The sequence below is a fragment of the Corynebacterium marambiense genome, from assembly GCF_016342275.1.
GTDB classification, from domain to species: Bacteria; Actinomycetota; Actinomycetes; order Mycobacteriales; family Mycobacteriaceae; genus Corynebacterium; species Corynebacterium marambiense.
In genome coordinates, this window is the sequence record NZ_JAEIOT010000005.1 from 57458 (window position 1) to 115128 (window position 57671).

At 63.9% G+C, this 57671-nt stretch carries 42 protein-coding genes, 1 tRNA gene and 7 pseudogenes (2 of these 50 running past the window's edge); 32 read left to right on the top strand and 18 right to left on the bottom strand.

Features of this window, described 5'->3' with window-relative positions; all coding sequences use genetic code 11:
* Together JDV76_RS02965 and JDV76_RS02970 are read left to right on the top strand one after the other, a co-directional pair.
* On the top strand, positions 1–91 hold the final stretch of the coding sequence (locus JDV76_RS02965; RefSeq protein WP_198735404.1) for a TetR/AcrR family transcriptional regulator. It extends 602 nt beyond the left edge of the window; 91 of the gene's 693 nt are visible here — the last part of the coding sequence; the start codon falls outside the window, past its left edge; the stop codon is at positions 89–91.
* 442 nt (positions 92–533) lie between these two features.
* On the top strand, positions 534–9770 hold the full coding sequence (locus JDV76_RS02970) for a type I polyketide synthase (protein ID WP_248140850.1): 9237 nt from the start codon (positions 534–536) through the stop codon (positions 9768–9770).
* A 325-nt stretch (positions 9771–10095) separates the two neighbouring features.
* On the opposite strand, the gene JDV76_RS02975 is transcribed toward JDV76_RS02970, so the two are convergent.
* The 3 genes from JDV76_RS02975 to pgi all read right to left on the bottom strand — a co-directional run bounded on the left by JDV76_RS02975 (position 10096) and on the right by pgi (position 16836).
* Positions 10096–13065 (bottom strand): restriction endonuclease, encoded by a 2970-nt coding sequence (locus JDV76_RS02975; protein WP_198735406.1) that lies wholly within the window; start codon positions 13063–13065, stop codon positions 10096–10098.
* Between the two features lie 12 nt (positions 13066–13077).
* Complete coding sequence (locus tag JDV76_RS02980; RefSeq protein WP_198735407.1) at positions 13078–14913, bottom strand: DNA methyltransferase; 1836 nt, start codon at positions 14911–14913, stop codon at positions 13078–13080.
* Between the two features lie 282 nt (positions 14914–15195).
* Positions 15196–16836 carry a glucose-6-phosphate isomerase gene (gene pgi / locus JDV76_RS02985; RefSeq protein ID WP_198735408.1) on the bottom strand — a complete coding sequence of 547 codons (1641 nt, stop codon included), beginning with the start codon at positions 16834–16836 and terminating at the stop codon, positions 15196–15198.
* A gap of 285 nt (positions 16837–17121) precedes the next feature.
* Between pgi and JDV76_RS02990 the strand changes: the two genes are divergently transcribed.
* Both JDV76_RS02990 and JDV76_RS02995 read left to right on the top strand, forming a co-directional pair.
* Positions 17122–18603, top strand: a complete 1482-nt coding sequence (locus tag JDV76_RS02990) for an NAD-dependent succinate-semialdehyde dehydrogenase (protein WP_198735409.1) — start codon at positions 17122–17124, stop codon at positions 18601–18603.
* A 214-nt stretch (positions 18604–18817) separates the two neighbouring features.
* Positions 18818–19090 (top strand): hypothetical protein, encoded by a 273-nt coding sequence (locus JDV76_RS02995; protein WP_198735410.1) that lies wholly within the window; start codon positions 18818–18820, stop codon positions 19088–19090.
* Positions 19091–19112: 22 nt separating this feature from the next.
* Here the strand turns inward: JDV76_RS02995 and JDV76_RS03000 are convergent, their stop codons facing one another.
* On the bottom strand, positions 19113–19418 hold the full coding sequence (locus JDV76_RS03000) for a chorismate mutase (protein WP_198735411.1): 306 nt from the start codon (positions 19416–19418) through the stop codon (positions 19113–19115).
* Positions 19419–19563: 145 nt separating this feature from the next.
* On the opposite strand from JDV76_RS03000, the gene JDV76_RS03005 reads away from it, so the two are divergent.
* A complete protein-coding gene (locus JDV76_RS03005) occupies positions 19564–22068 on the top strand; it encodes a UvrD-helicase domain-containing protein (RefSeq protein ID WP_232958843.1) in 2505 nt (834 codons plus the stop codon).
* 156 nt (positions 22069–22224) lie between these two features.
* Here JDV76_RS03005 and JDV76_RS03010 read toward each other — a convergent pair whose 3' ends face one another.
* Positions 22225–22968, bottom strand: a complete 744-nt coding sequence (locus tag JDV76_RS03010; RefSeq protein WP_198735413.1) for a M23 family metallopeptidase — start codon at positions 22966–22968, stop codon at positions 22225–22227.
* 511 nt (positions 22969–23479) lie between these two features.
* On the opposite strand from JDV76_RS03010, the gene JDV76_RS03015 reads away from it, so the two are divergent.
* From JDV76_RS03015 to JDV76_RS03030, 4 genes are all read left to right on the top strand, one after another.
* Positions 23480–25012, top strand: coding sequence for a cell division protein PerM (locus JDV76_RS03015; RefSeq protein WP_198735414.1), 1533 nt, complete (start codon positions 23480–23482; stop codon positions 25010–25012).
* 70 nt (positions 25013–25082) lie between these two features.
* Positions 25083–25700: a phosphoribosylglycinamide formyltransferase gene (gene purN / locus JDV76_RS03020; protein WP_376993073.1), complete on the top strand. Its 618-nt coding sequence runs from the start codon at positions 25083–25085 to the stop codon at positions 25698–25700.
* Between the two features lie 86 nt (positions 25701–25786).
* On the top strand, positions 25787–27343 hold the full coding sequence (gene purH / locus JDV76_RS03025; protein ID WP_198735416.1) for a bifunctional phosphoribosylaminoimidazolecarboxamide formyltransferase/IMP cyclohydrolase: 1557 nt from the start codon (positions 25787–25789) through the stop codon (positions 27341–27343).
* Between the two features lie 133 nt (positions 27344–27476).
* A complete protein-coding gene (locus tag JDV76_RS03030) occupies positions 27477–28334 on the top strand; it encodes an HpcH/HpaI aldolase/citrate lyase family protein (RefSeq protein WP_198735417.1) in 858 nt (285 codons plus the stop codon).
* Between the two features lie 14 nt (positions 28335–28348).
* On the opposite strand, the gene JDV76_RS03035 is transcribed toward JDV76_RS03030, so the two are convergent.
* From JDV76_RS03035 to rpmB, 6 genes are all read right to left on the bottom strand, one after another.
* Positions 28349–29011: a TetR/AcrR family transcriptional regulator gene (locus JDV76_RS03035; RefSeq protein WP_198735418.1), complete on the bottom strand. Its 663-nt coding sequence runs from the start codon at positions 29009–29011 to the stop codon at positions 28349–28351.
* Positions 29012–29103: 92 nt separating this feature from the next.
* On the bottom strand, positions 29104–30078 hold the full coding sequence (locus tag JDV76_RS03040; RefSeq protein WP_198735419.1) for a putative nucleotidyltransferase substrate binding domain-containing protein: 975 nt from the start codon (positions 30076–30078) through the stop codon (positions 29104–29106).
* Positions 30079–30352: 274 nt separating this feature from the next.
* Positions 30353–30601, bottom strand: a complete 249-nt coding sequence (gene rpsR / locus JDV76_RS03045; RefSeq protein ID WP_198735420.1) for a 30S ribosomal protein S18 — start codon at positions 30599–30601, stop codon at positions 30353–30355.
* A 12-nt stretch (positions 30602–30613) separates the two neighbouring features.
* On the bottom strand, positions 30614–30919 hold the full coding sequence (gene rpsN, locus JDV76_RS03050) for a 30S ribosomal protein S14 (protein WP_198735421.1): 306 nt from the start codon (positions 30917–30919) through the stop codon (positions 30614–30616).
* A gap of 3 nt (positions 30920–30922) precedes the next feature.
* Positions 30923–31087: a 50S ribosomal protein L33 gene (gene rpmG, locus JDV76_RS03055; RefSeq protein ID WP_010187624.1), complete on the bottom strand. Its 165-nt coding sequence runs from the start codon at positions 31085–31087 to the stop codon at positions 30923–30925.
* A gap of 2 nt (positions 31088–31089) precedes the next feature.
* On the bottom strand, positions 31090–31326 hold the full coding sequence (gene rpmB / locus JDV76_RS03060) for a 50S ribosomal protein L28 (RefSeq protein WP_198735422.1): 237 nt from the start codon (positions 31324–31326) through the stop codon (positions 31090–31092).
* Between the two features lie 999 nt (positions 31327–32325).
* Here rpmB and JDV76_RS03065 point away from each other — a divergent pair.
* The 7 genes from JDV76_RS03065 to JDV76_RS03095 all read left to right on the top strand — a co-directional run bounded on the left by JDV76_RS03065 (position 32326) and on the right by JDV76_RS03095 (position 37452).
* Complete coding sequence (locus JDV76_RS03065) at positions 32326–32592, top strand: type B 50S ribosomal protein L31 (RefSeq protein ID WP_198735423.1); 267 nt, start codon at positions 32326–32328, stop codon at positions 32590–32592.
* 14 nt (positions 32593–32606) lie between these two features.
* Positions 32607–32780, top strand: a complete 174-nt coding sequence (gene rpmF / locus JDV76_RS03070) for a 50S ribosomal protein L32 (RefSeq protein ID WP_198735424.1) — start codon at positions 32607–32609, stop codon at positions 32778–32780.
* Positions 32781–33037: 257 nt separating this feature from the next.
* Positions 33038–33730 carry a response regulator transcription factor gene (locus tag JDV76_RS03075; RefSeq protein ID WP_198735425.1) on the top strand — a complete coding sequence of 231 codons (693 nt, stop codon included), beginning with the start codon at positions 33038–33040 and terminating at the stop codon, positions 33728–33730.
* On the top strand, positions 33727–35184 hold the full coding sequence (locus JDV76_RS12860) for a HAMP domain-containing sensor histidine kinase (RefSeq protein ID WP_248140855.1): 1458 nt from the start codon (positions 33727–33729) through the stop codon (positions 35182–35184). Before JDV76_RS03075 ends, JDV76_RS12860 begins: the two co-directional genes overlap by 4 nt.
* Before the next feature lie 81 nt (positions 35185–35265).
* Positions 35266–36597: a S1C family serine protease gene (locus JDV76_RS03085; protein WP_232958812.1), complete on the top strand. Its 1332-nt coding sequence runs from the start codon at positions 35266–35268 to the stop codon at positions 36595–36597.
* Positions 36598–36676: 79 nt separating this feature from the next.
* Positions 36677–37252, top strand: coding sequence for a MogA/MoaB family molybdenum cofactor biosynthesis protein (locus JDV76_RS03090; protein WP_198735426.1), 576 nt, complete (start codon positions 36677–36679; stop codon positions 37250–37252).
* A gap of 11 nt (positions 37253–37263) precedes the next feature.
* Positions 37264–37452 (top strand): hypothetical protein, encoded by a 189-nt coding sequence (locus JDV76_RS03095; protein ID WP_198735427.1) that lies wholly within the window; start codon positions 37264–37266, stop codon positions 37450–37452.
* On the opposite strand, the gene mscL is transcribed toward JDV76_RS03095, so the two are convergent.
* The 3 genes from mscL to JDV76_RS03110 all read right to left on the bottom strand — a co-directional run bounded on the left by mscL (position 37449) and on the right by JDV76_RS03110 (position 39406).
* Entirely contained in the window at positions 37449–37874 is a 426-nt protein-coding gene (gene mscL / locus JDV76_RS03100; protein ID WP_198735428.1) for a large conductance mechanosensitive channel protein MscL, read from the bottom strand. The two genes, JDV76_RS03095 and mscL, sit on opposite strands and share 4 nt — an antisense overlap.
* A 103-nt stretch (positions 37875–37977) precedes the next feature.
* Complete coding sequence (locus JDV76_RS03105; protein WP_198735429.1) at positions 37978–38739, bottom strand: SAF domain-containing protein; 762 nt, start codon at positions 38737–38739, stop codon at positions 37978–37980.
* 37 nt (positions 38740–38776) lie between these two features.
* Positions 38777–39406 (bottom strand): 5-formyltetrahydrofolate cyclo-ligase, encoded by a 630-nt coding sequence (locus JDV76_RS03110; RefSeq protein WP_198735430.1) that lies wholly within the window; start codon positions 39404–39406, stop codon positions 38777–38779.
* Between the two features lie 85 nt (positions 39407–39491).
* Between JDV76_RS03110 and JDV76_RS03115 the strand changes: the two genes are divergently transcribed.
* The 6 genes and pseudogenes from JDV76_RS03115 to JDV76_RS12475 form a co-directional block, all read left to right on the top strand.
* The gene (locus JDV76_RS03115; protein WP_198735431.1) at positions 39492–40403 is read left to right on the top strand and encodes a UTP--glucose-1-phosphate uridylyltransferase; all 912 of its coding nucleotides are present in this window, start codon (positions 39492–39494) and stop codon (positions 40401–40403) included.
* A 145-nt stretch (positions 40404–40548) separates the two neighbouring features.
* Complete coding sequence (gene glp / locus JDV76_RS03120; RefSeq protein WP_198735432.1) at positions 40549–41838, top strand: molybdotransferase-like divisome protein Glp; 1290 nt, start codon at positions 40549–40551, stop codon at positions 41836–41838.
* Positions 41839–41866: 28 nt separating this feature from the next.
* On the top strand, positions 41867–42571 hold the full coding sequence (locus JDV76_RS03125) for a GNAT family N-acetyltransferase (protein ID WP_198735794.1): 705 nt from the start codon (positions 41867–41869) through the stop codon (positions 42569–42571).
* Between the two features lie 136 nt (positions 42572–42707).
* Positions 42708–44027 carry a divisome protein SepX/GlpR gene (gene sepX, locus JDV76_RS03130; protein ID WP_198735433.1) on the top strand — a complete coding sequence of 440 codons (1320 nt, stop codon included), beginning with the start codon at positions 42708–42710 and terminating at the stop codon, positions 44025–44027.
* A 166-nt stretch (positions 44028–44193) separates the two neighbouring features.
* Positions 44194–44269 (top strand) — tRNA-Ala (locus tag JDV76_RS03135).
* A 263-nt stretch (positions 44270–44532) separates the two neighbouring features.
* Positions 44533–45403 (top strand): annotated as a pseudogene (locus JDV76_RS12475) (DDE-type integrase/transposase/recombinase); the annotation flags it as partial.
* Here the strand turns inward: JDV76_RS12475 and JDV76_RS03145 are convergent.
* Positions 45404–45724 (bottom strand): annotated as a pseudogene (locus JDV76_RS03145) (transposase); the annotation flags it as partial.
* Between the two features lie 198 nt (positions 45725–45922).
* Here JDV76_RS03145 and JDV76_RS03150 point away from each other — a divergent pair.
* Both JDV76_RS03150 and JDV76_RS13005 read left to right on the top strand, forming a co-directional pair.
* Positions 45923–46950: pseudogene (locus tag JDV76_RS03150) on the top strand (beta-ketoacyl synthase N-terminal-like domain-containing protein).
* Positions 46951–46955: 5 nt separating this feature from the next.
* Positions 46956–47684 (top strand): annotated as a pseudogene (locus JDV76_RS13005) (ketoacyl-synthetase C-terminal extension domain-containing protein); the annotation flags it as partial.
* A gap of 51 nt (positions 47685–47735) precedes the next feature.
* On the opposite strand, the gene JDV76_RS12480 reads toward JDV76_RS13005, so the two are convergent.
* Positions 47736–48227 (bottom strand): hypothetical protein, encoded by a 492-nt coding sequence (locus tag JDV76_RS12480; RefSeq protein WP_232958813.1) that lies wholly within the window; start codon positions 48225–48227, stop codon positions 47736–47738.
* A gap of 75 nt (positions 48228–48302) precedes the next feature.
* Between JDV76_RS12480 and JDV76_RS13010 the strand changes: the two genes are divergently transcribed.
* On the top strand, positions 48303–48851 hold the full coding sequence (locus JDV76_RS13010; protein WP_418884418.1) for a polyketide synthase dehydratase domain-containing protein: 549 nt from the start codon (positions 48303–48305) through the stop codon (positions 48849–48851).
* 108 nt (positions 48852–48959) lie between these two features.
* Here the strand turns inward: JDV76_RS13010 and JDV76_RS03165 are convergent.
* A pseudogene (locus JDV76_RS03165) lies at positions 48960–49465 on the bottom strand (DNA-processing protein DprA).
* 344 nt (positions 49466–49809) lie between these two features.
* Complete coding sequence (locus JDV76_RS03170) at positions 49810–50103, bottom strand: hypothetical protein (protein ID WP_198735439.1); 294 nt, start codon at positions 50101–50103, stop codon at positions 49810–49812.
* Positions 50104–50577: 474 nt separating this feature from the next.
* Here JDV76_RS03170 and JDV76_RS03175 point away from each other — a divergent pair, with 474 nt between their 5' ends.
* The 7 genes and pseudogenes from JDV76_RS03175 to JDV76_RS13015 form a co-directional block, all read left to right on the top strand.
* Positions 50578–50823: a TRM11 family methyltransferase gene (locus JDV76_RS03175; protein WP_198735440.1), complete on the top strand. Its 246-nt coding sequence runs from the start codon at positions 50578–50580 to the stop codon at positions 50821–50823.
* A gap of 259 nt (positions 50824–51082) precedes the next feature.
* Positions 51083–51553: a site-specific DNA-methyltransferase gene (locus JDV76_RS03180; RefSeq protein ID WP_198735441.1), complete on the top strand. Its 471-nt coding sequence runs from the start codon at positions 51083–51085 to the stop codon at positions 51551–51553.
* Positions 51554–51878: 325 nt separating this feature from the next.
* Entirely contained in the window at positions 51879–52106 is a 228-nt protein-coding gene (locus JDV76_RS03185; protein ID WP_198735442.1) for a hypothetical protein, read from the top strand.
* A gap of 12 nt (positions 52107–52118) precedes the next feature.
* A pseudogene (locus JDV76_RS03190) lies at positions 52119–54641 on the top strand (ATP-binding protein); the annotation flags it as partial.
* 344 nt (positions 54642–54985) lie between these two features.
* Positions 54986–56151: pseudogene (locus tag JDV76_RS03195) on the top strand (IS3 family transposase).
* A 123-nt stretch (positions 56152–56274) separates the two neighbouring features.
* Complete coding sequence (locus JDV76_RS03200; protein ID WP_198735444.1) at positions 56275–57582, top strand: acyl-CoA thioester hydrolase/BAAT C-terminal domain-containing protein; 1308 nt, start codon at positions 56275–56277, stop codon at positions 57580–57582.
* Between the two features lie 62 nt (positions 57583–57644).
* On the top strand, positions 57645–57671 hold the 5' end (the start) of the coding sequence (locus JDV76_RS13015; RefSeq protein ID WP_198735445.1) for an ATP-binding cassette domain-containing protein. The gene runs 87 nt beyond the window's last position; only the first 27 of its 114 coding nucleotides appear in the window; the start codon lies at positions 57645–57647; its stop codon lies off the right edge, out of view.

Genomic DNA, 57671 nt, shown 5'->3' on the forward strand with positions numbered 1-57671 from the left:
GACGATGCTCGAGCTCGACGACATCCTGGATCTCGTCCTCACTCTGCTGATGGCCTCGTCGAGGCCCGCGAATGAGGATGTGTCGGAGTAACTCCGGTACGGCAAGGGGCCGTGAGTGTCATGTCCCGCATGTGCTCAACCGGTGCGGGGGCAACCAGTTGGACGACCGTGTGAAACAGTATCTCGTCATCCCGTGGCGGTTGCGGGAAAGAACACATCGGCGGTTGCCGCGGCTGTGAGCGGCTGCGATACAGGATCGTATCGCTTTGATACAGAAATGTATTCGACAGGCTAACCTAACTGTCTTACGCTCCGGAGAGACGGGTCCGTCATCTGTTCGCATGCCCTGGTGCCCTCGCTGGCCGCTGGACGTGGGGAACAGGATGGAGCCGTCGATCAGCAGTCAGCACCGTCAATCCGAGTACGACGGCGGACGGACGCGACGGAAAACCAGCTCCCACAGCCCTGGGGTTCCGGGCCGGGTGGCCGACGCGTGCGTGCCACCGTCAACGTCTTCCCGAGGAGTCCCATCAGTGACCACCACCCACGCCGACACCAACGACATCACGAGCTTCACCGCCGGTGAGACCCCACTGCATCAGATCCCACACCCGGGGATCCTGTTCGCCGGACAGGCGTCACAGTGGGTCGAGGCGCTGGCCGACAGCGTGACGGACACATCGACCGGTCGACTCCTTGATGAGCTGCTCGATGCGGCCTGGCACCGCTGCGCCCCGGTTGCCCGTGACATCTCGATCATCGTTCCCGGTGCCCGCGAACGTCTGCACTCCCTGATCGGCGGGGCGGCTCCGCACCGGCTGCCCATCGACCGGGAGCCCGCGGTCTCCATCGCGGGTATCACGCTCGCGCAGATCGGCGCTCTTCATCAGCTCGCTGACGCAGGAGTCACCCTGAGTTCCTGGCGGTTCGCCGGCCATTCCCAAGGAAGTCTCGGTGTCGCCGCAGCTGGCGCCATCGCCGACGGGGACCGCTCCCGGCTGGTTGACGTCGTCGCCTTCGCGCTCATTCTTGGTGCGGTGACCTCCGCCCGCGCACGTGACCTCGGCATCAGCTCGGATGAGTCCTGCATGCTGAGTGTCCGCGGATTCTGCCGTGAGGGAATCGACGCCGCGATTGCGGAACTCCCCGGATCTGGCGTCGAGGTCGCGCTGTGCAACAGCCCGAGGCATTTCGTTCTCGCCGGGACATTCGAGGGATTGGTGCGTGTCCGGGGTGCCCTCGTTGCTGCCGCGGAGACCCACAATGCGGGGATCATCGACAAGAAGCGTGGCGGTTCACTGATCGAACCCGTATTCAACGTCCTCGAGGTCGCCGCACCTTTCCACCACTCCGCGATGACCCCGGCTGTGGACCGCGCCGCGGCTCTGTCCGCACGGTGCGACCTGGGGGATGTCCCCGCAGCCGATCTCGCCCGTTCGATCCTGGTTGACCACCACGACTGGGACACGGAACTCGGCGACTGCCTCGACAACTGCTCGCACCTGCTGGTCATCGACCCGGGTGGGGCTCTGGACCGGATGACCCGTCCCCTCCTGCAAGGCCGGGGAATCGCAATCGTCGATGCCTCAACCGTGGCGGCTCGGGACCAGCTGGCGACCCCCGGCACTGAACTACCGCAGGCCAGTGACTTTTCGCGGTTCGCCCCGAAGCTCCTGCACCTCTCCGACGGTTCCTTCAGCGTGGAGACGAAGTTCACCGCCCTCACCGGCAACTCTCCGGTGATCCTCGCAGGTATGACCCCGACCACCGTCGATCCGGGCATCGTCGCCGCCGCGGCGAATGCCGGATTCTGGGCGGAGATGGCCGGTGGCGGACAGTACTCGGAGGAGGTCTTCGCCAAGAACCGGGACGGACTCGTTGCGCAGCTCGAACAGGGCCGCTGCGCCCAGTTCAACTCGATGTTCTTCGACCGCTACATGTGGAACCTCCAGTTCGGGGCACAGCGCATTGTCTCCCGGGCACGCGCCACGGGCGTCTCGCTGAATGGCGTGACCATCTCCGCGGGTATCCCCGAGGTTGAGGAAGCCACCGAGCTCATCACCGGACTCAACGCCGACGGGTTCCCCTACGTCTGCTTCAAGCCCGGAACCGTGGAGCAGATCCGAGCGTGCCTCGCCATCGCGGAGGTCAACCCGGACACCCCGGTCATCATGCAGATCGAGGACGGGCACGCCGGTGGACACCACTCCTGGGTCAACCTCGATGATCTGTTGCTGACTACGTACGCGGAGATCCGGGCCCACGACAACGTCGTGGTCCTCGTCGGCGGCGGCATCGGCACCCCAGACAAGGCCGCACAGTGGATCACCGGATCCTGGGCGACCCGCCACGGCATGCCCGCCATGCCCGTCGACGGGGTCCTCGTCGGCACCGCAGCGATGACCACGAAGGAGGCCACCACCTCACCGCAGGTCAAGCAGCTCCTCGTCGACACGCCCGGCGTCGACCCGGATGACGCCGGCGGTTGGGTCGGACGCGGGAACTCCCGCGGCGGGGTCACCTCGGGGCTCTCCCACCTGCACGCCGACATGTACGAGGTGGACAACTCCTCAGCCCGTTGTTCCCGCCTGCTCAGCTCCCTGGACACCTCCTCCAACGAGGCCGTCGCCGCCCGCCGCGATGAAATCATCGCCGCTCTCGACGCCACCGCGAAGCCCTACTTCGGTGAGGTCTCCGAGATGACCTACGCGCAGTGGCTGCAGCGTTTCGTCGAACTCGCCTGGCCCTGGACCGATCCAACCTGGTCCGACCGCTTCCTCGACCTCGTGCACCGCATCGAGGCGCGCCTCGCGCCCGCCGACCATGGCGAGATCGCGACCCTGTTCCCCGACATCGACTCCATCTCCGACGGTCCCGCCGCCGTCGAGAAACTGCTTGCCCGCTATCCGGAGGCAACCGACACCATCGTCGGTGCCCGGGACGCCGCCTGGTTCATCGGACTGAACCGCAAGCACCACAAGCCCATGCCCTGGGTACCCGCCATCGACGCCGACATCGCCCGCTGGTGGGGGCTGGACACCCTGTGGCAGGCCCACGACGAGCGTTACGACGCCGACAAAGTCCGCTGCATCCCCGGTCCGGTCTCCGTCGCGGGCATCGACCGCGTCGATGAACCCGTCGCCGAACTCCTCGGACGCTTCGAGGCCGCCTGCGTCGAAGACCTCCGGGAACACGACGCCCCCGTCCACGAGGTGTTCTCCCGACTGGCCTCCGCTGTCACCGAACGGGATTTCCTGCTGGCGGCCCCGCACATCGTGTGGCACGGTCACCTCATCGACAACCCCGCTCACGTTCTCGACCCGGAGGCGTTCGAACTCCTCGAACCCGACACCGACGGTGACCCCTGGACGATCCGCATCCTCTGCGACTCCTACTGGGACGGGCTCGAGGGCGAGCACCCCTTCGTCATCGAGCACGTCGACATCCCCGTGCTGCTCGGTGACTCATGCGCCACCGGTGCGGTCCCCGTGGTCTCCCGGGAGCACCTCCCCGACAGCGTCTACGCTCTGCTCGCCGGTGTCGCCGGTGTCGGTTCAACCTCCGCGGCCGGTGACGACATCACCGACCTTCCCCGAGTTCATGAGGAGGAGGGGTCGGCATTCGGTGTCGTCCGGGACTCCTTCACACTGCCCGCGCACCTGTTCACCGCGCATACCGCAGTCACCGGTGCAGCACTCACCGGTGTCCGCACGGCGCCCGGCACCGCTGACGCCCTCGTCGGTCCCTGCTGGCCCGCGATCTACACCGCCCTCGGCTCCGGCAAGCTCTCCGACGGCTACCCCGTCATCGAGGGTCTGCTCAACGCCGTGCACCTCGACCACTGCGTGGATCTCCGGGTCCCGCTCGACGAACTGCGCGACGGCACCGACCGGCACATCGACGTCGAGGCCCGCACCCGCCCCTTCGACGAGTCCGCCTCGGGCCGCATCGTCACCGTCGATCTCGTGCTCCGCCACGGCGAGACTGTCATTGCGACGATGGTGGAACGCTTCGCCATCCGCGGCCGCGTCACCACCACCGACCCCGCACCGGCGGCCCCGGACTTCGGTGGGGTCGAGGCGACGATCGATGACACCCCGCGCAGCTTCATCCGCCGCGCGACGGTGACCGCGCCGGGCGACATGACGCCCTTCGCCGTGGTGTCGGGTGACTACAACCCGATCCACACCTCCACCAACGCGGCCCGCCTCGTCGGCCTTGACGCACCGCTCGTGCACGGGATGTGGCTCTCGGCCACCGCCCAGCATCTCGCGACCGCCACCGAGCCCGGGTCCCGCCCCGCCCGACTGCTCGGCTGGACCTACTCCATGTACGGCATGGTGCAGCTCGATGACGTTGTCGAGATCACCGTCGAACGCGTGGGCCGGAGCGGCCCGAACCCGGCCATCGAGGTGACCTGCCGTATCGACGGCGTGGTGGTTTCCCGGGGGCAGGCACTCCTCGACGCCCCCACCACCGCCTACGTCTACCCCGGTCAGGGCATCCAGGCCCAGGGGATGGCCAGCGCTGACCGTGCTGCATCCGCAGCCTCCCGCGCCGTGTGGCAGCGGGCCGACGAACACACCCGCACCGCACTCGGGTTCTCCATCATCCAGGTCGTCGACGACAATCCCGTCGAGCTGAAGGTGGGGGAGACCGTCTACCGACACCCCAAGGGTGTGCTCTATCTCACACAGTTCACCCAGGTTGCTCTCGCCGTCGTGGCGTACGGACAGACCGAGCGGCTGCGTCACGAGGGCCTGCTCGTGCCCGGTTCCATGTACGCCGGGCACTCCCTTGGCGAGTACACCTCGTTGGCATCTACCGCCGGGATCTTCGAGCTCGAGGGTGTCATCGACATCGTCTTCTCCCGCGGTTCCGCCATGCACTCCCTCGTCCCCCGGGACGAACGCGGTCGCTCCAACTACGGTCTCGGAGCGCTGCGCCCGAACCAGTTTGGCGTGGATGATGACGCGGTCGTCGACTACGTGCGTTCCATCGCGGACGCCTCAGGTGAGTTCCTGGAGATCGTGAACTTCAACGTCGCCGGCCAGCAGTACGCCGTGGCCGGAACCCTCGCGGGACTGAAGGCACTGGAGGCGGACTCCTCCGCCCGCGCCGAGGCCGCGGGTGGACGCCGGGCGTTCATCCCGATCCCCGGTATCGACGTACCCTTCCATTCCTCGGTACTCCGCCCCGGTGTCGCCGCATTCGCGGAGAAACTCGACGCCCTGCTCCCCACGGACCTCGACATTGACGCGCTCGTGGGCCGCTACATCCCGAACCTCGTGGCGCGTCCCTTCGAACTGACCCGCGACTTCGCGGAGTCCATCCTGGAGGTCGTTCCCGCAGAACCGCTCCGGGAACTGCTCGGACAGGACGGCGCATTCGAGGGCCTCGCCGATACCGATCCGAAGGCGCTCGCCCGACTGCTGCTCATCGAGCTGCTGTCCTGGCAGTTCGCCTCCCCGGTCCGATGGATCGAGACCCAGGCCCTGCTCCTCGGAAAGAACGGCGTTGAGCGTGTCGTCGAAGTGGGACTGGCGTCCTCCCCGACACTGGCGAATCTCCTGGCCCGCACCCTTGAACTGCCGCAGTTCGCCACCGCGAACACCTCGGTGTACAACCTGGAGCGTGACGAGCCGACGGTCTACCTGACTGATCAGCAGGACGCACCCGCCACGGACACCGCCGATGATGACGAGGTTGACGCCGGTACGGATGAACCCGCGGGCGTGGCCCCGGGTACCGAAGCCGCTACCCCGGACACTGTACCGGCCACCGCTGAAGTCGCGGCCGTTGCGGCGAGCCCCGCACCGGCGGGAGGCCAACCGGCGGCGGGTCCCGCACCGGAGCTGACCTTCACCGCCGCCGACGCCATCATCACGCTGTTCGCCGCGCAGAACAAGCTCCGCCCCGAGCAGATCACCGGAACCGACACCACCGAAACCCTTACCAACGGGGTGTCCTCCCGCCGGAACCAGCTCCTGATGGACATGGCCGCCGAACTCGGCGTCCCCACCATCGACGGTGCCGCTGAAGCCGATGTTACGACGCTGAAATCCCGCGTCACCACCGCGGCCCCCGGTTACACGCCCTTCGGCCCGGTGCTCTCCGAACTGACCGGTGCCCGACTGCGCACCCTCGCGGCGCAGGCCGGTTCCAAGGCATCCCGCATCGGCGACCGGGTTACCGGAACCTGGAGCCTCCCCGCCACCTGGGTTGCCCCCGTCGAGGTCGAACTCGTTCTGGGAACCCGTACCGAGGAATCGGTGCGGGGCGGTGAACTGGGAACCCTGCCCGGCTCCCAGCCGACCTCTGCAGCCGACTTCGACACGCTCATCGACGCTGCCGTCCGCGCAGTCGCCGCAGCCAACGGCGTGGAGGTCTCCCTCGGAGGCGGCTCCGCATCCGGCGGCGGCGGAGTGATCGACTCCGCAGCCCTCGACGCTTATGCCGACACCGTCACCGGACCCGAAGGTGTTCTCGCGGAGACCGCCCGTGCGATCCTCGACAAGCTCGGACTCACCCCGCAGCCGGAGGCGCCTGACGCCGAGACGGCGGACGGCTCCCTGCTCGAAGCCGTGGAAGCGGAACTCGGCCCGCAGTGGCTGAAACTCGTCACCCCCGCCTTCGACGCGACCCGCGCGGTGCTCTTCGACGACCGCTGGGCCGTCGCCCGCGAGGAACTCGCCCGCATCGCGGTGGGTGCCGCAGCCGTCGACACCGCCGACAGCGCGGGAATCCTCGCCCGCTTCACAGGAACCGGGAAGACCGTCGCCGGTCAGGCCCGCTGGTGGGCGGAGCACACCGATGATGCGTCACGACGTGACCTGCTCACCCGCATCGCCGAGGCAGCCACCGGGGATTCCACGCCGGAATTCGACGGGGAGGTTGCACTGGTCACCGGTGCCGCTCCCGGCTCCATCGCCGGTTCCATCGTCGCCGGTCTCCTGGAGCGCGGCGCAACGGTCATCATGACCGCATCCCGCGCCTCCCAGGATCGTAAGGAATACGCGCGTAGCCTCTACGCCGAGCACGCCACCGCCGGTGCCCGGCTCTGGCTGGTTCCCGCCAACATGTCCTCCTTCCGTGACGTCGATTCCCTGATCGACTGGATCGGCACCGAGGAGAAGGTCACCGTCGGCGAGAAGGTCACCGTGACCAAACCCGCGCTCATCCCGACGCTCGCATTCCCGTTCGCCGCCCCCAGGGTCTCCGGATCGCTCGCCGATGCCGGAGGCGCCGCCGAGAATCAGGCCCGACTGCTGCTCTGGTCCGTCGAACGCACCATCGCCGGGCTCGCCCGACTCGCGGCGACCGGCTCCGTCGGCACCCGCGCCCACGTCGTGCTGCCCGGTTCCCCGAACCGGGGAACCTTCGGCGGTGACGGAGCATACGGTGAGGTCAAGGCCGCCTTCGACGCGATCCTCGCCAAGTGGCAGTCCGAAACCGGCTGGCCCGAGTACATCAGTCTCGCGCAGGCACGCATCGGTTGGGTCTCCGGAACCAACCTCATGGGCGGCAATGACCTCCTCGTGCCCGCCGCGGAGAATGCCGGTATCCACGTCTACACGCCCGACGAGATCACCGGCGACCTTCTCGCACTTGCGACCTCCGACGCCCGCGAGCGCGCCACCCGCGCACCGCTCGACATCGATCTCACCGGCGGTCTCGCCGACGCCGAGGTATCCCTGCCCGAACTCGCCCGCAGCATCGACCGCGATGCTCTCGCCGCCGCAGCAGCCGGCGCCGATGACGGGGCGGACACGGTCGCCACGATCCGGGCCCTGCCCACCCCGGCCCGCCGCGCCCAGCCGCAGCCGGTCGACATCGGCGAGGTGACCACCGACCTCGAGGACCTCATCGTCATCGTCGGCGTCGGGGAAGTCTCCTCCTGGGGTTCGGGCCGTACCCGCACCGAAGCCGAGTACGGGATCCACCGTGACGGCAGCGTCGATCTGACCGCCGCCGGTGTCATGGAACTCGCGTGGATGATGGGACTCATCACCTGGGCCGAGGACCCCACCCCCGGCTGGTACGACGACTCCGGGGCCGCGGTCGCCGAGGAGGACATCTACGACCGTTTCCGTGATGAGGTCGTCGCCCGCTCCGGTATCCGTACCTTCGTCGATGACTTCACCCTCGTCGATCAGGGTTCCGTCGACCTCGCGACCGTCTACCTCGACCGCGACATCGAATTCACCGTCGCGAGCGAATCCGAGGCCCGCGACTACCTCGACGCCGACCCGGCCACCACCCGCATCTCCGTCAACGCCGACGGCGAGTGGACGGTGCACAAGGCAAAGGGCGCCCGCGCCTCGATCCCGCGCCGGGCGTGCCTCACCCGCACCGTCGGCGGCCAGATGCCCACCGGCTTCGACCCCGCCCACTGGGGTATCCCCGCCTCCATGATCGACGGCCTCGACCGGATCGCCTGCTGGAACCTCGTCACCGCCGTTGACGCGTTCCTCACCAGCGGGTTCACCCCGGCCGAACTGCTCACCGCCGTGCACCCCGGTGACGTCGCCTGCACCCAGGGCACCGGCATCGGCGGCATGGAATCCCTGCACAAGGTGTTCGTCTCCCGTTTCCTCGGTGAGGACCGCCCCAGCGATATCCTGCAGGAGGCCCTGCCCAACGTCGTCGCAGCCCACGTCATGCAGTCCTGGGTCGGCGGCTACGGCGCCATGATCCACCCCGTCGCCGCCTGCGCCACCGCCGCCGTTTCCCTGGAGGAGGGCGTGGACAAGATTCGCGTCGGCAAGGCGGAGGTCGTGGTGACCGGCGGTATCGACGACATCAGCGTCGAATCGCTCACCGGCTTCGGCGACATGAACGCCACCGCCCGCTCGCAGGCGATGGCGGACAAGGGCATCGACGAGCGCTTCTACTCCCGCGCCAACGACCGTCGCCGCGGCGGCTTCGTCGAGGCCGAGGGCGGCGGCACCGTCATCATCGCCCGCGGTGATGTCGCGGCGAAGCTCGGCCTGCCCGTGCTCGCCGTCGTCGCCCACGCCCAGAGCTACGCCGACGGTGCGCACACCTCGATCCCGGCCCCCGGACTTGGTGCCCTGGGTGCCGCCCGTGGTGGGGAACGTTCCGCCCTGGCCCGCAACCTGAAGGGTCTGGGCCTCACCCCGGACGACGTGCGCGTGGTGTCCAAGCACGACACCTCGACCAACGCCAACGACCCCAATGAGTCCGAGCTGCACTCCCAGTTGTGGGCGGCTCTCGGCCGGGGCACGGACAACCCCATGTTCGTGGTCTCCCAGAAGACGCTCACCGGCCACGCCAAGGGCGGTGCCGCGCTCTTCCAGATCGGCGGCCTGACCCACATTCTCGCGACCGGTGAGCTGCCCGCCAACGCGGCCCTCGACTGCGTCGATCCCGCGATCGCGCCGAAGGCCACGAACCTCGTGTGGCTGCGGGAACCGCTCGACCTCGGGGTCGGGGGAGTGAAGGCCGGGGTGCTCACCTCGCTCGGCTTCGGACACGTCTCCGCCGTCGTGGTGCTCGCACACCCAACCTGCTTCGAGAAGGCCCTGGCGAACGCCGGATACGACGTCGACGAATGGCGCCGGCGGGCCAGCACCCGACTGCAGGCCGGTGTCCGCAGGCTGGAGGCCGGCATGATCGGCCGCGCACCGCTCTACGAGGTGCCCGTCGGGCGCCGACTCCCCGAAAAGGGCGGACACGAGGCGGAGATCAACTTGATCCTCGACCCCGATGTCCGGCTGGGGGAGGACGGCGTGTTCCCGCGGGCCTGACCCGCTGAACACCTGATGTGAGCAGGGCCCCGGCACCCACAAGCGCAGATCACTACGATCTGAACGTCTGTGGGACCGGGGTTACCTGTCCTGGTGGAGATATCCAGGTGTCGTTCTTCTCATCGAGTTTCTGTTTCCGCTGGAGTCACGGCGAGTACGGCGTGATGATCAGGATCCGGCCCCGCCCCACCGTCGAATCATGCCGGTCGGTGTCACCTGATCTTCAGAGGGACTGCATCGCGGCGACGCTTGGTCGTGGTTTGTGGTTCGTCTCCACCCGGGCTTCGAGGAGTGTTCTCCCGGGCCGCCGGGCCCAGGTCCACACTCACAGGGCCCATCCTCCCGGAGCCCCCACCTCGTAGTTCACACCGATCGCCGCGAAGTGCCTACGGGCCGCGGCGATCTTCGCATTCTCCGAGGGACGGCGCTTCGCCGGATCGAGGGTGCCCTTGGTGTCATGGATCATGTAGATTCGTTCCGCGCCGTTCTCCACTTTCACGATCGCCCAGTCCGGATGATATGGGCCGACGGGCGTATCGATCCTGAACCTCTCCGGTAGCTTCATGAACAGCCTGATGTCCTCACGGCTGTCGAGCAGCTCGGCGAACTGTCGCTCGACCTCGGAGTCGTAGATGACATAGTCGAAGTCCGTCTTCTTGGTGTTCTTCACCTGATAGAGCTGGTCGATGAAGTGGTCCTTCTCCGCCATTCCGTCCGCCTGGAGATCACGCAGCTCGTAGATGGAACCGTGGATCTTCTCGTACTGGATACCGTCAACCAGGATCGACGAGAGGTGCATATCAATCGCGTTTCTGACCATGACGGTGAAGTCGTTCGGGTTGGCGAGGAAGTCGGGGAGCCTGCCGGACTCGATCAGAATGTCGATGATCGTCTGTCTGGTTAGGGAGATGGTCTCTTGAAGCTGTCCGACGATATCGGGCAGTGGGTACTCCCGGGGCAGGACGCTCGACTGCGTTGCCTGCTCAACTGTTTTCGGGCCACCACGGGTGATCTCCATTCCCGCGCGGGTGACGCGGATCTGGAGTGGGGAGATCGCCGGGGCATCCCTGATCGCGGATACAGTCGCGTCGATCAACTTCCGGCGTTCGATGCTCACCCGGTACGTGGTGCGCGCCGTGATGGTTTCCCAGAATCTCTCGAACTCACTGGTCGAGTAGATCTGTTTGTTGAGCCTGCGGCTGACCCGCTTCGTTCTCGGCCTGGTGATACCGCTGACGCAGGTGGTGATCCGGTCGATGACCTCACCCTCGATCACCTTGTAGGGATGGGGCAGCTGGAGGGTGAAACCGGGTACATCGGGGCGGAAAGAAGGTTGGACCGTGCCGTCGGCATCGATGAAGGAGGTCTGCTGCAGGTGCTCGTGGATCTCCTTTGAACGCGCGAACCCGAGGCGGTGTTCTCCGGTGTCGTCGCTGACGATGATGCGGGCAAACTCCCCCTCACGGACATGCCCGATCGCGACATTGGCGTTCTTGTATTCGGCCTGCAGCCCCGCGGCGAATTCGCGATAGGACTCGTTGGCGATGACGGTCAGCTGGGCTAAGCTCTGGTCGGCTCGTCGCTCACCTGCCTGGTTGACGGGCAACCGGAGGCCACGGCCGATGGTCTGACGGCGTTCGGTTTCCCCACCCATCTCGCGCAGGGTACAGATCTGGAAGACGTTAGGGTTGTCCCACCCCTCGCGCAGCGCCGAGTGGGAGAAGATGAACTGGACCGGCTCATCCTCGGAGAGCAACCGGGACTTGTCCCTCATGATGAGCTCGTACGCGTCATCATCTTTTTTCGTCGTTCCCGATGAATCGACGAAGGTGACAGTCTTCGTCGTGCCCTTGCCTTTCGGCATCTGTGCAAAATATCCGGACCTCAGGTCCCGTGCCTGACCAGGTACAGTCGCCGCCCAGTCCGGATTCTTGTTCCGTTCCTCGTTGAGGATCTGGTCGAACCACCTCGCGAAATCGCCGTCGGCGTCGAGGTTGTTGTTCCCCGATCCGAGGTAGTTAGCGACCTTGTCGATGAAGAAAAGGGAGATCACCTTGATCCCTTCTGGCCGGGCCTGGGTGGCCTTGCGTAGGTGTTCGCGGATGGTTTCGCGAATCATCTCCCGGTAGATGCCCCCCGATGCCCCACCAATCGACTCGCCGACGAGGAGTTTTCCGGGGTGGTTCGTGAGCGTTATGTACTCCGGTTCCAGGCTGATCTCGTCGATTCGCCAGCTACCCCCGTACGCTGGGTTCCTAGTGACATCCTCGAGATCAACTCCCAATGTGACCCATCTCCGGGCCCGCGTTAGTGATCCGCCCCGGCCCGAAACAACCAGCTCGAGCTGGGCTTGGAAACTCGGCTTGTTCCTGACTTTGAGCAGCTTGATGGATGGAGCCGTGGTCTCGCCGTCCTGGATGGCCTCGGCGACCACGATCTGTTTGACCAGCCCGAGCTCGTGGGCGTCGACCGGGTCGAGCCGGTAGACCGTGTTGCGCGTGGTGCGGTGGGTGGCCGAATAGCGCAGCGTGCACAACGGGTTGAGTTCCCCAACCGCTGACTGGGACAGGAGGGATTCCATATTTTGCGGCTCATCCATGATGACGACCGGCCGGACGGCCCGCAGAAATTCGATCGGCTTCAGACCATTGAGTCGGTCGTGCCGCTGGTGGATGATCCGGTTGTTCTTGTCTCCGCGTAGCGACGCTATGGTCATCACCATGACCTGGACACCGGTGGAGGTGGCGAATGAACGAACCTCCTCGGGTTTCTTCCCCGAGTAGACGAACGCATCGAACGGTTGCTCCGGGTAAAGGACGCGGACGTGCTCCCGCATTAGCTCGATCGAGGTGTTGATTCCCTCCCGGATCGCCACTGAAGGCACCAGGATGATGAACTTGCGGAAAGCGTAGCGCTTCGCAAGCTCGAAGATCGTGCGCAGGTAGACATAGGTTTTGCCGGTACCAGTTTCCATCTCGACATCGAACTGCAGACCGTCGACCAGCGACTCTGCGACCTCCAGGCCGTTGCGGTCCTGGACCTGCTGGAGGTTCTCCAGGAGCGTCGAGGTGTCCAGGAACAGGCTGTTACCCACCGCGCCGATCTCGTCGGCCAGATCGATACCGGGTTCCCCCTGTCCGCCGGATCGCCGGGGGGAGGTGGGAGTGTCGTCGCCGTCACGCACCAGAACGGTGCTCAACGCATCGGCATCGGTGGGTTGGCCCCGGAATAGGTCGACGACGGCGTCGATTGCTTCGAGTTGGTGGGGCTGTCTGTCATCGAAAACGAACTTCACCGCTGAACTCCTCTATGCGATCGACAGATCAATGCCACGGGTCCTGCACAATTGCACGAGGTTCGTCTTCAGCTCATCGTCGCCGTGGAAGGAATCCTCCAGGATGATCAGCCGGGCCTCTGTGGCGTCAACCACCTCGCGGAGTTGTCCGAGGGTGGGCTTGACGTGTTTGTTGAGGTACCCGATCACGAGCCCGCGATCGACGCTGAATACCTCGAGCCCGGCGAGGGTGGTTCTCGCGTAGTTCTCGGTCAGTGACAGGCCCAGTTTCAGCAGGATCTCGATGAACAGGTCCTCCGGTGTCGCGTCATTCTTCGCGGAGTTCCGTGCCGATTCAAACAGGTCACCCAGGTCGTTTGCGGAGACATCCGCGGTCACCCGCCAGGTGGCGAAGTTCGTGTCTGCCAGCGTGTAGGCCCGGAATCCGGTGTCGAGCTGCTCGTTCCGGTGGCCCCGGTGGGTCTCCCCGGATTCGATCCGGTCGCCTGCACGGCGGATGCGTTCGCGGGAGATATCGGCGATGGTGCTGAATCCGGCGTCGCGCGCGGCGGAACCCTCAGGGGTTGGTTCCGGAAGCTGAACCGAGATGCACCGGCGCCGGCCACCGTCTCCGGCGTTCAACTTCAGCACAGCGTGGGCCGTTGTCCCCGATCCGGCGAAGAAATCGAGCACCGTACCGTCGGCGGGCATGGCCGCGGACACGAGCAGTTTCAGTAGTTCCGTGGGCTTCGGATAGGAGAAGTACTCTTCCATGCCCAGCTCAGCGAGATCATTCTTCCCGAGTTCGGAAAGGGCTGTGACGATGGAGTACATCTTCGACTTCGCCTCGCTCACGGGCTCATACCGCACGACGATGTGGTTCCCCGTCTTCTCGTCGACTTCCAGCTCGAGGGCACCTGACGCGAGCTCGGCGTCGATCTTGATCTTCTTGTCCGGGCCCTTCAGCTCCTCGATCTCTTCGTAGAAGCATCGCCGTTCGGTGCCCTTCTCATATTTTCCGAAGACCCTACGAATCACGTCGTCATTGCGGAGGTAGGCGACGCCGTCCCGATGGACGACCTTGCCCTGGATGACCTTCTTCCGCATGAGTGGCGGGGCGTGCGCGATGGAACGGGCGTAGACATGGATGAGATCGTGACCCTTGACGACGTACTTCGCCTGTCCGCCGCCCTTCGCCCGCTGATGAACCAACGAGGTGATGAAGTTCTGCTCACCGAATATCTCGTCACAGAGATCCCGTAGCTTTGCTTGCTCGTTGTCGTCGATGGAGACCATGAAAATGCCGTTGTCGGACAGGAGATTCCGCGCCAACTTCAGGCGCGGGTACATCATGTTGAGCCAGTTCGAGTGGTAGCGTCCGGCGGTCTCGGCGTTGGAGGAGAGCTTGCCGCTCTTGTCGGTCTGTTCGGTCCAGTTGAGGTAGGCACTCATGCCGTCGCGGAAGTCATCCTTGTACACGAAGTCTCTGCCGGTGTTGTACGGCGGATCGATGTAGATCATTGTGATCGTGCCGTAATAGTGCTTCTGCAGAACCTTGAGGACCTCGAGATTGTCGCCTTCGATGAAGACGTTGCTCGTGGTATCCCAGTCCTTTGATCGGTCGTGATCCGGTTTCAGGGTCGCCGTCGTCGGCATCTGTGCCACACGCTGTGCATCGCGCTTGCCGGGCCAGTGGAGACCGAAACGCTCGGGGCCGACCGCTGCGTCGTCCCCGAGGAGCTTGGAAAGCTTGGCGACATCGAGTTGTCCGTCACTGATGATCTCGGGGGCCAGATCGGCGAGTTTCCGGGCGAGATCGGTGCGGAAGTCGGGGCTGGCGTGGGGAACATCGACGTGTTCTTTGGTCACGGGGTTACCTTCCATCTGGTGGCAGACGTGGGCCGAAGGTGCGTGGATCCGCGCAATTTCTCAACTATACCGACGGCCTCGACCACGGTAGCGGGCCACGGACCCCGCCACTGTCGGGTCCGGAACCCCACCGAATGAACCCCGGCCCCGCCTTCTCCCGGGTCCTCGCTCCGCCGTATCAGCCTCGGCGGATGGGCAGCGGGTGGAACAACCAAACGCCGTCCCGCCCGCTGATTGATGCGCGGACGGGGACGGCGTCGGTTGATGATCGTGGCAGGGGAGCTACTTCCTCGAGCGGTACCAGTTGATCAGGGAGTCGGTAGAGGAGTCGCCGGATTCGGGCTCCTCGGCACCGGTGACGGCGGGGAGCAGGTCACCGGCCTGCTTCTTACCGAGCTCGACGCCCCACTGGTCGAAGCTGTTGATGTCCCAGATCACGCCCTGGGTGAAGGTGATGTGTTCGTAGAGGGCGATGAGGGAGCCGAGGATGTAGGGGGTCAGCTCCTCGGCGAGGATCGTGGTGGAGGGGCGGTTGCCGGGCATCACCTTGTGGGTGACGAGATTCTCCGGTACACCCTCGTCGGCGATCTCGGCCTTGTTCTTGCCGAAGGCCAGGACCTTGGACTGGGCGAAGAAGTTGCTCATCAGCAGGTCGTGCATGCTGCCGGTGCCGTCGGCGGTGGGCAGGTCCTGCTTCGGGCGGGCGAAGCCGATGAAGTCGGCCGGGACCATGCGGGTGCCCTGGTGCATCAGCTGGTAGAAGGCGTGCTGCCCATTGGTGCCGGGTTCACCCCAGTAGATCTCGCCGGTGGCGCAGTTCACCGCGGAGCCGTCGATGCGCACGGACTTGCCGTTGGACTCCATCGTCAGCTGCTGGAGGTATGCGGGGAAACGCGACATGTCCTCCGAGTAGGGGAGCACCGCGTGGGTGCCGGCGCGGTGGAAATCGCCGTACCAGATACCGAACAGGCCCATGAGCGCGGGGATGTTCTCGCGGATGGGGGCGGTGCGGAAGTGGACGTCCATGTCGTGGAATCCCTCGAGGAAGCGCATGAAGTCCTGCGGCCCGATGACCGCCATGAGGGACAGCCCGATGGCGGAATCGACGGAGTACCGGCCGCCGACCCAGTCCCAGAACCCGAACATGTTGGCTGTGTCGATGCCGAACTCGGCGACCTTCTCCGCATTGGTGGACACGGCGACGAAGTGCTTGGCCACGGCGGACTCATCGCCGTCGAATGCCTCCAGCAGCCAGCGCTTCGCGGCGTGGGCGTTCGCCAGCGTCTCCTGGGTGGTGAATGTCTTGGAAGCCACGATGAAGAGGGTCGAACCCGGATCGAGGCCATCGAGGGCGGCAATCATGTCCGCCGGATCCACGTTGGACACGAATTTCGCGTCGATTCCGGCGGTGGCGTAGGAACGTAGCGCCTTCACCGCCATTGCGGGCCCCAGATCGGAGCCGCCGATACCGATGTTGACCACGGTCTTGATGGTGTGTCCGGTGTGGCCGAGCCATTCTCCCGAGCGCAGCGCGTGGCAGAAGTCCCGCATCCGTCCGAGTACCTCGTGGACATCGGCGGCGACGTCCTGTCCGTCGACGGTGAGCTCGTCCTCGACGGGCATCCGGAGCGCGGTATGGAGGACAGCGCGGTCCTCGGTGATGTTGATGTGCTCGCCGGTGAACATCGCCTCCGTGCGTCCCTTGAGGTCGGCCGCCTCGGCGAGATCCACCAGGAGGTCGACCGTCTCGTCGGAGACGAGGTTCTTCGACAGATCGACCCGCAGTCCGGCAGCGTCGATCGTGTACCTGTCCGCCCGGTCGGGGGATTCACTGAACAGGCTTCGGAGGTTGGTGCCGGCGAAATGCCGGTAATGCTCGGCGAGTGCCTTCCACTGCGGAGTGCTGGTGATGTCGTTGGGCATGGACGTCTCCTTATATCGGGATGTCGGTCGCTGGTCCGGGGTGCAGGGGAGGATGCCCAGTCAGGGTGACGGGGCGCCGTACCGCACCGGTCCCGGTGTCGTCTTTACACTCCCACGTTAGTCGTTATCGCGTTGGTCGGCCGGGCCCAGTGATTGGTCGGATCTCTGTCGGATGGGCGGTGGCGATAATCTACCGGCGCGTGGGGGTATCGGGAGCCGGAGGGGTATACCCCGAGTCGGCTAACAGGTGTCGCACGCTGGCGGGAAAACGGGCATAGTGGGGGCATGACTGACTCCGCAATCAATTTGGCCACACTCATCGAACACGCCCCGAAGAAATTGTTTATCGGAGGGGAATTCGTCGATGCGTCGGACGGGGGAACCTTCGACGTCACCGATCCCTCCGACGGCTCCGTCCTGGCGACGGTGTCATCCGCTACCGGCGACGACGCCCGCCGGGCACTGGACCTGGCGGTTGCCGCCCAGGATGACTGGGCGGCGGCTCCCGCCCGCGAACGGTCCGAGATCCTCTACCGTGCCAACAGACTCGTGCTGGACCACATCGACGAACTCGCGTACCTCCAGTCCGCTGAACTCGGACGTGCCCTGCCCGATTCACGCGGTGAGGTCGTGTACGGTGCCGAGTTCTTCCGCTGGTTCGCAGAGGAGGCGGTGCGGATCACCGGGGACTACCGGTACAGCCCGTCCGGCAATGCCCGGCTCGTGGTCACCCGGCAGCCCGTGGGACCGAGCCTCGCGGTCACCCCGTGGAACTTCCCGCTCGCGATGGGGACCCGGAAACTCGGGCCGGCGCTCGCCGCGGGCTGCACGATGATCGTCAAACCCGCCTCCAAGACCCCGCTGACGATGCTCTACCTGGCGAAGCTACTGTCCGAGGCAGGCGTCCCGGACGGGGTCGTCTCCGTGCTGCCCACCGCGAAGGCCTCGAACGTCTCGTCACTGCTGGAGGACCCGCGCCTGCGCAAGCTGACGTTCACGGGTTCGACCGAGGTGGGACAGATGCTGGCGGCGAAGGCCGCGGAGAACACGGTACGGGTATCGCTGGAACTCGGCGGGAACGCCCCGTACGTGGTGTTTGACGACGCCGACCTGGAGTCGGCCGTCGATGCCGTGGCCACCGCGAAGATGCGTGGCGCTGGGCAGGTCTGCATCGCCGCTAACCGGTTCCTGGTTCACTCGTCCATCAAGGACGAGTTCGTCGCGGGTGTCGTCGAGAAGATGCGTCAGTTCACCGTCGGTCGGGGTACCGATCCGGACACCACTGTCGGTCCACTCTCCGGCGAGGACCAGGTGGAGACCGTCACCGGCCTCGTGGATGACGCCAAGGCGAAGGGAGCGAAGGTGCTGCTCGGTGGTGACCGCTCCGAACTTCCCGACGTCCCGGAGAACGGCAGCTTCTACCCGCCAACCGTTCTCACCGACGCCCCGGCGGGTGCGGAGATCCGTTCCGCGGAGATCTTCGGGCCGGTTGTCTCGGTCACAACGTTCGACACCGACGAGGAGGCGATCCGCATGGCGAATGACACCCCCTTCGGGCTGGCCGCCTATGTGTTCTCCGAAAACCTGACCCGGGCGCTCAACGCCGCGGAGAAGATCCAGGCCGGGATGGTCGCCGTGAACAAGGGTGCCCTGTCGGACCCGGCAGCACCTTTCGGTGGCGTGAAGCAGTCGGGGCTGGGGCGTGAGGGTGGTTTCGAGGGGATCGATGAGTTCCTGGAGACCAAGCTGATCTCGTTGCCGAGTTGATGGGCCGACGGTAACGGGAGGGGACCGCTGATTCCCGGATACGGCGGGTCCCTCCCGCCGTCCCGTCTTCGGCCCCGGGCCGGAACATTTGGCCGTCGTTGGGTCGGTGGGCTGCCGAGACAGAGACACCATCAACTCGAGTCACCGCAGGTGACGTGTGATCGTGGGTGTCCGGCGCATTGACACCGATCATTCGGGGCGCAAGAGTGGAGACATGAGCGACGGACACGGAAACCACATCGACATTGACGCGAATCTCCTGGCGGAACTCCGGGAGTGTGCACGGCGGCACGATGTCGGGACGGATGCGTTGATCGAGCATGTCCTACGGGAATATGTGCGCCTCGAACGGATCGCGGAACTCCGCTTCCGATCGGGGGATGGGGACCGGGACTTCACGTCATGGCGTGAGCAGCTCGATTTCCTGCATCGCCGCGCTCGTGGAGCGGAGGGCGACAACCTGCCGCCGCTCACCGACCAGGTGTGACACCGGCCGGGCGGGTACCGGATCAGCCGAGCTTGCCGCGTCCCATTCGGAGCAGGATCCCGGCGAGCGCCGGTCCCTCCTCACCGATCTCATCGCGGAACTGGTTGATGATGGCGACCTCGCGCCCATGGACCAACCGGGTTCCCCCCGAGCCCATCCGGGTCCTGCCGATCGCCTGGGAGATCTCGCGCCGACGTTTCACGGCGGAGATGATCTCGCGGTCCAGCCTGTCGATCTCCTGCCGGTAGAGCTGGATCTCGGCATCGGACAACGGGTCATCGGTCCCGGAAGGACTGCGGATCTCGAAATGTTCGGCGTCGGTGTTCATGAACCGTATTCTGCCATGTCCTGAACCGTAACGGACCCCGCACACTGCGGGGAAGGAATCCTGTGCAGAACTGTTCGGGGACACGGAAAAGCGCGGGAGTCCGGGCCGCCCGGGGGAGCTGTAAGTTGGAGGAACTATGAGCACCTTGTCCGATGGAACTCCGTCCGCGTCCCCGTTCCGCTCCGGCGGTGGGGCCCCGTCCCGCCTCGAGAGAGGTGGCTACCGCCGATCCCACACCGGTGACGGCCACAGCGCCGCCGATGCGTTCGGGTCGCCGACGGACCTTTTGGACGGGCTGAACGAACAGCAGCGCGCCGCGGTGGAACACACCGGTGGCCCGTTGCTCATCGTCGCAGGTGCGGGATCCGGAAAGACCGCTGTCCTGACGCGACGTATCGCCTACCTGCTCGCGCACCGGGGGGTGCACCCGGGTCAGGTCCTGGCAATCACCTTCACCAACAAGGCCGCGGCGGAGATGCGTGACCGGGTCCGCGGTCTGGTCGGCCCCTCGGCGGAACGGATGTGGGTGTCCACCTTTCATTCCACTTGTGTGCGTATCCTCCGCCAGCAGGCGGCTCTGGTGGACGGGCTCAACACCAACTTCAGCATCTACGATTCGGATGATTCCCGCAGGCTCCTCGGGATGATCGCCAAGGACATGGGCCTCGACGCGAAGAAGTTCACCCCGCGCGCACTGGCGAACGCGATCTCCAACCTGAAAAACGAACTCGTCGACCCCGCGGATGCCGCGGCACAGGCGTCCCGGTCCGCCGACAGGTTCGGGATGACGGTCGCCGAGGTCTATGGCGAGTACCAGGCACGGCTCCGGCGCTCCAACGCCGTCGACTTCGATGACCTCATCGGCGAGGTCGTCGGTCTGCTGGTCTCTCGCCCGGACGTCGCCGAGCACTACCGGCGCCGGTTCCGCCACGTGCTCATCGACGAGTACCAGGACACCAACCATGCCCAGTACCGTCTGGTCGCCGAACTCGTCGGGCGACCGCACCCGGATGATCCCCATGTGGTGTCACCGAGTGAACTGTGCGTGGTCGGAGACGCCGACCAGTCCATCTACGCCTTCCGCGGGGCGACGATCCGGAACATCGAGGAGTTCGAACGGGACTACCCGGATGCGCGGACCATCCTCCTCGAACAGAACTACCGCTCGACGCAGACTATTCTCTCTGCGGCGAACGCCGTCATCGCCCGGAATGCCGGGCGCCGGGAGAAGAAGCTCTGGACCGCGCTCGGTGAGGGGGAACCTGTCACCGGATACGTCGCGGACAACGAACACGACGAGGCGCGGTTCATCGCCGCCGAAATCGACGCCCTGTCCGACAAGGGGCTGCGCTACTCCGACATCGCTGTGATGTACCGGACGAACAACGCCTCCCGTGCCCTGGAGGAGGTATTCATCCGGTCGGGAGTACCCTACCGCGTCGTGGGCGGAACCCGGTTCTACGAGCGCAGGGAGATCCGGGACATCATCGCCTACCTCAAGGTGCTAGACAACCCCGATGACACCGTGAGCCTGCGCAGGATTATCAACACCCCGCGCCGGGGAATTGGTGACCGGGCCCAGGCATTCGTGGCACTGCATGCGGACACCAACCGCGTCAGCTTCCACCGTGCACTGCTCGACGCAGCCGCCGGAGAAGTCGACATGCTGGGAGCCCGCGGACGTAACGCCATCGCCGGATTCGTCAACCTGCTCGCGGAGCTCCGTGAGGTGGGTGCGAACACCGTGAATGAAGAGACCCGGATGTTGGACCTCGGGGAACTCATCACCGAGGTGTGCACCCGTTCCGGATACATCGCTGACCTACAGAAATCGAGCGACCCGCAGGACGCCACCCGACTGGACAATCTCAGGGAACTCATCGCCGTCGCCCGGGAGTTCTCGAGCGACGCAGCGATGCGGGTCGCGTACGAGGAGATGGACGGCGGAACCTACGAGACGGAGCCCGGGGAACCCGAGCCCGGGAGCCTGCAGGCGTTCCTCGAGCGGGTCTCCCTCGTGGCGGATGCCGATCAGATCCCGGACGATGATCAGGGGGTCGTGACCCTGATGACGCTCCACACCGCGAAAGGCCTCGAGTTCCCAGTCGTCTTCGTCACTGGCTGGGAGGACGGCCAGTTTCCGCACCTTCGTTCCCTCGGGGACCCGGGCGAACTGGCCGAGGAACGGCGCCTGGCCTATGTCGGTATCACCCGCGCCCGGAGGCGCCTCTACCTGACCCGGGCGGTGTTGCGGAGTGCCTGGGGTAACCCCATGACGAATCCACCGTCCCGGTTTCTCGCGGAGATACCCGCCGAGCTCATCGACTGGCGCCGTGAGGAACCTGAGGGAGCCGGCACCGGTGTCTGGGGTGGTGGAACGAGGAACTACGGTACGTACCACGGTCGCTCGGGCTCCTCGTCCAGTGGGGCGGGCAGAACCGAGAGTGCATCACGCCCGCGGTCGAGTGGTTCCGGACGGCCTGCGCTCAAGCTCGCGGTAGGGGACAGAGTCAACCACGACAAATACGGTCTTGGGACCGTGCAGGAGGTTTCCCCGGTGGGGGCCTATGATTCCGCGACGATCGACTTCGGCTCGTCCGGAACGGTCCGACTCATGCTCATGGCGGGCCTCCCGATGGAGAAACTGTAGGTTCCTCGGCGACCGATGGACGGCGACAAAGGAGTGCCCGGTTCGGAAGGAGATCTCTTCTGGACCGGGCCTCCCATGTTGCAGGGACACAAAAAAGACACGTGACACGGCGGAGCCGTGACGTGTCGGGGGAGCCTCGGAGAAAGCTCGGGGAGTCTAGAGGAAGATGCCGCGCTCAGCGAGCCAGGGCAGTGGGTCGATGGCGGCGCCACCGTTGGGGTGGACCTCGAAGTGGACGTGGACGCCGGTGGAGAAACCGCGTGATCCCATTCCCGCGATCCGCTGGCCTGCGGAGACTTGCTGTCCGACCGTCACCTCGATGGTCTCCATGTGTCCGTAAACCGTGACTGTACCGTCAGCATGCTTGATGCGGACCCACTGGCCGAATCCGGAGGCAGGGCCCGCGTCGATCACGGTGCCATCCTCGACCGCGGTGATGGCGGTGCCGAGGACATTGGCGATGTCGACGCCGGCGTGCAAGGTTCCCCAACGGGCACCGAACGTGGAGGTGAGGGTACCTTGGGCGGGCGCCGAGCTCTTCGGTGCACGGGCAGCGAGATCCGCGGCGAAACGCTCGGCATTGTACTGGATGGCCTTGTTGAGTTGCTCCGCGAGGTTGTCGATCGGCTTGAACTCCGCGATGTTGAGAATCTGTGGGGCTTCCGAGCTGCCGATGACCGGTGCTGCTGAGTCCGCGACGAGGGTGTAGTCGAGGGTTTCGCCCTGTGACTCAGACGACGTGGACGGGTGGGTGGCGTGTGCGGCGGCTGCGCCGCCGACCCCTGCAGTGGAAACCGCTCCGGTGGCTACTGCGACGAGAGCGATACGGCTCTTGGCGTTCGACGAGACGGACTGCTTACGGTGCGCGCCTGCGGTTTTCCGCTGAGCCTGCTTGTGCATGAAGCCTTCTTCCATCTGTTTTCCGCCACATTTAGCGATACATCCAGCGATACATCGTGTGATGTGACCGTCCCGTTACCTAACGGTTCACAACGATAACGGTTTGTTACAAACCTGGCAAGTCATTCCCGCACATAATCTGTGAGAATCGTCACCCTGCGGTGTGGCGAGGTGTCTGAGATCTGCATGTCTGACACCTCGCCGTTGGGCAACGTGGTATCCGACTCAGGTAACAGTACACTGTCGCTACGGATCGCGCGGGTAAACCAAAGACCATCCGATCTTGAGGTCTGACATCCCCCGCCGCCCCGATCATCAGCAGTGTCTCAGTCGGTGAGGTGTGCCTGGTCGTGTCAGCGCCCAGGACGACGACGAAGATGGCACAGTTGGACCGGTGAGCAGAAAGACACGTCAGAACCCCCGGCCGAACCACCCCCAGATGTCGCGGAACCGGCCGGGTGCCGGCCCTCGGAAGCCGGCCGCCCCGGGCCGCTCCCGTCCAGCGCCGACCGTGAAGAAGAATTCGAAGCCCCGGCCGTCGGAGAGAACGACCGTCGGTAGGCGGCTGCGCGTGTTTCTGCCTGTCGCGCTGATCCCGAACGCGGTCGTCGTGGCCACCGTCGTTCTCGTCGCCCTCTGTGCGCTGATGCTCACCGATTCTGGTTTCGTACCGCTCGCCGCAACGGTGGCACAGCTCTGGCTGGCGGTGAACCTGGCCCCCGTCGCGTCGGACTCCGCCATGTTGTCCCAGCTCCCGATGCTTCCCGCTCTCGGCGTGGTGTGGCTGGTTGGACACCGGGTGGGGGTGGCCGTTCGCCACCGGATCTCCATCCTGGATCTCGCGGTGCTCACCGCTTGCGTTCTCGTGGTCCCGGTGCTTCTGGCGCTGACTGCAGTGGCGATGCTTCTTGATGCCCGTGCCGTTCTTCCGGTAGCGGTTCCGCCGCTCGCCATGGTGTTCGGACGGGTTCTGCTCCTACATCTCGGCGCACTCGCGATCGGGATGGGGCCGAAACTCTGGCGCGCGCTCGCGCGGAGGTTCTCGGTGCCGACGATGGTGGTCGACCCGGCGACACCGGCTGTGCGTTTCGTGCTGTCCCTCGTGGCCGCGGGGCTCCTGCTGGTCCTGGTATCTCTCGCGATGCGCTGGCGCGTTCTGAGTGAGCTGCTCTCCACCTTCGACAGTGGGTTGGCAACAGCGGGTCTGCTCGGGGTCAGCCTGCTCTATCTTCCTGATGCCGCCGTCGCCGGTGCCGCCGTTCTAGTCGGATCCGAGTTCCACATCGGGGACGCCTCGGTGTCCCTCTATGATGCGACGGCAGTTCCGCTACCGCCGCTGCCGATCCTGGCTGCGTTCCCGGAATCCGTGGGAGGCTGGGCGCTCGTGCTCGTCACCGTACCCCTCGTGCTGGCGGGCAGTGTGTCCTACACATATTGTCGCGCCGCGCCGCGGACATGGTCGGAGATGGTTGTGGCAGGCCTCTGGGCGGGCACGTTCACCCTCATCATCGGCGGACTGGCAGGCGGGTCAGCCGGTGTCTACGGGAACACCGGGACGATGGTCATCTTCACCGCGGTTCTCGTTGCCGTGGAGCTCGCTGCGGTGGGGGCCGTCGTGAACGCTGTCATCGGACTGCGTCAGCGCCGACTCGAGGGCGCGACCCCGGTTGCCGACGACGACGTGGTCGGCTCTCCTGACGCGGACGCACCAGTGGCGGTGTCCGGGAAGCAGCCGGGGGGAACCGACCCAGGTGTCGACGGGGAAGGCGTCACCACGGAGATCATCGATGAGGAGGATCTCATGGCCGCCGAGGCGGATGATCCGGGGGAAAGCACGGACCACCAGGGATCCCGCGTCGCCGACCCCATGGCGAACACCGAAGGTGCTGATGGCGCAGCCCCCGCAGACCCCGCCGCGCCACACACCATCCCGGAATCCTCGGAGCACCCGGATGCCGCGCCGGGCGAGACATCGGGTATACCGGGGCCCGGAGAGCCGGAGACCGGAACCATTCCGGATCAGGAGACCCGGCCTCTGCCCTGACCGGTTGAGGTACACCCGCTCTGGGTTGAGAGACTGCGGGTACCCGCAGGACCCGGTACCGGGTACTAACATTGATCCGGTGACCGAAGACAGACAACTGACCAGAGTGGTGGTCCTCGCCTCTGGAGCGGGAACCCTGCTGCAGGCGATCCTCGATGCCACCGGACCTCACTACACGGTCGTCGGTGTCGTCACCGATAAGCTGTGCAATGCGGGACGTCGTGCGGTGGACGCCGGGATCCCGACGCAGGTTGTTCCGTTCAACCGGGAACAACTCAGGACCGCCTGGGACGAGGAACTGCGGAATGCCGTCTCGGGCATGCAACCGGATCTGGTGGTCTCCGCAGGGTTCATGAGGATCCTCGGCCCCCGGTTCCTGGCGAGTTTCCCGAACCGGGTCATCAACACCCACCCCGCACTCCTCCCGTCCTTCCCCGGGGCACACGCAGTACCGGATGCGCTGGCACACGGTGTGAAGGTCAGCGGATGCACGGTCCACCTCGTCGACGAAGGTGTCGACACCGGCCCCATCCTCGCGCAGGTCGCGGTCCCCGTCCTCCCCGGCGATGATGTGGATAGCCTCCATGAGCGCATCAAGACTGTCGAGCGTCGACTCATCGTCGAACTGCTCAACACTGTCGATCCCGAAGATGTCCGCGGGACCGGACCGCAGCCTGACACCCCCTGAGACACACCGAAAGCCACCCCGGCACCTACGCTGGACCCACAAACGACATAACCCCGAACGACCGACGAAAGGCCCCCACAGCAGCCATGAGCGACGACCGCAAGCCAATCACCCGCGCACTCATCAGCGTCTACGACAAGACCGGTCTGGAGGAACTGGCGAGGGCACTGGACTCCGCGGGCGTCGAGATCGTCTCTACCGGCTCCACCGCCGCCCGGATCGCCGAGGCAGGGGTCACGGTCACCCGGGTCGAGGAACTCACTGGATTCCCGGAGTGCCTGGACGGACGGGTCAAGACCCTCCATCCTCGTGTCCATGCAGGTATCCTCGCCGACACCCGCCGCCCCGAGCATCTCAACCAGCTCAGTGAGCTCGGTGTCGCGCCCTTCGAGCTGGTGGTGGTCAACCTCTACCCGTTCACGGAGACCGTGGCGTCCGGTGCCGACTTCGACGCGTGTGTCGAGCAGATAGACATCGGGGGACCGTCGATGGTGCGTGCCGCGGCCAAGAACCACCCCTCCGTCGCTGTCGTCGTGGATCCCGCGCGGTACAGGGATGTCGCGCATGCGGCCGCGGAGGGCGGTTTCACCCGTGATGAGCGAGCACGGCTCGCTGCCGAGGCGTTCCGCCACACCGCCGACTACGATGTCGCCGTCGCAGGCTGGCTCACCGCACAGACGGAAGCAAGCGAGTCTTTCCCGTCTTGGGCAGGCTCCACCCACGTTCGCTCCGCAACGCTGCGCTACGGGGAGAACCCCCATCAGTCTGCCGCCCTCTACGCGGATGTCGACGGCGCCGGACTCGCCCAGGCGAAGCAGCTGCACGGAAAGGAGATGAGCTACAACAACTACACCGACTCCGACGCCGCATGGCGTGCGGCCTGGGATCACGAGCGCCCCTGTGTCGCGATCATCAAGCACGCCAACCCCTGTGGCATCGCCGTCTCGGATGAGTCGATCGCCGCGGCGCACCGCGCGGCGCACGCGTGCGACCCGGTCTCCGCGTTCGGTGGAGTGATCGCCGCCAACCGCGAGATCAGCGTCGAGATGGCCGAGCAGGTCGCCGAGATCTTCACCGAGGTCATCATCGCACCGTCCTACGCGGACGGTGCGGTGGAGGTGCTGTCCCGGAAGAAGAACATCCGCATCCTCGTCGCCGAGGAACCCGTCCGTGGGGGATTCGAACAGCGTCAGATCTCCGGTGGCGTTCTCGTCCAGGAGCGCGACCTCGTCCACGCCGAGGGCGATGACCCGGCGAACTGGACCCTCGCGGCCGGGGAAGCCGTGGATGACACCATCCTCGCCGACCTCCTGTTCGCCTGGCGCAGTGTCCGCGCAGTGAAGTCCAACGCGATCCTGCTCGCCGCCGACGGAGCGACCGTCGGCGTCGGTATGGGGCAGGTCAACCGGGTCGACTCAGCCCGCCTCGCCGTCCAGCGGGCAGGCGAGGACCGCGCCCGTGGCGCGGTCGCCGCGTCCGATGCGTTCTTCCCCTTCGCCGACGGATTCGAGGTGCTGGCGGAGGCCGGAGTCACCGCCGTCGTCCAACCCGGTGGATCCATCCGCGACGCCGAGGTCATCGAAGCCGCGAACAAGGCGGGCGTGACCATGTACCTCACCGGTGCACGCCACTTTGCGCACTGATCAGCGGCTCAGAATCGCGTGTGTGCGCCGAGCAAGTCCGGCATAATGGCCCGTGATACGCTGCCCCGGAAACCCGGGTGCGGCACGGTGTGGCCGATCACGGCCGCACCGTCCCATCGCGAGAGGACCGACCATGACCGGAACCAGCACATGCGACGGGGATGATCCCGTCATCATCGGCCCCGCTCTGCTCTTTGCCCCGGCCAACCGGCCCGAACGGTTCGCCCGCGCGGCGGGTTGCGCGGACATGGTCATCCTCGACCTCGAGGATGGGGCAGGCTCAGTGTCTCGCGAGGAAGGTCGACGCAACATCATGGCCTCGGGGCTTGACCCACGAAGGACGATGACCAGGGTCTGCGGCCCGCAGGATCCCGGTTTCGCCGACGACGTTCGGGCCATCCGGGAAACCCCCTACCGCACCGTCATCGTCCCGAAGATCACCGACCGGATTCCGGACGAGGTACGTGGTCTCCGAGTCATCGCCCTCATCGAGACGCCGCAGGCCGTCCTCAACCTCGGCACACTCGCCGCGGACCCTGATGTAGTCGGGCTCTACTGGGGCGCCGAGGATCTCTGCGCCTACCTCGGCGGGACGCACTCCCGACTCCAACCGGACGAGGGAGCCCCGTCTGACCGACCCGGTCGCTACCGGGACACCATGCTGATGTCCCGCGCGCTCATGCACATGCACGCGGCAGCTGTCGGCAAGTTCACGGTCGACGCCGTGCACGCGGACTTCAGCGATGACAGGGGACTGTACGAGGAGGCCACCGATGCGGCCCGATCCGGGTTCGCCGCGACCGCCTGCATCCACCCCCGGCAGATCGAGGTCGTCCGCCGCGCCTACACCCCCGAACCTGCCCAGCTGGACCGCGCCCGTCGGATCGTCAACGAGGCGCGGAAACACCCCGGTGCGTTCAAGATTGACGGCGAGATGATTGACGCGCCGCTCATCGCCCAGGCCCACCGACTGGTGGCCCGGGCGGGATAGACCACCTGGAGGAGTCAGCCGGTGACGAGCAGTTCCAGGGTCCGCGTGACCCGATCCTCAGGGGCCATCCCACTGAGGACGGTCAGCGCCGCGTCCGCAAGCATCACGGCGGTCGGGGGCAGGGTCTCCGCGGACAGCGGAAACGGAACGACACCGTCGTTGCTCCGCATCTCCGTCGCGGACTGCGCGAGATAGAAGGGCAGCTCGATGCGCTGGTCGTCACGGCCGGTGAGCTCGGCGGCCATCGACCGGAAGATCTCCCTCAGCTCGCGGTGCTGCGCGTGGAAATCCGTGAACTCCGCGGACGACGCGATGGGCAGCTGGTAGAGCTTGCCGACGTTCCACCGGGTTGACAGCAGCAGCCGGGCCTCGGCGGCGACGAGCGCCCAGAGTTTGAGCTCCGGCCCCGCATCAGAGGCCTCGAGGCGTTCGGCGAGAGCGAGTGATGGCTCCACGGTGGACTGCAGGAGCGTCAGGAAAATCTCGGTCTTGGAGGGGAAATGATAGTACAACGATGCCTGTCTGATGCCCACCGCGTCAGCGATCTGGTGGGTCGAGGTGGTGGCGAACCCCTGGGTGGTGAAGAGTTCTGCGGCAGCGTCGAGGATCTCCTCCCTGGCCGTGCTGCCTCGGCGGCGGGGGCTGTTCTTGCGTGGACGTCCGACAGTGCCAGCCATCTAGCTCACCCGCCTTTCTTGTTCGAGGATTATGGATCTCAAGAGTCTAACCGGTCCGTCTGCGGCGCGGTGGTATCTCCCGGTACGGGTGGTCATGCGCCCGCACCATACTTCTGGGTATCCACGCCGAACCGGTCAGCTGTCGACCGGGTGACGTCCGCGAGCATCCGGCACGCCGCGCCGAAGGCTGAACGCTGCAGCTGGGGGAGCATATCGAGGGTCGTCGGCTCGTCTTGGACACGTTCCAGCCACCGCGTCAGAGTGAGCTCAAGGCCAGCCTCCCACGCCTCCAGCAGATAATCTGCCTCTGAGGACAGGAGCACCCCGGCGGAGCGCGCGGCACCAATCCTCTCGATGACACCGGTCTGGGTGCAGCCGGCCGCCATTCCGGCCCACCGGGCGATCTGTCCTAGTGGCGTCAGAAGCTGCCCCTGGACATCGATCGCGACATCCTTCCGCGGGAGTCCCGCCCTTGACCGCACCGCAGGAGGACGGTGCGTCACGGCCTCGACGAGCAGGGGAGTGGGATCGTCTGCCCGTTCGAGAACCGCTCTGGTGAACCAGTCTCCGGCATCCGCGAACCACCCGAGGGTTGCACCGTCACCGGCTGCCACGGCGGCATCGATCCGAGTTGACCACACCGACCGACTCGCCGGGGTCAGTCCTGGAGGGAGAACTCCGAGGAGGATCCCGGCGTCGGCGACAAGCCGTGACAGCTGCCCGGTCGGATCCTGGTCGGTGTCATCCTCCTCGGAGGGAAGCACGGTCAGCCAGTGGAGCTTCGCGGTTGGGGTGCCTGATCCGCGACCGTAGGGGCCCGTGATGATGATGTCCGCGCCACCGGTTAACGATCCCGCCCCGGGGCTGTGAAGCGTATCCGTGACAAGACCTGTGTACCAGCGGGTGACCTCCACGACGTCGACGCTGTGGTTGAGGGCGTTCCGCAGCAGGTCGTGTGATTCCGCAAGGACGCCTCGGGTGGTCGCTGCACTGGTGCATAGCGGTGCCTGTTCAGCGAGATCTAGGAGTGATTCGTGAAGCACGGGGACGTCCTCCGGTGGGGTCATGGTGGTGAGGATCTTCCGGCCCAATTTACCAGCATCGGTGGTGCGCCCCCGGCGTCGACTGCGAGCACAGCCCCGGACACACGAAAACCGGCCCGCAAGCGCCACTACCCGGTGATGGGGTGGTTGTTGCGGGCCGGTGGTTCACGACGGTGGTGAGCCGTCGTTACTTTGGCCGTGTCACGAGTGCCAGCGGCGAAAGTTCGCTGTCATCGCATAGACGCCCATTCAGGCGGCTGCGGAAGGAGATCTCTCGATCCCCCGGTGGTGGAACGATCTAGCGGCTCGTGAACGGCAGGAGAGCCATCTCACGTGCGTTCTTGACCGCGGTGGCGACCTGGCGCTGCTGCTGCGGCGTCAGACCAGTGACCCGGCGGGACCGGATCTTGTGGCGGTCGGAGATGAACAGCCGCAGGGTGTCAATGTCCTTGTAGTCGACTCTGTCGATCTTCGCGGCCTTGAGCGGATTCTTCTTGGGGCGGCGGGACTGCTCCATCCGCGCCTTCTTCATGTTGGTGCGCTTCATTTAGCTACTCCCTTACCAGCTGGACTTACGGACGCCCGGGAGCTCACCGCGGTGAGCCATTTCACGGACGCGGACACGGGACAGACCGAACTTACGGAGGTAACCGCGGGGACGGCCGTCAGCGGCGTCACGATTACGGACGCGAACCGGGGACGCGTCACGCGGCTGGCGGTTCAGCTCGTACTGCGCGTCCAGGCGCTCCTCATCGGAGGAGTTCGGGTTCTTGATGATGGCCTTGAGCTCGTTGCGACGCTCCGCGAAACGGGCGACGATTTCCTTGCGCTTTTCGTTCTTGGCGATCTTTGACTTCTTGGCCATGAATTATCGCTCCTCGCGGAATTCGACGTGCTTGCGGACGATCGGATCGAACTTCTTCAGCGTGATGCGATCGGGGTTGTTGCGCTTGTTCTTGCGCGTCACATAGGTGTAGCCGGTGCCCGCGGTGGACTTCAGCTTGATGATCGGACGGATATCATTACGTGCCATCTTTAGACCTTCTCTCCGCGAGCTCGGATACGGGCAACGACGACCTCGATGCCATCGCGGTCAATGACCTTGATGCCCTTGGTGGACACGTTGAGCGTGATGGTCCGGCCCTCAGAGGGCAGGTAGTACTTGCGGCGCTGCACGTTGGGGTTCCAACGGCGGTTGGTGCGCCGGTGCGAGTGCGAGACGGACTTGCCGAAACCTGGCTTGCGTCCCGTGACCTGGCAAATAGCCGACATGGGTTTCTTTCTCCTAGCCGCCCGACTTCAAGGCTGACCGCAGCCGCACCGTCTCTGTGACCTGCGTCAACAGGGTGGAAACGGGGCGCGGCCATGACAGATGCGCGGGCGATAACGAATATTTCGACAACAGCAAGGGACAACCATACCGGGAAGACGAACTTTTGCCTAATCTGCCGGTAAGCACGATCGAAGTATTTCCGGGCCTGTAACTGATGGGACTGGAGTTGTGGCGTCACCGCGTCACCGTCTCACCGCGTTGTTGCCATGCGCGCCGTCGGTGTATCGACGCCAGGTCGGATGGATGGTCGTGTCGACATCCGGGCCCTGTTCAGTATGGATCTGCGACGTTCGTGATGACCGTTCCAGGGTGTGTGGCGCGGTCCGATTGACCGCGCCTGCCACTTGGTGTGCCGTCTATCGGGGTTGTTACGGTCCGGGCGGTGGCGCGAGGAGTTTCGTTCGCGTCAGTTGGGTCAGATGTGTGTTCGGCGCACTGCTCTCCTGTGGCTGTTTCGGTTGGCGGTCTGCGGTGCCCGGGAGTGTGTGGTGTAGGTATTGCTAGGTATTGCTATTTTTTAGACGGGCCAACTAGTATGGGCGGGTCGAATTGAATCCTGGGTTTGGTTCGCTCCGGGCGTCCGGGAGGATGTGCGGAGGGATCTTCACGTGACGATGTTTCAACCGCTCCCTATATATGGAGTGAAGGGCGCCGTCGTTCCGGGATTTCGGTATTCGGCGTTCTACGTTGTAGGATTCATCGATGCATACACGGCTGCGCCGAGGTGCGTCTCCGGAGGAGCCGGTCATGGCCCACCCGAGAGTCGCCACCAGCGTGGGCGGGTACGGCGCCGGGTCATCCGGATGACGTCGCTCGTCGAGGTGGCGTGGCAGGCCTGCGGGCACCGTTAGTACCAGTATCTGTTAGCGGCTGCACACCGCGCTCCCAGAGCGCCAGCACGCCGATCAGCACACGTACGTGATCTTAAAGGGATGAGAATGAAGAAGGATATCCACCCCGACTACCACCCGGTGGTCTTCCAGGATGCGGGCACGGGTCACAAGTTCCTGACCCGTTCCACCGCCAAGAGCCAGCGGACCGTTGAGTGGGAGGACGGCAACGAGTACCCGCTCATCGTCGTCGACGTCACCAGCGAGTCGCACCCGTTCTGGACCGGTGCTCAGCGCGTCATGGACACAGCCGGTCGTGTCGAGAAGTTCCAGCGCCGTTACGGGTCCCGTGCCCGTCGCGCCAAGAAGGCTTAAGGAGGGAATAGAAAATGGCAGTTCCGAAGCGTCGTATGTCCCGTGCTAACACGCACCACCGTCGTTCTCAGTGGAAGGCCGACAATGTCGCCCTCCAGCAGGTCAAGATCGACGGTCGCGAGCATCTGATCCCGCGCCGTCTGGTCAAGGCCGCGCAGCTGGGCCTCGTCGAGGTCGAGCAGTTCTGAGGCATTGACTCGTCGTTCCAGCCGGCGACACCGAAACCCGCCCCGCACTCACCGTGCAGGGCGGGTTTCTTCTTTCTTCATGTCGCGGAACGTCGTCCCCTCCGCCCCGGAGACGGGCGGAAACTCGGGCTCGGGACCCGGTCACCGGGGCGAGTCTCACGTTTTGTGGGGCAGCATTTACCCATGTCAGGGCGCATCATAAGCGGAGTGCAGGAGACATTCAGCAAAAACACATCCGATCAGGGCACAATGGGGGCATGAAGATTCTGGTTGTAGATGATGAACAGGCGGTTCGTGAATCGCTGCGGCGTTCGCTTTCCTTCAACGGTTACGATGTCGTACTCGCCGAGGACGGTGAAGCCGCACTCGACCTGATCGCCAAGGAACAGCCCGATCTCGTGATTCTTGACGTGATGATGCCCAAGATCGACGGTCTCGAGGTCTGCCGGAGCCTGCGCTCCACGGGAGACGACCGGCCCATCCTCGTGCTCACGGCGAGGGACGGGGTCTCGGACCGGGTCGCCGGGCTTGATGCTGGCGCCGATGACTATCTGCCGAAGCCCTTCGCACTCGAGGAACTCCTCGCACGTGTCAGGTCCCTGCTCCGCCGGGCTGCCGCGGATGCGGTCAACAGCGTCGGATCCCAGGAACTCGAGTTCCTGGACCTCCGGCTCGATCCAGACACCCGCGACGTGACCCGGGGCGAGCGGTCTATCAGTCTGACCCGCACGGAATTCGCGCTCCTCGAACTCCTCATGAGCAACCCCCGGAGGGTGCTGTCACGCGCATCGATTCTCGAAGAGGTCTGGGGCTACGATTTTCCGACCTCCGGAAACGCCCTTGAGGTATACATCGGGTACCTCCGGCGCAAGACCGAGGCCGATGGTGAACCTCGACTGATCCACACGGTCCGTGGCGTCGGTTACGTCCTCCGGGAGACCGCTCCGTGATTCTCCGCACGCCGACGCCGGATTCCGGCCCGGCGGTGGGGGACGATGGCCCGGACCCGCTCGAACAGACGCACGTCGGCTGGTCCCGGCGTGCCCCGCTACGTTGGCAGTTGTCAATGGTCACCGCGGTCATGGTCGCGGTGGCCGTTGGTGTGATGACCGTCGTCGCCTACTGGACGGTGTCCACCTCCCTGACCCGGCACGTAGACGAGGAACTCAAGGACAAGGCCTCGTCGCTGCTGCAGAACAGCTTTGATCCGGCATTCGTCTACAATCCCGCGGTCGAGGTCGCGACGTTTAAAACCTACAATCCGGACATTCGCGTGGCCTACTACCCACCGGGTTCGGTGAAAGCCATCGGGGACAGCATCCCCATCCTCGACGAGGTGGACGTTCTGCAGGGAACCCGTGAGGTGTCCGTACGTAGCAGCGGAGACGAGCGGATCTTCGCCGAGAGCAACAAGATCGGTGCGACCGTCATCCTCGCCCAGGACATGCGTGGCACCCACCAGCTGATCTCGTCGCTTGGTCTGGTGCTGCTCCTGATCGGTGGCATCGGTGTTCTCATCGCCATCGCTGCGGGCATGGTTGTGGCCACCACCGGACTACGCCCCGTCAGCCGGCTCCGACAGGCCGTCGACTACGTTGCCCGTACCGATGACCTCCGTCCGATCACCGTCGTGGGCAACGACGAGCTCGCCCAGCTCACACGTAGTTTCAACGGCATGCTGGCGGCGCTGTCGGCGTCTCGCCGCAGGCAGGCGGAACTGGTCGCGGATGCGGGCCATGAGCTGAAGACACCGCTCACTAGTCTCCGGACCAACATCGAGCTGCTCATGATGGTCGACCGGCAGGGCGGTGCCTCAATAAGTCAGCAGGACCGTCGTGATCTGGAGCGCGACGTCATCGCACAGATCGAGGAACTGTCGACGCTCATCGGTGATCTGGTTGATCTCGCCCGCGAGGACGGCCCGCAGCAGATCGTCGAGTGCGTCGATCTCGTCGAGTGCATGGAGACCTCCCTTGAACGGGTGCGTCGACGGCGTCCCGACGTCACATTCACCTTTGCCTCGACGCCGTGGTTTCTTTACGGGGATCCCTTCGCATTGGGACGGGCTACCCTCAACCTGATGGACAACGCCGCCAAATGGTCCCCCGAGGGCGGTGAGGTGAGGATCGACATGGAACAGGTGAGTGACGGCCTGATGGAGATCCGTTTCTCAGACTCGGGCCCGGGTATCCCGGTTGAGGACAGGCAGAAGGTATTTGAACGTTTCTACCGTTCTATCGCTGCGCGAAGCATGCCGGGATCGGGACTCGGACTCGCGATCGTTGCTCAGGTCATCGCACGGCACGCAGGAACGATCGTCGCCGAAGAATCTGATGACGGGGGAGCGATGATGCGCGTCACCCTGCCCGGTACGCCGTCCGTCGATGACACGGTGGACGGCTAGTCTCAAGGCACAGGTAGGTATCCATCGGTTGGGCAGCTAACTCACAGGAAATGTACAGAAGCAAGGACGATAATCGGCCCCATGAATGACGAGAGCGTTGACCGCAACCAAGCTACGGGTGTTCCAACCGGTCGCCCATACAACTACACCGGAGCAGGATCGCCGACGTCCGGTGACAGCGCCTCCGGTCGGGGGGCCGAGCGGGCGCCGTCAGACGCCACCGGTTCACTGTACCGGCAGCAGTCCGCGGGACAGCAGGTTCCGCCGCCCTACGGTGGGTATCCCGCACGGGATGTGAACCCAGACCCCCGACAGTCGCGACCGCAGCACTCACGCAGGAAACAGGGGCTCGGGATCGTACCGGTCACCGCGCTGATGCTCGCCACCGCCGTACTTACGGGAACAGTGACCGGGGTGGTGGTGAGCCGGGACAATCAGCAGGCTGTTCCGCCCGCTCAGCAGATCAACGCGCTCAACGAACCAGCGGCCCACAGGACCAGTCTGCCTGCGGCCGGAAGCGTCGAGGACGTCGCCGCGAGAGTCCTGCCCGCCGTGGTCTCGATCCAGGTCACCGGCCCCCTCAAAGCTGGGGAGGGTTCTGGATCCATCATCTCCGCGGACGGTATGATCCTGACCAACAACCACGTCGTCACCGGGGTCGGCGAACCCGCGGAGATCCGGGTCAACCTGAACGACGACCGTTCGTTCCCGGCGGATATCGTCGCCACCGACGCCCAGACCGACATCGCCGTGATCAAGCTCCGCGACGCGAAGGACCTGCCGGTGATGTCCTTCGGTGACTCGAACGACCTCACCGTCGGTGAACAAGTCGTCGCCATCGGGTCGCCCCTCGGATTGAGTGCGACGGTGACGACCGGCATCGTCTCGGCACTCAACCGCCCCGTGCGGGCCGGTGGGGACCGCGGAGAATCCTCCCTCATCGACGCGATCCAGACCGATGCCGCGATCAACCCGGGCAACTCCGGTGGGCCGCTGGTGAACATGGAGGGACAGTTGATCGGGATGAACTCCGTCATCGCCTCCACCGCCAGTGGCGAGGCGGGGTCCATCGGACTCGGTTTCGCCATCCCCGTGAACCAGGCACGCCGTATAGCCCAACAGCTCATCGACACCGGGCGGGTGACGCACCCGCTTCTCGGTGTGCTGCTCGCCCAGAAGTCCCGTTACCGGGGTGGCCTCGTCGAGTCACTCACCCCCGGTGGCCCCGCGGAGAAAGCGGGTATCCGGCCGGGTGAACTGGTACTGAAGGTCGATGATCGGGTCATCGACAGCAATGACGCGCTCATCGCGGCGATTCGCTCGCATGATTTCGGTGAAACTGTCACACTGAAGGTGGCTGATCCGGAGAGCAAGACCAGCCGGGACGTCGAGGTCACGTTGACCGACAGCTGATCGGTGGTGACGGCCGACGAACGCCGAGAAGAAATGATCAATCGACGCCGCTGGTGCGGAGAAAGTACACTCCTAGGACATGGACAACAACCTGGCCCCCGACAGCAGCGTCCTCGACGATTTCGGCGAGCCGGACCCGGAGTTCCTGAAGGCCGCCGAAGGTAACCGGCCCCTTCCTGCTCCCCGTCGGGCGCTCGTGGTTCTCGTCACGGATCAGCTCGCCGATGACCGCGACGACACCGATCATCTCGTCACCGAGCTGCTCCAGGAGGATCACTTCACCGTCGACGCAGTGGTCAAGGTCACCTCGACCAAGAGTGCAATCCGCAAAGCCATCGAAACCGCCGTCGTCGGTGGTGCCGATCTGGTCATCACGGTCGGTGGTACCGGTGTCGGCCCCCGAGACAAAGCACCGGACGCCACGCGCGCCGTCCTCGATCAGATTCTTCCCGGAATCGCCCAGGCACTGCGTGCCTCCGGTCTGGCGTGCGGTGCGATCGACGCTGGAACGTCCAGGGGTATCGCCGGAGTCTCGGGGTCGACCGTCATCGTCAACCTCGCGTCATCCCGGGCGGCGATCCGCGACGGAATGGCGACCCTCGGTCCGTTGGTTCATCACGTCATCGATCAGCTCCAGGCGTGGTCGGTGGACTAGGAGGAGTGAGTATGTCTCGCCCCCCGCGTCGTCGGGTGGTGCGCCCGTCCACCGCGCCGCACATCGACCGGTCGATGGACAAAGCCTCGGTCACCCGCCGCATGGCGGGAACCCCCGGACGCGGTGGATCTGAGGCATCCGTGTCTGAGGGCTTCGATGAAACATACTGGCGGAGCCAACGTCCGCCGCACTGGGATTAACCCAGTCGTCCCGCTGCGGGGCCTTGCCCCTGTTCCTTCAGCAGGTCGCGGATCTCGGTGAGGAGATCAACCTCGACGGGCGCAGGGGTCTTTTCTTCATCCTTGACTGCTCGTGCGGCCTGGATCTCCTTCACGCGGTTCATCGGGGCCACGAGGACGAAGTAGATCACCGCCGCGATGATCAGGAAGTTGATCGCGGCGGTGATGATCGCTCCGATATCGATGAAGGTCGCGTCATTGCCCGGGCGCAGATGGAAACCGAGTCCGGCGTAGTCGGTGCCACCGAACACGGCCAGGAGCGGGTTGATGAGGTTGTTCGAGAATGCGGTGACGATCGCGGTAAATGCGGAACCGATCACGACCGCGACAGCGAGATCGATGACATTGCCGCGCATGATGAAATTCTTGAAACCGTTGAACATGAGGGTGTGGAGCTCCTAAATTGAGTGAGTAGTACGATGTCCTCCTCTGACTTCGCGTTGGTGACGCTGAGGTGACGTGCACACTCTAGACTGTCTGGTCCGGCTACTCCGCCGCGACTGCCCGTGATCCCGTCAGAACGACGGTGACGGGGTACATCAACGACACCGCGGCGACGGCGCGGGCGTCCTGCTCCGGCAGCGCGAGGAGCACAGTTGCGGCGTCCTGACCTCGGGCGCCCGCGGGTGTGCCTGCCAGCACCACTCGTGCCTCCTCTGCGACGACGCGGAACTCCGGTGCCACCCCCGGTGTACCGCGGTCGGTGTCCGTGACGGAGGATCCGTCGTCCGCCGCGAGGACAGTAACTGTATCGCCGTGGATGAGGAAGGGCACGACCGCGGGATCCGCGAGCCGCAGCGGCACGAGAGTCGGTCTACCCCGGTCAGAACCTTGTTCCGCTTGCCCCAGCAGCCGCGCGGTCGACTCGGGATCGACCAACAGGGTGGTGGTGAGAATCTGTCCCGGATTCCCCGATGCCACGATGATCCGTCCGACCCCGGCATCGACGGAAGGAAGAGTGCCGTCGGGTTGCAATCTGCGAGGTACCCGCACCAAATCCAGGTCTTCGATGCTGAGTTCCGTACCAGCAGTGACCGGGCGGATGAGTGTGACTGCCCACGGGTCGCTGCTTCTCGTCGATGAGACAGCGGTGACGGCGGACAATACGATGAGAATGAGTGCCGTTGCCTGGCGGAACGCACGGTGCCGCCGCCAACCCGGTGTACGGATCCGTGTGACGGCGAATCGCCATCGCGGTATGACGTCTTTCGTCGTGTATCCGTTCCTGTCGTTGCCGGTGTTCCTCATGTTCGTAGGACGGTCGCTTCTCGAACGAGGTTCCCCGCTACGTCCCGCACGGTGTGCAGCTGTGGAATCCGCCCGGAGTGAGAACCCCGTCCACAGGGGCATCATGTGCCTCTGCGGGAAGCTCCCCGAGGAGCTCGGAATCGTAGATCAATGCGATGATCCGGCACCGGCTCCGATCCACATCGGCCAGCGCACGATCGAAGTATCCGGCACCTCGGCCGAGTCGAACTCCGTCCACAGAGCAGGCGAGCGCGGGACACAGTAGAAGTTCCACGTTACCTGGAACGGCGCCTACCCTGGGACCTACCGGTTCAGCGATCCCGAAGCGTCCCCGGTGTAGCTCTTCGGCAGATTCGCAGAGTGCCCACTCGAGTCGACCGTCGGAACCGCTAACGGGCAGCCAGACCCCGGGAACCACCGACAGCAACGCCTCCACCAGCTCATCGCCGCCGGGTTCGCCCGGCATCGGCGAGTATGCGGCGATCTCTGTGGGTCGGGACAATTGGACCAGGCGGAGGGCTCCAGCAATCAGACGTGTATCCAGGCCGCGACGTTGTTCCACAGGTAGTGACTCGCGGGCGTCGAGAAGTGTGCGCCGGAGCCGATCCTTCGAATAACTGGGGACGCCGAAGGGATTGAGTGAAGGCTGTGGCACGCGAATATCCATGTCAAATGATCCTAATCCCCGGAGTGACACACCCACCGGGGTATGCATTGTCCGTTTTGTTATACACGCCCGGTAGGCTCGAGATATGAGCAAGCCGATGAAGTTGCACAAGCATGCGGTGAAGACGGTTGTTGTCCCCGCAGCGGGCCTGGGGACCCGTTTCCTTCCCGCGACAAAGACCGTCCCGAAGGAACTCCTCCCGGTCGTAGACACTCCGGGTATCGAGTTAATCGCTGAGGAGGCGGCCGAACTGGGGGCCTCTCGGCTTGCAGTGATCACCGCACCGAAGAAGCAGGGAGTTCTCGCACATTTTCGGGCGCAACCGGAACTTGAGCGCACGCTCGAGGAACGCGGTAAAGACGAGCAGCTGGACAAAGTCCGCCGCGCCCCCTCCCTGATTCGTGCGGTACCCGTTGAACAAGACAAACCGCTCGGGCTCGGACACGCGGTCGGTCTCGCCGAAAACGTGCTGGACGACGACGAGGACGTCGTCGCCGTCATGCTCCCCGATGATCTTGTGCTCCCCACCGGGGTGATGAAACGAATGGCCGAGGTTCGCGCCGAACTCGGCGGCAGCGTGCTCTGCGCCTTCCAGGTCGAACCGGACCAGGTGAGCAACTATGGTGTGTTCGACATCGAGGATGTCGACACCGATAGGGGTGATGTGAAGCGTGTCCTCGGCATGGTTGAGAAGCCGACCCAGGAGGAGTCCCCCTCAACGTTCGTCGCCACCGGACGGTACCTGCTCGACAGGGAGATCTTCGACGCGCTCCGCAGGATCGAACCAGGCAAGGGGGGCGAACTCCAGCTCACCGACGCGATCGAACTCCTGATCACCGAGGGACACCCCGTTCACATCGTCGTCCACGAGGGACGTCGTCACGACCTCGGGAACCCGGGCGGATACATCCGGGCCTGCGTGGACTACGGAATCCACCACCCGGAATACGGCCCGTCGCTCCGCAGATGGGTCGCCGATCTCCTCGAATCCGACTAGCCGCGCAGGGGATCAACGAGCGGACAATCCGCGACACTCGGGGTTTCCGCGTTCGATGGCACCCCGAAACGGTGTCGCCGCACTACAATGACGGCGAAAAGACGCGGTGATCAACTCCGTGTCCGTCGGGAAGGAGACGAAGCGAGTGCGTTCCGTCGAACAACAGCTGTCCCTCGTGACCCGCGCCGCGGTTACGCCGGAACCGGTTCGCATCGCCATCTCTGAGGCACTCGGTCTCATGTGCGCAGAAGAAGTCCAGGCGACCCGGCCGCTCCCCGGATTCACCCAGGCGGCAATCGACGGATACGCCGTCCGCGCCGTCGACGTCGGAGGGGAACGCGGAATCGGCGCCCCGGAGCTGACCACCGACAAAGATGACCGATCCCCAGAATCGACGCGGAACGCCACATCGCTTCCCGTCGTCGGCGAGGTTCCCGCTGGTTCCCAGCAGCCACTCAGGCTGCAGCCGAGACAGGCTGTCCGTGTGCACACCGGAGCGCCGCTACCTACCCTCGCCGATGCCGTCCTCCCGCTCGCGTGGTCGGACCGCGGACACAAGAGGATGACCGCTGAACGGCCCGTCCGCTCCGGGGAATTCGTGCGCAAAATCGGCGACGACATCAGAGAAGGCGATGTCGCGGTGTCACCGGGCAGCGTCCTCGGTCCCGCACAGATCGGGCTCCTAGCCGCAGTCGGACACTCGAAGGTACTCGTCTATCCCCGTCCCCGGATGTCCGTTATCTCAGCAGGCGCCGAGCTCGTCGACATTGACCGGGAGCCGGGCCGCGGACAGGTCTACGACGTCAACTCCTACGCCCTCGCGGCCGCCGGACGCGAGGCCGGAGCGGACGTCCACCGCGTCGGAATCGCGGCCGGTGAACCTCGACGGCTACGCGAGATCATCGAAGGACAGATGCTACGCAGTGAGATCATCGTCATCTCGGGCGCCGTCGGCGGCGCCGGCTCCGAGACGATCCGCAGGGTGCTCTCCGAGATCGGCGACATCGACACCACCCGGGTCGCCATGCATCCCGGATCCGTGCAGGGGTTCGGGCTCCTCGGTGAGGAAGGGATCCCCGTGTTCCTCCTGCCCTCAAATCCGGTGTCCGCACTGGTCATCTTTGAGACGTTCATCCGGCCAGTCGTGAGGCTCTCACTCGGCAAACGCAACGCCACCCGCCGAACCGTCAAGGCGCGGGCTCTCAACCGGATCACCTCGCGGGAGGGACGTCGCGGACTCATCCGTGCCCAGCTCATGCGCGACGCCGAGACACATGACTACCTCGTCGAGGGACTCGGCGGTGCCGGCGGCGCGCCTGCCCACCTGCTCGCTGGAATGGGCGCGGCGAACGCGATGATCCGGATCCCCGAGGAGATCACCGCGATCCGGCCCGGAGACGTCGTCGATGTCCTCTTCCTCTCCCAGAGTCAGTGAACGGGTCGACGACGAGGCAGGCCAACACATGATTGATCCCTTCGGTCTCGCACTCGGCCACGCGGAACGACGCGCCGGTAGCGGTCCTCATCCCGACCACCCCGGCTGGCCGGAGGTCACCGACCGTGTCATGATCTCCGACGGTAGCCTCGTCCGACTGCGTCCCCTGCTCCGTAGCGATGCCGGCGCGTGGTCTGCCATGCGGACCGAGGACATCGAGATCCTCCGCCCCGTCGAGCCCACCGTCCCCGGCACTTGGGAACGCGCACACGACCGGTCCGCCTGGTGGCAACTGCTCCTGACCCTGCGGACCATGGCCAACACCGGTGTGCTGGTTCCCATGGCCATCGAATGCGACGGACACTTCGCCGGTCAGCTGACCCTCGGTAACATCCAGCACGGTGTCGTCTCCGACTGCTGGATCGGGTACTGGGTGTCCAGTCGTTATGCGGGCCGGGGCGTCGCGACGGCAGCGGTTGCGCTCGGCACCGACCACGCCTTCACCAGAGTCGGCGTCCACCGTGTCACGGCTACCTACCTTCCCGCGAACCCGGCATCAGGAAGGGTCCTCGCGATCAATGGATTTCGTGAGGAGGGTTACCTCGTGCGGTGCCTCCACATCGATGGTGACTGGCGGGACCACCATCTCGTGGCACTGACCGATGGGGAGTTCCTCGACTCCTGCGTGGAACGGCTGACCAACAGCGGCAGGATCCTCGGAAAGACAATGTGAGACCGGTTTCACGGGCACGGGAACACCCGGCGTGCCTACCGGGCGGCCCCATCGGACACGGCTACTGTGGGGGAGAAGTGGCAGGTCACCCTGCCCGTCATTCTGTTGTACCCAAGTGGAAGGTGGGCAAACGCTCATGTTCGGAACAATCGTCATCGGCCTGATGGTCGCGGTCTGGCTGTTTGTGCTCCTTCCACTCGTGCTCCGTGGCCGGCGACCCATCCGGCACGCGGGCGACGGTCTCGACGACACCCGTATCGTCTTCTCAGGGGACAGTGCCAGGCCAGCGCCCCGCCGTCGCCCACGGCTCAACCCCACCGAGGTGCGTGGACACGAGGACCCAACCGGGACCGCGAATCCTCCCCGAGAGTATGAAATCCTTGATGAGGAGGAGAACACCATCGTGCAGCCGGGCGTTGATGACGTTGAGCTCGGCGATTCCGACACCGGGAGCCACAGTGTCACCAGTGCCAGGGAGTCCCACGACGGCGGGGCGGGTGGTTTCGGGATCAGGCGTTTCTTCACCAGCCTGTTCCGCTGGGGTACGGTCGCCGATGACGAGGACCGCCCAGGGACGGAAGACACAGATGAGCGTTCCGGGCACCCCACTCTGAGCGAACGCCGTAGAGCGGCGGCTGCGGAGATCCGCAGCCGCATGCGCACCAGGACGCGTCCGACTGAGCAAGACACCATCGAGATTCTCGAGGGAGAGGTGGTTGCGGAGCTGCCTGCACTCGCCGCTCAGTCCGAGACCAGGGACATCGTGGTGATTCCCGCCACCGACCTCGACGATGACGACGAAGAACCCTTCCACCACGATGACGCCTACTCCGATCCTGCTGATCTCCTGCACCCGGCGGGGGACTACCGGCCCGCCGATGACACCGGCGAGGCTTACGACTACGGCGATGAACCGCACATGATCAAGGCTGCCGATGACATTGAGGAAGCCGAACCGGAACTCACCGACGAAGACATCGCCTTCGCCGCCCGTAGACGTGGACGCGGCGGATTCGACCCCGAGACCCACGACGCCTACGCCGCAGCCCGGTTCCACCGGCGTCAACGCATCCTGATCATCCTCGCGGTGCTCCTGCTCGCCGGGCTGGGGATCGGTTTCCTGTTCGGTGGGCTGTCGTGGCTCGTTCCAGCGGCAGTGGGGCTACTGCTCGGCATGTACCTTTACGCGCTGCGCACCCAGGTCAGGGCCGAACAGGAACTCCGCGCTCGCCGCATCCGCCAGATCCGCCGCGCACGCCTCGGCGTACGGAACGCCGCCGACGCCGAACTCGGAGTCCCCGCACGCCTCCGGCGCCCCGGCGCCATCGTCGTGGAGATCGACGACGAGAGCCCCGACTTCCATGAGCTCGAACTTCACGAAGGCTATGCGGGCACCGGAACGGACGAGAACACCGTCATCGATATAGCGGCCTACCACCCACGCAGGGCAGGCTGATCAGCTAACCGGGCGACACCGGTTGGGCGAGCTCACAGGCGCCGATTCCGGTGCATCGAAGCCAAATTGTGTCGCCGGGCCAGTGGGCGTAACATGTCCACCAGTACCGAGTGGTCTGGTTGATCTAGTACTTGGTTCCCAGGTGTTTCCAAGGGGTACACCGCCAGGGGCTATAGCGCAGTTGGTAGCGCGCCTCGTTCGCATCGAGGAGGTCAGGGGTTCGATTCCCCTTAGCTCCACCACAAAGAAAAACAAGGTAAGCGGCACTTTCCAGACAACGGGAGGTGCCGCTTCTTTCATGTGCGTACGCTTTTCCGTGCGCTTAACGATTCAGGTGGTGCCCGGAGTCCAGGATCAACTTGGACATCGACACCGCAACGAGGTTTAGATCGTCGTCGAACAGGTTGGTTGAGGGCGTGTGATCTGTTGAGCTGATAACCCAAAGGAAGAGCCTTGCTGGCTGAGTGGTGCTTGCGACAGTCCCAACAGCCAGAAAGACCTTCTTATGCCCCACGCTAACGCAGCACTAACTCCCCGCGCCCATCTCGGTATCACAATGCTCATAGTGAATTAGCGTGCACCAATCAACGAGGTCGCCACGAGGTTCCAGTGTTCATGGTCAACAGTGAAACGCTAGGCCGACCAGTATCACACCGGTAAGCCAATGAAAGACCATTCCTCACGGCCACACCCGTCCCCGAACAAACCCCCACACCAAGTCGCGGCACGAGTCATTTCACGACGACTCAGATTGCGGGAACAGCCAATCCAGCTTGCTGCCCGAACCGGGATCACACCGTCAACGGTGCATCCAACGGTGCATCGAATCCTGGCCAGCGCCCGGCTGAACAGGTCGAGCCAGATCGACCGAGCCACCAGCGAATCGGTCCGGCGTGATGAACATGACCATCCTGGCACCCTGGTCCATGTCGACATAAAGAAGCCGGGAATCATTCCCGATGACCGGGGCTGGCGGTTCGTCGGCTACCCACAAGGTGCGTGGAACCATCAGCGCAGCGTCTGGCCGGAAGAAGAACAAATATCGCCAGCCACTGCTGGAACATGTTCCGTTCCGTCAGTGATGACCACTCCCGAGTTGTTTACTGCACGATCCATGACGATAAGACTGCCGCGACTGCAGTCGGGGCCTGGTTCGTGCCGTGGACCGGTTCGCAGCTCGAGGCGTGACCATTGAACGGGTTCTGTCTGACAACGGCTCCGCCTACGCATCCCGGCTTTGGTCAACCGTGTGTGACCAACTCGCCATCACCATGAAGAAGGCTCGGCCTTACCGGCCCCAAACCAATGGCAGGATCGAATGTTTCCACCGTACGATGGTTGACGGGTGGGTCTACGCCCACTGCTCTACCTCCGAACTAGTGGCGCGGATTTGAAGTTGTTGGACGGTTGGGCTTCGCGAGGATCTGGTCTGCGGTCTTGGTCCAGACGAAGGGGTGGGATCGGTCGTTCCAGCCGTCGATGAAGGTCCGGATCTTGGCGTTGAGGTCCTTGACGGACTTGAAGACTCCGCGGCGGATGGCTTGGCGCTAGACGATGCCGAACCAGACCTCGACGAGGTTCATCCACGATGCGTGGGTCGGGGTGAAGTGCACGACGAACCGCGGGTGCCGGGTCAGCCAGGCACGGACGTTCGCGTGCTTGTGGGCGGCGTAGTTGTCCATCACCAGGTGCAATTCGATCGGGACACCGTCCTCGTCTGTGTCGAAGCCTTTCCCTTGTTCGGGGACCTGCCTCGTTTTCGCTGTTTTCTTCGCTCGCACCTCCGCGAGGACGGAACCCCGCCCGCGCGGGTCAGTATCACCGCCACACCGCTCCGCAAGGTGAATGGCCAAGTCGCTCCTCCCCGCGCGCCTGTTGGCAAGGAGCACGCGGTCATGTGGCTGACGGGGCTGGTCGAGCAGACCGCACGCTTCCCGGAGGGAAGCGTGGACCCCGACGCCTCCTTCGACCTCCTCGGGATCGACTCCCTGATGTTACGCCGCTTAGGGGTGGCCATGGAGGCGCGCTTGGGGCCTCAGCAGACTTCACAGTTCTACGAGCACCGAACTATCCGTGAGCTGGCGGGAAAGCTCGCGGCTGACTACCCAGAGGCCTTCGGCAGCGCGCCATCGCAACCGCTGCTGGGTGCCGACATCAGGCTTGCCCAGCAAGGTCATACCTCGGCTCGGGAAGACATCGCCATCATCGGCATGGCGGGCCTGTTCCCCGGCGCTCGTGACGTAGATGAGTTGTGGGACAAGCTGCTCACCGGGCAGGACCTTGTCACATCGGTTCCCAAGGAGCGTTGGGACAACGAACGGTGGTACTCCAAGCGTCCCGCGACGCCCGGCCGAACCAACGGGAAATGGGGTGGATTCCTGGAGGGGGTCGCAGAGTTCGCCCCACTGTTCTTTGAGATCTCTCCGCGGGAGGCCGAGTTCTTGGACCCACAGGAACGTCTCTTCCTCCAGACGACTTGGCATGCCATGGAGGATGCAGCGCTGACTCCACGAATGCTTCGGAACAGTGCTGAGGTCGATGGTGAGCATCGTGTTGGTGTTTTCGTAGGAGTCACTTCCGGCCAGTACCAACTTCTCGGCATGGAGCAGTGGGCCAAGGGGAACATGGTCTCACCAACTTCCTCTTACTGGTCAGTCGCTAATCGCGTGTCCTACTTCCTCGACCTGAACGGTCCGAGCATGACAATTGACAGCGCATGTTCCTCCTCACTCGTTGCACTGCACGAAGCCTGCGAGAACATCCACAGGGGGAGTCGCTGGTGGCCATCACCGGTGCAGTGAACCTCTCGTTGCATCCTGCCAAGTATGTCGCCCTGTCGCAGAGCAGGTTCTTGTCCTCCGACGGCAGGTGCCGAGCCTTCGGCGAAGGGGGCGACGGCTACGTCCCGGGGAATGTGCCGTAGCCCTCGTGCTAAAGTCCATATCCGCGGCTTGCCGGGACGAGGATCCGGTACGTGCCGTTATCCGGTCAACTGCCGTCAACCATGGTGGGCGGACCAACGGGTACACCGTACCCGGGCCGCGCGCACAGAGCGCCGTGGTCGCGCGGGCCTTGGACGCGGCCAGCGTCGATCCAGCTTCGATCTCATACGTGGAGGCCCACGGCACCGGTACTGCTTTGGGAGACCCGATCGAGATCGAGGGGCTCGAACGCGCCTTCGGACCTGACATGGTCCCTGGGAGTTGTGCTATCGGCTCGGTGAAGTCCAACATGGGACATCTTGAGGCCGCCGCTGGGGCGGTGGGTGTCGTGAAGTGCGTGCTGCAAATGCAGCACCACACCTTGGTCCCCACCCTCCACTGCGAACCGGCGAATCGCAACATCGACTGGGAAAACTCGAGATTCCGCGTGCAACGCGAGGTAGAGCCATGGCAACCCGTCGACGAAAGACCCCGACGGGCCACGGTGAGTTCCTTTGGCGCGGGTGGCACCAATGCCAGCTTGGTGCTTGAGTCTTTCGAAGATGACGATGAGGTCCTCAGCCCAACGCCCCAGGGCAACAGCATCGTCCTGATCTCGGCACGCACTGCAGACGACCTGCGCCGCTGCGCACGGAGGCTCCGCGAGCACCTAGGCCGAAAAGCTCCTGCTCCACGGCTGATCGACATCGCGTGGACGCTTGCCGCCGGTCGGGAGTCCCTTCCTATCAGGGTCGCCCTTATGGTGGCCACGAATGGTGAGCTTCGGTCACGACTGGTTTGGTTGGAGGAGAACGGTGTCCCCGACACGGCCTACCAGCTGGGCGCCTTCGAGGCGGATAACAGGGCCAGAGCGGTCGCCGATTGGCTGGATGGCGGAGCGGTGGACCAGGAGGCGCGCTTCGGCGAAGGTTCTGGCGGTCGCCGCATCCATCTGCTGGGATATCCCTTCCAGAGGGAGAGCTACTGGGTAGGGGAGGGCGAACCGCAGGCGGCGGACGAAGTCCCACAAACATGGGGCGAGGGCGTCCCCGTCGTCTTTCATCCCGACGATCCCGTGGTCTCCCAGCACGTTGTGAATGGTCGCTCTGTCGTTCCGGGCGTGGCTCACGTCCAGGCAATGGCGGGCGCCACGGCCCTTGGGGGGTGGTCCGTGGAATGCATCAGACTCATCAGGCCACTTTTGGCGGATCGGGGCCAGCCGACGCACGCCGTGGTGGCCTCCGAGGCAGGAGACAGGGGCCGGGTTCTGTCTCACCATGGGGATCCGGTGACGGTGCATTCGACGGGGAAGGTGGTGCTCGCGGAGGGCCTCGACAATGTCGGCTCTAGTGGGGTGGATCGCGCCAGCACACGTTGCACGCTCCGCGTCGATCCTGCTTCCGTTTATGCGGAGGCAGCAAGCCATGGGCTAGCCTTCGGCCCCGACTACCAACGCATGACCAGGCTGTGGATCTCTCCATCGGGTGACGAGGCAGTGGCCACAGTGGCTGTCCCCGCCGACCTTCAGCGCGATGCGTCCGAAGGTTCCAGCTGGAGCTCTGCACCGGCTCTCGACAGCATGCTGCATCCTCTCTTGGCACTAGCGCACGCAGAATCTGTCCCTCAGGTTCCCCAGTCGATCGAACGGATGCCCTGTACCGCTGGCCTGCCGAGGAAGTCTTCGTCCATGCAAGGCTGCGATCCCGGCACCACCAGGGGCGGAGTGCCTTGTACGATGTCATGGTTCACGACGAGCAGGGCTTGTGCATCATGGTCCAAGGACTTCTCGCAGTGCCGGTCCCGGGAACGTCATTCCACGATGGCGGGGACGGACAGGTCGTCCCTCAGACGTCTCTTGGGAAAAGTGGCAGCACGATTCCCTGCTTGGCCCCTATCTGGGTGATGCCAGACAGGTCCGCGGGGCCCTCGGCTGCAAGCCCCATCTTGGGGGCGCCTTCGTCATTAGATCAGAGGAGGACTTCGGCCTTGGCGACGTGTTGCTGAAGGTCCATCACGGAAGCGCCCCCGACCTAGCGTCAGCCTCGACGACCACCGTCGTCGCTGACATGGCTCCCAACAGTCGGGAGCGGGCCAGGAACCGATGCCTCGTCGGCACAGATCCGGTAGGAAGCTCACTGACCAGCGCACCCGCATCACCCACCCGCTCCAGCAAGTCACGATCGCCAATCGTGTAGGGGTAGTCCACACCGCCAGCGAGCACCATGATCGTGTCACCACCCTCAGCCAAAGTCGCGCGGTGTACAGCGGCTTTAACGCCGTAGGCGTCGCCCGGTTCGCGAGGTCGTCTGCCAGCTCGCCTGCGACATGCTCTCCATACGCGGAGGCGGTGCTAGAACCCGTGAATGTCACGAGATCGTTTACTGGTCGCGCTAAGAAAGACGTCGGGCCCCGCACGAACAGAATGGATGGGGCACGATCGTCGAGGTCCTTCAATGTTTGGGGCCAGTGCGCATCACCCGGGATCAGGGTGGCGATCCCGTTCTCCTCGACCCTCATCAGGACCTTTCCAGTCTGCCCGGTGTGGTGAGGCGGTCAGGCCATATCTGACCATCGACCAGGTCCAGTTCTGGAAGTTAGTGTCGGTGTCGAGCAGTCCGAGCGTCTCAACCACACCCACGCGACGCAGCAGTGCTCCCGTGACGGGATCATCGGGCTCAGCCAACAGCGCTAGCACCACCCGGGCTCGACGTTCATCAACACCGAGATCAGCGACACTAGACGTGACCGCTCCCTCTCGAACAAAATTTGCCGAGCAGGTGCACCATCACAGCCTGCGAATCTCGCGCGGCTGTCAGGCCGTAAGGCCTGGCGAACGTGACAGCATATACCGGTCGCGATGCTCAGCAGCGCGGGTTCGCGCCAACAGCACCACGCTCACCGGGCCGATGGGAGGGCCTTGAACGAGTTCCAGATGCACAGCAGCACCAGCAGGTGGAACCACCTGGCGCACCGTGGCCGATGAGAATCGTCATGGTGTCCGCGACCACGAGATACGGGATGGTCAGCAGCATCTCTGGGACGCCCCACTTAAAATTGCGACGCGGGCGGGGCTTGTCTACGACGATTTTGGTCGGCATGTAGCGGTGCAGGAAGTCACGCGGGTGGATGTTGGTGATCCAGATCAGGCGGAACATGGGCACAGTCTTCTCCTCGTCTCCGGCGAAAAGGAAACAAGAAGGACCGCTCGGCCGAAGCCAGCTGGTCGTCCCACCACATCCGACGTTGGGTCACGCAGGTAGAGGTCACCGGTAACGAGGATATCTTCGCCTGCGCGGTTCTGAAAGAGTCTTCCAGGAACGCACCCTCACCCGGCGGCCACCTCCATCGGCGCCACCTTCTCGGGGCCACGGACTTGAGCTGGCAACGGTTCCTTCCCACCACTCTGGCGGCCACACCTCCGGCGGTAGCAGTGGCGCGTGTTGAGACTCGGCATGCTGCCTCCGCTCCCCGGCTTCGTCGGGTGTGGTCTGTGCGGACGGAAGGCGTCGAAGATGTAGGACACGGCAGGCTTCGTTGACCTGGCTGTCGCGCACCTGGCATGATACAGGGTGAACGGCCTTTAGGAGCATGCCTGCTCGTGCCGGAATGTACGAGTCGAAGGAGTACTGATGGGTGCTAGGACGATCCACCCGTTCCCCGCCAGGATGGCACCGGACATCGCCATCGACCACTTGGGCTCCATCGAAGGCGAGTCCGAGCTGGTGGTCCTTGACCCGATGTGCGGATCAGGGACAGTTCTCGCGGCAGCGGCCGACAGAGGCCACGCAGCACGTGGATTCGATGTCGATCCTCTCGCTGTCCTCATGAGCTCGGTCGCGACCCAGGCCGTCAGTAATAGAGGATGTCGTCGCTGAGGCCGAGCGTGTCTGCGCGCTCGCGCGAGCGTCAAGCCTAGATAAGCCGCGGTGGGATGATCCAGAGACGCAGAAGTTCGCTGAATACTGGTTCACAGCGACGCAGCGTAGTCAGCTCAATCGGCTTTCGCGCGAGTTGGACGAGGTTCGCGACGATGCTGTCCGGCAAGCACTCCAAGTAGCCCTGAGTCGGGTCATCGTCACGAAGGCCCCCAAAGCTTCGCTGGCCGCCGATACGTCGCACAGCAGGCCCCACCGAGTGGCGACCGAATCTAGTTACGACGTGTACCGGGGGTTCGAAGGCTCCGTCGCGAGCCTCACGAAACTGCTCGACCAGCGTTCGATGGTTGGACAAGTGAAGGTGAACAGGGGAGATGCGCGAGCGCTTGATCTACCTGATGCATCCGTCGATTTAGTTATCACGTCGCCGCCGTATCTCAACGCAATCGACTACATGCGGGGGCACAAGATGTCTCTGATCTGGTTCGGTCACACTATCCCTGAACTGCGGAAGATTCGATCTAACAGCATCGGAGCTGATCGCGCGCTCGATGGTGAAGCGCTCAAGCAGGTCGATGACATGGTGTCCTTCATCGAAGACTCCGCAAATGATGCGACGAAGCTACCTTTGGCCACCATTGTGAGATATGCCCACGACCTCACTCTGTTCTCTCGCGAACTTCATCGCGTGTGCAGGCAGGGGGGCGGAGGTAGTTACGGTGATCGGTAATTCAACGCTGCGTGGAAACTACATTCAGAATGATGTTCTAGTGCGACAGGCTTACGAAGGGGCGGGGTTCTCGGTGTGCGAGAGGACGGAGCGTGAACTCCCGGAGAATAGGCGGTACCTGCCCGTGCGCACCAGCAATGCAGCCTCGTCGATGGCTAAGCGCATGCGAACTGAAGTCGTCCTGACAGTGCAAAGGACTTGATTCCGATGAAGAAAACACAATCAAAGAGTCTTGCTTACGTGGTACCGAAGGGGAGCGTCGTGATGGCGCACTCTAGATCTCGCGGGAAGCAGGGCATTGCAAACCCGAAGTGGGTGGCGCACCATGGCTGAGCCGTGTGCGTCCATTGACGCGCGTGAGACTGATGACGACGAAGCGCGGCCTGTAAGCGCGGCTGAATCCCAGGTGGTTTCCAGTTTTGGGTTGTCCGGCAGTGAGGTCCCTGATGCAGATGTAAAGGTCACGATCGGTCCGCAATTCCTTGAGCTCTTCAGCAATCAGCTCTACACCTCGCCGAACAAGACTTTCGAGGAGCTCATTTCCAACAGCTAGGATGCGGGTGCTACGGATGTCAGAATCGGCTTGCCTGATGACCCCTCGGACCCTGATTCTGCTATCTGGGTACTGGACAACGGCGAGTCGATGGACGTCGAGGGGTTCAAGCGCCTCTGGTCTGTAGCTACGAGCGAGAAGTCGGCGCGTGCCGGTGCCCCGCGGCCTCAGATCGGAAAGTTCGGGATCGGCAAGCTCGCGACGTATTTGCTTGCTCATCAGCTCACGTACGTTTGTCGGGCGTCGGATGGTGTGATTCGCGTAGTGTCTATGGACTACCGCTGGATTGGGAACGGCGAGCCGAATGCGCTGCACATCGACCCCGTACCCTTGCCGGTGCGTGAAGTAAGTGAGCAAGACTTACGTGATGTGATCGCCAAGATTCACAGCGGCTCAGATATTTGGAGCGAGATTCAAGCCCTCGGTTCGCCGCCGAACTGGAGATCTTCGGATGAGTATGGTGGTCAAGAGATTAGTCCGCCCGCCCCGCAGGGGACCTGGACTCTTGCAATCATGACCTCCCTAAAGGAGGAGGGACGCCGCATCAAGAGTGGGATTTTGAAAAGGATGCTCCGCACGAGCCTCCCGCTCGGGTCGACATTCTCGATTCACTTCAATGGAACGCAGTTGGAATCGAGCAAGATCGAAATCGAGAAGATGGATTCATGGACGCTGGGGCCAGATTTCCCCATCAAGCGGATTTCCCCCGATCGTCGCAACGAGGAGAAGGGTAAAGATCTAGAGCTTATGCTCTCTGATGATGGCTATCCGCATCTTGTGATACCGGAGCTGGGTGTTGCCACCGGTTCTTTTACTCTGTACAAGGATCCCATCTCGCAGGGCAAGAGCAACATCCTTGAGTCGTCTAATGGATTCTTCGTGAACATCCTTGGCCGAGTAATCAACCCGGACGATCCCTATTTCGGACTCTCCAACCTGAACCACGCGGCTTGGGCAAGGTTCCGTGCGGCCGTTCGTATTGATGGATTGAACGATAGCGTCTCAATCAACCGTGAGGGACTCCTTGAAGGCCGTTCTCTCGACATAGTGCGCGGCCTACTGAAGGCGATGTTTAACCACGCGCGTTCGACGTACGACGCGGCGAGCAAAGCGAATTGGCCCGATGCGGGTGACATTCTGACAGAGGCATGGGGCACGGTTCCCTTTGAACCGCTGAAGTCGGCAATTGAGAAAGGCATCTCCAGCGGTGAGTTGCCGTCGTTCGTTACCAAGTTGGATGACGAACCCACGAAGGCGCAGCGTGTCTCGTGGGACGAAGTAGCTAGTCATTCCGACATTGTACGGGATGTTAAGTTCATGCCAAGAGGAGCGGACGGACCGGTCGTTGAATACGACCTAGAGTCTCGTGAGGTGATCGTCAACGAGAGTCATCCCTTCGTACGGGAGTACGGTGACAGTCACGAACTGAAGCTACTTCTGCGGGATCAGGCCATGGCCGATCTGCTCACCTCCGCTCATATGACGCAACTCGGGGTCGACCAAGGCACGACTCAACAAGTTGAGCTTTATCGTGATCAGCTACTTAGGCTCTTGGCTAGGCTCCGTCGTAGAACCGGTTTCCAGATTGCGGAGCTATTAGACCAGGCGGCCAGCCACAAAAACGACAAGGCTCTTGAAGTCATTCTTGGCGACGCGCTCGAAGCACTTGGCTTCATAGTCGAAAGACTTGGTGGGAGCGGCAACCCAGAAGGCGTGGCGGTCGCTCCGTTGTCTCCCAGACGGACTTCGCAGAAGGCGTCTTACTCTTTCACGTACGATGCGAAGTCATCCTCGAAGAAGAAGGTAAAGACGGGAAACGTCAGTACGGATGGGCTAGTCCGTCACAGAGAAGACCACAAGGCGGACCACACCTTGGTAGTGGGTCCGGGCTTTGAGGACGGCGCTTTGCAGAAGGAGTGCAAGACTCAGTCAATCACGCCGATGACTGCCGCTGACCTCGGGCGCTTGGTCATAGCGACGACTCAGCGAGGCCAACTCGACCTCGAAAAGCTTCGGGGTGTTTTCAAACTGTATGATCCCGACAAGGTTGCTGAGTTCATTAATCACTTCTTGGCTGACTCCGCTACAGCACCGAGTCTGAGCTACGCTGAAATCTTCGATGCATTGGAAGAAATTGGATTTGACAGCCCAGATATGCTGACGAGTCCAGTTATTGCCAAAACCATACGTGATCGTAGCGGCTCGGAGTTTCCGACTAAGGTGGATGTGGCGAGGGTACTCCAAGGTATGCACATACTTACGCCTCACCTCATTCGTGTGCAAAATGACAACGTGTTCCTTGGGGCACGGCCGGACAAGTTTCGCGAGGCGCTTCTGGCCCAGGTCGCGCAGTTGCCGAAGAAGTTGCCTGATCCTTGTTGTCAGTTGGTGGGCCTGCCGTGGAGGCAAAAAGGGGGATCAGAACCATGTACGCCGTGGCGTGCTCTGCATAATCTAAAGCCCGGAATCACGCGTAACCACGACGCCTCGGAGCAGTTTGGGCGCCTGGGGGTTGAGCGCGTCGTACATACTTAGCCTGTTTACGGAGCTTACCTTCATGTGCGCCGCCTCGAATATGATCGAGAGCCCGTTTCGCCACCGACGGGCCACGCGCGGATGGGCATCTGCGTTCGCGCCCATGAGAGTTGCGGATCTCCACCGCACTTGTTGTCGGCCAGTTTCTGAGCGTTCCTGCAGAGAACCCCAATTGGGAGTCTACTCGCTCAAGTGACTCACCTGCGGCGTACCGGCGGACGATCTCGTCTACCTCGCTCTGCGACGGTGGGCTATATCGTAGTCGGACCCCTCGGGGCTGGTGCACTAGTAGGTGACATCTGATCTGGCTTGCCCTTCGGGGTGGGGCTGGGAGGGTGACTGCCGTGCCCAAGCCCTACCCCCAGGAGTTCCGCGACGATGTCGTTCGCGTGGCTCGGTCCCGCGAAGACGGCGTGACGATCGAGTAGATCGCCGCCGACTTCGGGATCCACCCGATGACACTGACGAAGTGGATGCACAAGGCCGATGTGGAAACCGGAATCAAGCCCGGGACACGGCGGCCGAGTCGAAGGAGAACCGGGACCTCAAGCGCCGCGTACGGATGCTCGAGCAGGAGAAAGAGTTCCTGCGCCGCGCCGCGGCCTACCTCTCGCAGGCGAACCTGCCGGGAAAAGGCTCTACCCGCTCGTGAGCGAGCTCGCCGCCGACGGAATCCCCGTCGCGGTGACGTGCCGGGTACTGGAGATCGCTCGCCAGCCCTACTGCCGGTGGCTCGCCCGCCAGGTGACCGATGCGGAGATCGTCGAGGCCCATCGCGCGAATGCTCTGTTCGACGCCCACCGGGAGGACCCGGAGTTCGACTACCGCTACCTCGCCGACGAGGCTCACGCCGCTGGCGAGTCGATGTGTCACCGGACCGCGTGGCGGATCTGTCAGGACACCGGATAGGCCAGCACCATCAGCCGACCAGGGAGGGGCAGGCACAGGCGTTCGGGACCGCCCGTCCACGGACGACCTGGTCAACCGCGGGTTCACCGCCGACGCCTCGAACGAGCTGTGGCTGACCGACATCACCGAACACCCGACCGGCGAGAGCAAGCTCTACCTGTGCGCGATCAACGACGTCTACTCGGGACGGGGTGTCGGCTACTCGATGGACTCCCACATGAAGTCCCACCCCGCGGTCCACGCCATCAACAGCGCCGTCGCCAGGCGAGGTGACATCACCGGGTGCGTTCTACACAGCGATAGAGGATCGCGGTTCCGATCCACGAAGATGCAGGCCGTACTCGCCCACTACGGCCTCGTCGGATCCATGGGGCGAGTCGGTGCATGCGGGGACAACGCCGCCATGGAGAGCTTCTTCTCCCTGCTGCAGAACAAGGTCCTCGACCGACAGTCCTGGGCCACCAGAGACGAGCTGAGACCGGCGATCGTGTACTGGATCGAACGCATCTACCACCGCCGCCGGTGCCAAGACCGCCTCAGCTGCTTGACCTCCATCGAATACGAGACCATCCTGACCCACACCGCCACTCAAGCCGCGTGACTACCCGCGTCACCCAATCGTGCACCAGCCCCTGATGTGTGCGATCCTAATTGTAAACTTGATCTGGCTTATTGCTGGATCAATATTGATCTATTTTGTTTTTCGCAATCGGAGGAAAAAGTTATGAGTCCAGTTTTAAAGGTGACTCCTGAGAGGTCACGAATAGATAGCCCAATTCAGATAGCGGCCGCAGGTCTCGTCCCTGGAGAACGGGTTACCGTTCGAACTAACGTTATGGATGGCGCACTTAGGGAGTGGGAGTCCATAGCCATTGTCGACGCAGATGCTGCCGGTGAGGTCGATCTGTCTCAGATGGCCCCTCTTGAAGGCTCGACATATCAGGGTGTCGATGGGGAGGGGCCGTTGTGGTCAATGGTGGGCCCTGATCATTCGAAATTTTTCACCCGCAACCTTCCTGTCGAGTTGGAGTATCATTCTGAGCTACTTCGCGGTGATAGCGTCATCGCTTCAACCCAATTTCGTAGGCATTTCGGTGATGACGTTAAATGTGGTCAGGTCCATGAGCCTCCTGTTGCGGGCACATTCGCCCATCCCAACGATGACTTGCCACATCCAGGCGTCCTTTTGTTGCACGGTTCTGACTCTGTCGACCTGGCTGGCGCCGCCAAACTGCTCGCGTCCGAAGGCTATTCCGTTTTGGCCCTCAGGTGGTTCGGGATTGAGGATCGTCCTCCGCACTTGGTCAACGTCGACCTGAATGATATTGATTGTGCCGTAAAACATATGGTCAATGACGATTTTGTGCTGGGGGACCAAATCGCCGTGATTGGGCTGTCTCGCGGCGCGGAGCTGGCGCTCGAGTTGGCTGCAAATAACGCCAACGTGGGATTGACTATCGCCCTATCGCCATCGTCCACCAGACAAGCTGGGATAGGTGAGAATTACTCATTCAAGGATCCCGCATGGGTTCGAAATGGGGAACCCCTCGAGTGGGTACCTAGTGGCAATGGATTTGGAATGATGATTTCGTGGCTATCGGCCGTCATTCGAAGAAGACCCATGCGCCAGAAGCGCAGCTTCCTTAAAGACCTAAATAAGAAGGTCGAGGCTGTCGAAAAGTCAACTATTCAGGTGGAAAACTGCAGGGGCCCCATTACCTTGATTTTCGGGGACGATGATGGGCTGTGGCCGTCTGAAGAATACTCTGACCGCATTGCTGGCAGGCTGAAGGATACCGATTGGCCGGGCAGTCTGAGGGTTGAGTGCTTGCCTGGTGCTGGGCACTTTGTTGGGTTCCCCTATGCTCTTCCCACCTTGCCGCCAATGTGTATTCTCAAGCCCACTTCATTTTTCTCCATTGATTTTGGCGGCTCAGCCTCGGCAAATGCCGAGTCGGCCAAAAAGGTTTGGCAAGTAATTCAGGAAGAGTTGTCTCAGTGGAGTGTGCCATTAATCACTGAAAAGCGATAGGAGAAGCAATCGAAAAGGTTGTTGACTGTCATGGCCTGAGTAAGACCTACCGGACAGGAACGGTGGCGCTTGATGGCCTCGATTTCTCC

What these genes read in the sequence shown, in the direction of transcription:
- JDV76_RS03170 (WP_198735439.1), bottom strand. Translation starts at nt 50,103, where the DNA reads ATGTTCCGCCTGATCTGGATCACCAACATCCACCCGCGTGACTTCCTG.
- JDV76_RS02995 (WP_198735410.1), top strand. Translation starts at nt 18,818, where the DNA reads ATGAGCGACGGACACGGAAACCACATCGACATTGACGCGAATCTCCTG.
- JDV76_RS03115 (WP_198735431.1), top strand. Translation starts at nt 39,492, where the DNA reads ATGAGCAAGCCGATGAAGTTGCACAAGCATGCGGTGAAGACGGTTGTT.
- purH (WP_198735416.1), top strand. Translation starts at nt 25,787, where the DNA reads ATGAGCGACGACCGCAAGCCAATCACCCGCGCACTCATCAGCGTCTAC.
- JDV76_RS03030 (WP_198735417.1), top strand. Translation starts at nt 27,477, where the DNA reads ATGACCGGAACCAGCACATGCGACGGGGATGATCCCGTCATCATCGGC.
- JDV76_RS03035 (WP_198735418.1), bottom strand. Translation starts at nt 29,011, where the DNA reads ATGGCTGGCACTGTCGGACGTCCACGCAAGAACAGCCCCCGCCGCCGA.
- rpsN (WP_198735421.1), bottom strand. Translation starts at nt 30,919, where the DNA reads ATGGCCAAGAAGTCAAAGATCGCCAAGAACGAAAAGCGCAAGGAAATC.
- JDV76_RS03040 (WP_198735419.1), bottom strand. Translation starts at nt 30,078, where the DNA reads ATGACCCCACCGGAGGACGTCCCCGTGCTTCACGAATCACTCCTAGAT.
- pgi (WP_198735408.1), bottom strand. Translation starts at nt 16,836, where the DNA reads ATGCCCAACGACATCACCAGCACTCCGCAGTGGAAGGCACTCGCCGAG.
- JDV76_RS03185 (WP_198735442.1), top strand. Translation starts at nt 51,879, where the DNA reads ATGGCTGAGCCGTGTGCGTCCATTGACGCGCGTGAGACTGATGACGAC.
- JDV76_RS03075 (WP_198735425.1), top strand. Translation starts at nt 33,038, where the DNA reads ATGAAGATTCTGGTTGTAGATGATGAACAGGCGGTTCGTGAATCGCTG.
- JDV76_RS03000 (WP_198735411.1), bottom strand. Translation starts at nt 19,418, where the DNA reads ATGAACACCGACGCCGAACATTTCGAGATCCGCAGTCCTTCCGGGACC.
- JDV76_RS03065 (WP_198735423.1), top strand. Translation starts at nt 32,326, where the DNA reads ATGAAGAAGGATATCCACCCCGACTACCACCCGGTGGTCTTCCAGGAT.
- rpsR (WP_198735420.1), bottom strand. Translation starts at nt 30,601, where the DNA reads ATGAAGCGCACCAACATGAAGAAGGCGCGGATGGAGCAGTCCCGCCGC.
- sepX (WP_198735433.1), top strand. Translation starts at nt 42,708, where the DNA reads ATGTTCGGAACAATCGTCATCGGCCTGATGGTCGCGGTCTGGCTGTTT.
- JDV76_RS03085 (WP_232958812.1), top strand. Translation starts at nt 35,266, where the DNA reads ATGAATGACGAGAGCGTTGACCGCAACCAAGCTACGGGTGTTCCAACC.
- JDV76_RS03175 (WP_198735440.1), top strand. Translation starts at nt 50,578, where the DNA reads ATGGGTGCTAGGACGATCCACCCGTTCCCCGCCAGGATGGCACCGGAC.
- rpmG (WP_010187624.1), bottom strand. Translation starts at nt 31,087, where the DNA reads ATGGCACGTAATGATATCCGTCCGATCATCAAGCTGAAGTCCACCGCG.
- JDV76_RS03010 (WP_198735413.1), bottom strand. Translation starts at nt 22,968, where the DNA reads ATGCACAAGCAGGCTCAGCGGAAAACCGCAGGCGCGCACCGTAAGCAG.
- JDV76_RS03125 (WP_198735794.1), top strand. Translation starts at nt 41,867, where the DNA reads ATGATTGATCCCTTCGGTCTCGCACTCGGCCACGCGGAACGACGCGCC.
- JDV76_RS03105 (WP_198735429.1), bottom strand. Translation starts at nt 38,739, where the DNA reads ATGAGGAACACCGGCAACGACAGGAACGGATACACGACGAAAGACGTC.
- JDV76_RS03095 (WP_198735427.1), top strand. Translation starts at nt 37,264, where the DNA reads ATGTCTCGCCCCCCGCGTCGTCGGGTGGTGCGCCCGTCCACCGCGCCG.
- rpmF (WP_198735424.1), top strand. Translation starts at nt 32,607, where the DNA reads ATGGCAGTTCCGAAGCGTCGTATGTCCCGTGCTAACACGCACCACCGT.
- JDV76_RS03110 (WP_198735430.1), bottom strand. Translation starts at nt 39,406, where the DNA reads ATGGATATTCGCGTGCCACAGCCTTCACTCAATCCCTTCGGCGTCCCC.
- mscL (WP_198735428.1), bottom strand. Translation starts at nt 37,874, where the DNA reads ATGTTCAACGGTTTCAAGAATTTCATCATGCGCGGCAATGTCATCGAT.
- JDV76_RS12480 (WP_232958813.1), bottom strand. Translation starts at nt 48,227, where the DNA reads ATGGTGAGACAGAACCCGGCCCCTGTCTCCTGCCTCGGAGGCCACCAC.
- JDV76_RS03200 (WP_198735444.1), top strand. Translation starts at nt 56,275, where the DNA reads ATGAGTCCAGTTTTAAAGGTGACTCCTGAGAGGTCACGAATAGATAGC.
- JDV76_RS02990 (WP_198735409.1), top strand. Translation starts at nt 17,122, where the DNA reads ATGACTGACTCCGCAATCAATTTGGCCACACTCATCGAACACGCCCCG.
- JDV76_RS03090 (WP_198735426.1), top strand. Translation starts at nt 36,677, where the DNA reads ATGGACAACAACCTGGCCCCCGACAGCAGCGTCCTCGACGATTTCGGC.
- rpmB (WP_198735422.1), bottom strand. Translation starts at nt 31,326, where the DNA reads ATGTCGGCTATTTGCCAGGTCACGGGACGCAAGCCAGGTTTCGGCAAG.